Here is a 53,306-nt window from a genome sequence, read left to right as displayed (position 1 = left end):
TGTCGATGGGTCACCTCGTGCCCGACGAGGTCGAAGAGATCGTCGCGGGGGTCGCCGACGGGTGTGTGACCGCGGGCTGCGCGCTGCTCGGTGGTGAGACCTCGGAGCACCCCGACCTGATGGCGCCGGGCGAGTTCGACCTCGTCGGCTTCGCGGTCGGTGTCGTCGAGCGTTCGCGCGTGCTGCCGCGCGGCGTGCGGGCCGGCGACCGCTTGATCGGCATCGCGAGTCCCGGTTTGCGCTGCAACGGGTACTCGCTGGCGCGGCGGGCGCTGCTCGATCGCCGCGGACGCGTGCTCGACGATCCCGCGTGGCCGGGCGCCGATCGCTCGCTCGGCGAGGAGCTGCTGCTGCCGAGCGTCATCTACGCGCCGGCGATGCGCGCGCTCGTGGACGCCGTCGAGGTCCACGGCTTTGCGCACATCACCGGGGGCGGACTGCCCGACAACATCGCGCGTGCGCTCCCCGACGACGTCGACGCGGTCGTGCGGCGCGGCTCGTGGCCCGAGCCCCGGATCTTCGCCGAGATCCAGGCCGCCGGCGACGTCGCCGACGACGAGATGGAGCACGTGTTCAACCTCGGCGTCGGAATGGTCGCGATCGTGCCGGCTGCCGAGGTCGAGCCCGCGGTCGCGGTCCTGGCGGCCGCCGGACACGACGCCTCAGAGATCGGCGAGGTCGGCGCCGGCCACGGACGCGGGGTGGTAGAGCGGACATATCGGACGTAGGCTTCCGCCATGCTGAAGCGTGGGGTAGTGGCATTCTTCGTGATCGCGCTCGGATCACTCGGGTCGGGCGTGGCGGCGCAGTCGTTCGCGGCGTCGCCGCCGACCGTGACGTTCACGAACCGGTGGTCCGTGAACTGTCCGGCGTGCCAGGCGCCGATCGTCGTGGGGAGCAAGCTCTTCACGGTCGATCGGGTCGGGCCCAACGGTGGGCAGGCGTTCTCGTCGACCGTCCGGACCTTCAACTCCGCGACGGGCGCGGTCGGCTGGACCCACTCGCTCGGCACGGTCAGCGACTCGCAGATCGACGCAGTCGCGAACGGTGTGGTCTACCTGCACACGCGGGCGACCAACGGGACAGGACACGTCATCGCCCTCGACGCGACCGACGGACGCGTGCGTTGGAGCGCCGTCCCGCCGGGTCGCCATGGCATCACCGGCGTCGCGATCGACGGCGCGAACGTGTTCGTCGTCAACGAGGGGCGGCAGGTGTACACGACGCTCGCGGTCACGCGCTACGACGCGACGGGCACGCTCGTGTGGACGAAGAGCGCACACCAATCGGCCGGGACGCTCGCACTCGGCGACGGCAATCTGTATGTCTGGAGCACCACGCTCAATGCGAGCGACGTGCAGCACGACTTCCTGACCGTGTACGGCGAGACCGACGGACAGTCGTCGGTGGTGTTCAAGGCTCCGGGCGCGCCGACGTCGGCCGTGAGCAAGACGGTCTACGCGCACGGCCTCGTCTACGCAGTCGAGTACACGCCGCAGGAGGGCGCGGGGTTCGGGACGCTCGTCATCGACCCGACGACCGGCGCGGTCGCGTGGCGGGCGAACGGTGCGAACGTGCTCGCGGTCGGCGACACTGTCGCCCTCGACGGCGACAACCACGTCAGCTCGAGCGGCGGCAGTCAGCTCTCCGGCTACGACGCGACGACCGGTGCGCGGCTGTGGGGTCCGCGCGCCAACACGGGCTTCGACCCGGCGATCGTCGGTTCGACCTTCTACACGGTCTACAACAGCGATTTCTCGAACAAGAGCCAGGTGCAGGCGCGCTCGATCACGACCGGGATGCTGGAGGGCACTCGAGTGTTCACGAACACAGCGCTCGAGGGGATCACCGCGTCGGGCATCCGCATCTACGTCGCGACCTCCGACCAGCTCTACGCGCTGATTCCGCACACCTCGTAGATCAACCGTTCGCCGTCGCGACCACGGGTTCGATGAACGCGGGCGGGTTCTGCGCGGAGCAGACGCTCAGACCGCCGGCGATCGTGACGTTCACCGGCGCGGTCTCGTTCGGCGGATACACGCGAACAGTGTGCGTCGACGCGGCCGGGCACATCCTCACGCTCGGGTTGCCCGCGGCGACCTGCGAGGAGACGGTCCCGCCGACCGGATCGACGACGCTCGTGTACGACTGTCCGCTGCGGCGCGCGGGCACGCCGATCTGCTTGCCGGTCGCGTCGAGGAACGACACGCCGGGATAGCCCGTCATCTCGCACGGCGCGGTGCCCGCGTTCCGGTACTGCAGCTCGAAGTACTCGGTGCCCGCGGCGCCGTCCGGTGCCGACGCGGTGATGCGGAGGTTCGCGCTGCGACAACGTGGGACCGACGAGACGGCGGTGGTCGTCGCGGCGGCGGTGGTGGTGGTCGGCGCGGCCGTCGTCGTGGAGACGATCGTCGTTGTTGTCGACGTCGAGGTCGAGGAGCTCGACGGTGATGCCTGCTTCGACCCGCCGTGACACGCGCCGAGCGCGATCACGAGCGTTGCGGCCACGACGATGCGAGTTCCGGTCATCAACGGGCAGACACGCGGGTCACGCCGAAGGTTGCCGGCGCCTATTCGAGCCAGCCGGCGCGCAGCCACGCGAAGCGGTGGCACGTCGGGCAGCGCAACCAATGCCGGTGCGTGCGCGCGGGCGACGGGATCCAGAGCCACACGGGGAAGTGGAGCGTCGCGAACTCGGCGTACGTGATGCGCGTCCGGCGACCGCACGCCGCGCAGTCGACGATCAGCGTGCCCGGAGTGGCGTCGGGCTTCGTGAAGAGATGGCTCGCGCCGCGACCTTCCGCGTCGGCGTCGATCGGGACGGGCATGCGTTCGCTCCCGCCGGTCGAGAAGAGCGCCGACTTCCCGAGCGGATCGCGCGTTCGCTTCGTCGGACGCGTGCGTGCGAGTCCCGGGTCAGTCATGCGGGAGCGGATCCGCGTGCAGCGTGCGCGCGACCTCGCGATACGCCTGCGCGCCGCGCGAGTTGGACGCGTGATCGAGGATCGACACGCCGCGCCCCGGCGCCTCCGCGAAGCGCACCGACTTCGGGATCGGCGGCTCGAGCACCGTGAGCCCGAAGCGCGTCTGCGCGTCCTCGATCACTTCGCGACCGTGACGCGTGCGGCTGTCGAACATCGTGGCGATCACGCCCCGCACGACGAGGTTCGGGTTCGTGAAGGTGCGCACGTCGTTGACGGTGTCGAGCAGCTGACCGACGCCGCGGTGCGCGAGCGCTTCGCACTGCAACGGGATCACGACCTCGTGCGCGGCGGTGAGCCCGTTGACCGTGAGCACGCCGAGCGACGGCGGGCAGTCGAGGAGGACGGTGTCGAACTCGTCGAGCAACGGTTCGATGGCGCGTGTGAGCGCGTACTCGCGTCCGGTGCGGCCGAGCAGGAAGAGCTCCGTGCCCGCGAGATCGATCGACGCGGGGAGGATCGACAGCTCGCCGAGATCGTGGCGCGCGTCGGCGGCCTTGTTGCGACCGACGAGCACGTCGTGCAACGACACGCCGATCCGATCGGGGTCGAGCCCCGTCGAGAACGTGAGACAGGCCTGCGGGTCGAGGTCGACGAGCAGCACGCGGTCGCCGAGACGCGCGAGCGCGGTGCCGAGCGCGTGCACCGTCGTCGTCTTCGCGACGCCGCCCTTCTGGTTGGCGATCGCGAGCACCCGTGCCATCGCTGCGCAGTGTACGAGCGGCGTCTGTGCAGCGTACGGCCGTCTTTGTCCCCTTTGCGACGCCTCGGGCGGCATCGACTACTGTGGGTATAGACGGATCTGCCCAGCCCGCAGGGTCCCGTCGTCGTCGCCAGGATGCGGCGGACGAGATCCGGCCCCGGCGCTGACGCGCGGTTGGGTGGCCCACGCAGATCGAGTCAGGGAGCGACGACGATGGACAAGCCGAATGCCCGCGACGCCGATGACGCCCTCCTCACCCCTTCCGAGGTCGCGGCGATGTTCCGCGTGAACCCGAAGACCGTGACGCGTTGGGCGCGCGCCGGCAAGATCTCCGCGATTCGCACGCTCGGCGGTCACCGCCGGTTCAAGGCGAGCGAGATCCGCGCCTTCCTCGAGCAAGTCGAAGAAGGCCACGCGATCTAGGCGCCGACGAGCGCGCTCGGTTGCGGCCCGCTGATCGAATCGGCTCGCGCGACGCAGCGAACGCGCCGAGTGCGCATCGTTCCGGCATGAACGGCCGGGCGCTTCGCGGTCCGGCCGAGTTGGGCCTGAGGCGTCAGCAGGGCGACGCTTGCGAGCCCGACCGATAAAGACAGTGGCCGGGACCGGCGTCGATCCGGTGACCTTGCGCTTTTCAGGCGCACGCTCTGCCAACTGAGCTACCCGGCCTGGCATCCGACGGCAACGCCGCCGATCCGCGGTCCTGACGGGATTTGAACCCGCGGCCTCCGCCTTGACAGGGCGGCGTGCACTCCAAACTGCACCACAGGACCAATGTGCCCCCAGGGGAGTTCGAATCCCCGTTACCGCCTTGAAAGGGCGGCGTCCTGGGCCACTAGACGATGGGGGCTCGAACTCTCGAGGGTGGAACCGGGAGATGCTAGCGCAACGGTCGCTCGACCCTCCCGGCGATCCCGCTACCGTGCCGCCCGATGCGAGCGGCTGCGTGTGTCGTCGTCCTCGGTCTCGCGGTCGCGGCGTGCAGCGGCGGCGCGTCGTCGAACGGTTCGGGGCCGACGGGCCGGGTCGTCGACGAGAAGGCCGCGTGCGCGGCGCTCGGCGATCTGCAGCGCGCGGCCGACGCGTTGCGCGGTGTCGACGCTTCCGATCCCGAGGCGTCGGAGGCCGCGCTCGTCCGCGCGATCGCGACCTACCGCGCCTCGCTCGCGCGTTTCGAGCAGGCGGGACCGTCGTCGTTGCGCGCCGCCGCCGAGACCGTGCGCGCCTCGGTCGCCGCCCGTCAGTTCGCGCGCGCGACGACCGAGCGCGCCGCAATCGACGCGTGGTCCGCTGCGCACTGCGACTGACGCGGACGCGTCAGGGCCCCGGTCAGTCGAAGCAGACGGCGGGCGTGCGGGGCGGCGTGTCGGTCATCGTCTTCAGCTTGGCGACGAGCTCGCCGCCGAAGGGCTGGCAGCCCGTGTAGCCGAGCTGACCCGTCGTGCCGGTGAGGTCGCCGTCGGCGGCGGTGACCGTGAGCGTGAACGTGAACGGGTCGCTGTCGCTGAACGATTCGCAGCCGCTCACGGTGCCCTTCAGTGTTCCGCTGCCCGTCGAGTACGCGAATGTTCCGCGGTCGACGCAGTTGCCGCCGAGCGCGCTCGAGTTCTGCCAGCAGATGCTGAGCCCGATGGTGGTGTCGCCGTGACCCTGCCCGCCGGCGTCGACCTCGTTGTACTCCTCGAACTTCGCCTCGGACGGATCGCCGTCGACGTGGCGGTCGGGACACACGCCGTCTTGGAGGTACGCCTGGGTGCCGCCGCGGTTGAAGTGCGCCTGGATCGTCGCGGTCTTCGACGCTGCGCCCGCGGGGACCGCGATCGCGATCGGCACCACGACTGCGCTCGCGACGAGCACGCGTCGAATCGACACTCCCCACATGGCTGGCCTCCCAGGTCGGCATGTGACGGGACGTCCGCAACGTACTCGCGGCTGAATGCGCGGAGGCGTCCAACTGCTAGGAAGGTCGCATGGCATCGCATGACCTCACCTTCGGCGTGTTCGTCCCGCAGGGTTGGAAGATGGAGCTCGCCTCGATCGCGGACCCGCAGGCGAAGTGGGCGAAGGCCGTCGAGATCGCGCAGTACGCGGAGGCGCTCGGCTTCGACTCGTTGTGGGTCTACGACCACTTCCACAATGTGCCCGTACCTGCGCACGAGACGATGTTCGAGTGCTGGACGACGATGGCGGCGATCAGCCAGCGCACGTCGCGGATCAAGCTCGGGCAGATGGTCGGGTGCGCGCCGTATCGCAACCCCGGGTTGCTCGCCAAGATCACGGCGAACATCGACGTGATGTCGGGAGGGCGGCTCATCTGGGGAATCGGCGCGGGCTGGTACGAGCACGAGTTCAAGGGTTACGGCTACGAGTTCCCCGTGCCCGCCGACCGCATCCGTCTGCTGCGCGAGACGGTCGAGGTCGTGAAGGCGATGTGGTCGCAGCCCGACGTCTCGTATCACGGACGCCACTTCACGCTCGATGGCGCGCAGTGCGATCCGAAGCCGGTGCAGCAGCCGCACCCGGAGATCCTCATCGGCGGCGGCGGTGAGCAGCTCACCCTGCGCGTGGTCGCGCGGCTCGCGGACGCGTCGAACTTCGGTGGCAAGCCGCACGACTGGCAGCACAAGGCCGAGGTGCTCCAGGGCCACTGCAAGGACGTCGGCCGCGACTACGACGAGATCCGCAAGACGATCTCGGGTGAGATCTTCATCCGCGAGACCGAGCAGGAGATCGTCGACGCGGGCTCGCTGTCGATGCGCCGTGAGCCGTTCGAGTCGTGGCGCGCCGGCAACTTGGTCGGCACGCCGGAGCAGGTCGCGGCGCGGATCCAGACCTACGTCGATTTGGGATGCACCGGCTTCTACCCGTGGTGCTCCGACTATCCCGACACCGAGACCGTCCGTCTCTTCGCGCAGATCGCCGACGACCTGCGCTGAACCGCGCCGTCAACGGGCGGGCGGACCGACGTCGATCGCGGCGTCGGCGCACGCGACGACGGCGAGCAACGCGAGTGGCGCGACCAGCGCCCAGACGTGCCATTCGGCGTCGAGCCACCCGCCGGCGATCGCGCCGACCGCGTACATCACGAAGATGCCGGCCAGCAGCGCGATCCGGCGTGGGGTCGGCTCGTTGTGCCAAGGCACCTGCGTCGCGCCCCGGCGGCGGTCGCGTCGCCAGTACACGTAGCGCACCGCTTCCTCGGCTGCGCGCGTGACGACACCCGAGACGTACACGGTGCGCACGGTCTGCCCACCGACGCGTCGCAGCGCCGCGGTCTGCATCCCCATCGCGAGCGCGGGCAGTGCGACGAGACCGTCGAGCGGCCACGGCGACGTCGCATTCAGTCTCGACGCGCCCGCCGACGCGGCCACCCACCACAAGAACGCGGCGAGGAGCAGGAGCTCGAGTCCCAGTGTCGACGCGAGCACCCGCCTCACGCGGTGCCGCGAGCACTCTTCGGCTACGGCGACACCCGCCGCGACACCGAGCACGAACGCCACGATCGCCACCGCGCGTGTGAGCATCGCGTTCGAGCCACGAGCGCCGATGCTGACGCCGGTCGCGATCGCATTGCCGGTCATCGGGCCGACTTCGACGTGCGACAGCTCTGAGTAGCAGACCGCGACGATGCAGCCCGCGGCGACCGCGAGCACCCACGCGGCGACGAGGTACTCCGCGACCGCGACGAACTTCGACGCCTCGCGTGCTGCGGCGCTCGTCTGCGGGTCAGTCGTCGTCGAGCTCGCCCTTCACGATTCGGACCCGAGTCCGCGGCCGTTCACCGAGATGGTTCCCGCGGTGTCCGTGCGAGTAACGGGCGAACGCCGCCGAAATGGGCGCCGCCGACATCGCCCTAGGCTCCTGACCTCGGGGTCGCTAGCTCAACTGGCAGAGCGTCGGACTTTTAATCCGCAGGTTCGGGGTTCGATCCCCCGGCGACCCACCACGAACGTCCAGGTCAACGGCGCGCGTGCAGCGTGCGCGCGGCGCGCGCCGATCGCGTGGCATGCACGATGGCATGCACTGTCGCAGCGGGGCGCGACGATCAGCGCGTGATCCGAGAGCGCGGGCCGAAAACGTTCCAGGTCGTCGTGTCGCGGGACGCGACCCGCGCACCGGCAAGTCGCGTTACCTGCGCGAGACGGTGCACGGCACGCGCAAGGCGGCCGAGCGCGCGGAGCTCCGACTCCAAGATCAGGTCGAGGACGGCCGCGCGCGCGTCGATCGTCCGACCGTCGGCGAGCTCCTCGACCGCTGGCTCGAGCACGCGCGCCCGTCGCTCGCGGTGAAGACGTTCGAGGGCTACGAGCGTATCGTCGAGTTGCGACTGAAGCCCGAGCTCGGCGCGATGCGTCTCGAGCGGCTGCGCGGCTCCGACCTCGACGCGCTCTACGCCAAGATGCTCGACGAGGGCCGCGCTCCCGCGACCGTGCGCCAGGTGCACGCCGTCGCGCACCGCGCGTGCCGGCAGGCGTTGCGGTGGGACTGGTAGTGGCTCAGTCTGAGGCCGAGTGTTGCGATCTCTTTCGACGCTGGTCTCGCCACACGAGACCGAACATCCCGGTCCAGACGAGTGGCAGAGCGAGTGCGATGGCTGCGGTCGCGCCCGGTAAGTCGCCACCAGCCGCGTACGGCCCGAATACGAATCCCAGCACCAAGCCGACGGCGGCCATCATGACGACGCCCAAGAGCCAGGCGCGCCTCATTTCTCGCGGTGACCACGAGCCGAGCATGAGCGACAAGCTGGTCTCGGCGGTTTCCCGTTCGTCAGAATCGTCGGCGCTCATTCCCACGGCCCAATTATCGGACCTGACGGCCAGCGACCTGACGGCCAGCGACCTGACACTCAGTCGAGTAGCTCCGCGATCTGGAACACCGACCGTCCCGGCGTCCTGCTACCCCTTGCCGAACAGAGCGGTGACGGCGGTGAGCCCGGCGACCGCGACGCCGACGGCGGCCGCGGCGATCCCGATCGGGCCCATGGATGCGAACAGTCCGCTGCTCGCAACGCCGGCTTCGGACAGCGCGGCCGCATTGATGCTCGCGGCCTCGGCTTCCGCGACGAGCGCTTCGGCGGCGCCGATCGCGGAGAGGTCAACCGCGCCGTCGACAGTCGCGGCGCGCAGGGCTGCCTCCGCCTTGATCGTGAGAGCTCCGGCAGCGGTCGTCGCGGACTCGGCCTCCGCCGCTTGAGCAACGGCAGCCTCCGCGGCGGCGTCGCGCGACGACGTCAAGGCCGACTCACAGCCCCAACTGCCTTACCGAGCGCGAGCACACCGACCGTCGCCCCGGTGCCCGCCAGACCGATTCCCGCGAGCTTCCCGATCAGTTCCGTGCCCTGCGGCCCCAGCGCGGAGAACCCCGACGTCAGCGTCGAGAACAACGTCGTCACGGTCGGCAGCAACGCCTCGCCGATCGTGTCCTTCATGTTCGACCACTCGGCCGACGCTCGCTGCCGAGTTCCCGACCGGCACCTGTTACGTGGTCGATGTCGCGAGCGTCTACAGCAGCCTCTTCGGATTCACGGTACAGACCGCGACGGGAACCGGACGAGTATGACGCTCACCCCGAACGACGCGGCGAACTGCACGTTGCAGCAAGGCTCCGTGATCCAGATCACGGCCGAAGACATGCTCGTCACGTCCGCGATCACGAAGACGGACAGCACGCATTGGACGATGACGGTCACCCGCGCCTACTCGGGCGTCGACACGATGACTGGCACCGGCAACGGCGGAAGCAACGTCAAGCACGGCGCGACCGCGGCCGGTGTCATTTGCCTGCCGTGGTCGACCGCCGATGGCGTGCATCCCTCCGACTACGGGCACGCGCTCTTCGCGAAAATAGTGCTCGACACGCTCGCGACGGTTCCGGTCACCAACCGGAAGATCGCGACGTCCGGTGCGTACTACGCGCACGATCAGCAGTCGTGGCCGACCCCGTCGTCCGGTGTGCCCGGCTACTTCTATCCGCGCTGCGCGGCGGCACGATCGTCAACGACGGCGACGCAGAGCAAGGAATACGCGTATCCGCAGAGGATCACCCGCAATGGCATCATCACGTCGCTCAACAGCTACATCGTGACGGGCGCCGCGGGTGCTGCGCTCCGCTGGTGCGTCTACACCGATGAGGACGGCTCCCCCTACCAGTTGATCCTCGATACCGGCGTCGTCGGCACGGTCGCCGGTACCTCGAGCAGCACGCTCGCGACCGCGAGCCTTATCCTGCCGGTTCGGCGCGGTCTCTACTGGGTGTCCGCGATCGTGCAAGGCTCCGGGTCGGTCTCGATCCGGAGCACGCCGACCAACTTCCCCGGCTACGACGGTTACGTCGTCCCCGACACGAACTCGGGTATCCAGACGACGGGTGAACCGAGCGGCAAGTCGCGCACAGGGCATCACCGGCGGCGCGACGAACTGGGACTACACGGCCGAGAACGTCGAGACTGAGAGAATGCCGCTCATCTTCGTCGGGTTCGAAACGTACGTCAGCGCGTGACCTGTTCGGATATCCACCGAGCGACGATCTTCGCGCTCCGACCGGCATAGTGGATGCCATCGCTGCGTAGCTCAGATCGACACGCGCTCTTCGGGCAGACGTAGTCCAAGAGGTCAAGCAACTGCGCGCCCATCGCGTGCGCGACGTCCGCCACGACCCGGTTCTCGCAGTCGATGGCACGATCGTGCCGAGGGAAGTAGGCGGCGCGCGAGTACGGCTGATTCGCGAGCACGACCCGAGCACCCGTTGAACCGAGCTGACGAACCTCGGCCACGAGATCGCTCCGGTAGAGCGAATCGAACCCCGGCGAGCAGGGCTTCACCTCGACGCCCTCGTAGTGCCCGCCAGCACCGTAGAAGTCGGCCGGAATCCACACAGCGACGTTTGGAGAGAACCGGGTTACCGCGTCCGCTTCACCGGGCGGGTCGCATGGAGGCGCGACTTCCAGCCCACCGTTCGGAGCTGCGATCGCGGTTGGGATCTGCGGCGGAAACTGGCAGCCGATCCAACTCGCGTCGAACACAGCGACTCCCGGCTGCGCGCCGATCGCCGGCGCGAGCGAATGTGCGACCGAGTTACCCACGAGCATGATCCGCATAGCGCCTGGCGCCGCTGCGATCGCGGCACGCGCGGCTGCCTTTACGAGCCCGTTCTTCGGAGCGGCCTTGGCCGCCGCTGGTGGCGAGTACGGCGCGTTGCCGTGCCACACGTACAAGCCGCCGACCGCGAAGAACGCGACAACACACGCGGTCGCGATCCAGACCACGACCCGGCCCACGGCCGCGCACGGTACCGGAGGCGCATGTGACCTGCAATCCGTCGCCGTTCCCACTCGCGGTCCTCGCCGAGGCCACACGGATCTCCCCGCGCCGCCGCGGCGCCCCGCTCTGGCCCGAGTCGGGCGAGACGAGCTGCCCGGCGAAGAACTACTGAAGCACCTGACCGAGGATCCACCACGCGACCTGCTCAGCACCCGCACCCGAGTAATGCACACCGTCCGGGCGGAGGACGACCCCGTCGCGACGTATCAGGCAATGGCCGTGCGGGCACGTGTATCCGAACAGGTCGACGAGCGCCACGTGCATCTGCGCAGCGACCTGCCGCCGCAGCGCGTTGTTGCAATCGGTCGTGCGGTCCGGCACCGCGACCGCGCCGACGCCTTCACCTGGCTCAGTGAAACGCGCGTACGCCTCCGTCGAGATCACGACCTGCGCGCCGTGCTGCCCCAACCGCGTGATCTCGGCGCGCAGCGCCGACGTGTAGAGCGCGTCGTACGTCGACGAGCACGCATGCAACGTGCGGCCCTCGTAGCTCCACGGCTCCGGCGCGTCGCTCACCGCCCACACGACAAGCCTCGGTCGGAACGCGGCGAGCTCGTCGACCTCGCCGGCCGGATGGCACGGTGACGACACCGCGAGCGTGTGCGTCGCGAGGTTCCGGTAGTACGCCGAGACGTTCGGCGGGAACGCGCAGCCGAGGATCGCGCCGTCGAACACGGTCAATCCGCCGGTCGCCTGGAAACCGGGTGTGAGGAACAGCGCGATCGAGTTGCCCGCAAGCATCAGCCGGGGAAATCCCGGCACCCCGTTCACGCGCGTCTGAGCCGCGAGGCGCACCGATCGGCTCGTCACCTTCGCCGGCGTCGTTCCCGCGTTCGGTGCGCCGCCACTGCGGGCCGCGTAGATCCCGCCAGCGACGAATACCGCGGCGAGCGCGGTCCAGAGCACGGCCCGGCTCGCTCTTCCCACGCTGGGTGAAGGTATCGGAGGCGCATGTGACCTGCAATCCGTCACCGTTCCCGCTCGCGGTCCTCGCCGAGGCCACACGGATCTCCCCGCGCCGCCGCGGCGCCCCGCTCTGGCACGGCGTCAACTCCTCGGACGGCAGCTGCGGCGACGCGACGCACGCGACCCGCGAGTCCGACCACAATCCCGACGCGCGCGGGATCCCACACGCGGTCGACATCTCACAGTCGACACCGGGCGCGCCGTACTGGGATCCGAAGTACGGGCTCTTCGACGCTCACGCGTACGGCTTCGAGATCGCGCAGCCCATGCGGTCCGGCGAAGAGACCCGCGTCAAATACCTCGTCTCGTTCTTGGCCGGCCACGACGTCATCTTCGATCCGGCCGTCTCAATGGCGTGGCGCGAGAACGGCACCGGCACCGAGCACGCCTCACACCTCCATGTGTCGTTCACCGTCGCCACTGAGCAATCGACTGCGCCGCTCTTCCGCGCGGCAGCACCCCCGCCGCTGCCGCCACCCCCGCCGCCCACCGTCTTCACCGAGGAGATCGACGTGGAGCTCACGACCTACGACCGCACTGTCAACCCCGACGCGAACGGCAACGGCTACTTCGACATGCCCGGCGTCGCCAACCCGAAGGTGAAGAGCTGGGGCGTGATCGGGCTTCCGGATCCGCAACAGCTCGGCCGGTACCCGCAGGTGCCGCGCGTGTTCTTCACGCTCCACAGCCAGACGTGCCGGTTCGTGATCGTCGGCGGCACCGCGCGGTCGCGTTGCACCGTGCGAGTCACGCACACGTGAGCGAACGGGACCGATGAGTGGTCGACGACACGTCGGAACGCTGGACGCGATGGTGGCGAGCCATCCAAGCGCCGCTCTCCTGGGCGCTCGGCGCCGGACTCCTCATCTTCGCCGCCGGCCACCAAGGACACGACGAACTCTTCATCATCGGCGCCGGCCTCGTCGGCCTCCCACTCGTCGCGCCGGGCAGTAGAAGCGACTGATGGCTCGTTTCTCGATCGTCGGCACGCGCCGCTGGCCGTGTGCGATCTGGTCGACCGTCACGATCCTCAGCCCGCTCGTTGTCCTCATCGCGAGAGGAGCTCGCTGAATGCCCCGCTGGAGACACTTCATCGCGTACGTGATCCTCGCCGCCGGCCTCGTGCTCGCGTTCGGATACGCGCATCGCGCAGAGCAACACGACGTCGCGCGCAACTGCGTCACCGGCCAGCGTTCCTACGACGCGCTGAAGGCGACCGTGAAGACGGCGTACAAGCCGGGGTCGCTGTCGGTGAACGCTGCGACGTTGCCGCCGGAGACGCAGCGGCTGCTTGCGGCGCTCCGACCACTCTTGACCGCGTCTGCCGGGAGCGGCGGCACCCGCGAAGCCGAGATCCTCAAACAGCTCGGTCCTCGTCCCACCTGCTGATACCCGCGCTCCGACAACCCCCCGGCGTGTCGTGCTGATCGCGCGCGCCCCGAAGGAGGCACCAGTGAAGCTCAGCCCCGCCGTCGTCGACTTCGTCGAACGTGTCGGCGCCACCGCGTTCGAAGCCGGCGCCGCCGTCTACATCGCCGACCCGCGAGCGAGTACCGCGAAGGCCGCAGCGATCGCCGCCGCAATCGCTGCGATCAAGTTCGTGTACCTGAAGGTCGGCGCGTGGCAGGCATCGAAGACCGAGCGAGAGGGCGCGCCCTTCATTCCGCTCGAGCCGGACGGTGCGCAGTGAGGCGCGTCGCGCTCGTCGCCGCCGCGCTCCTCGTGCTCACCGCGCGCACCGACGTCGCGGAAGCCGCACGCCCACACCCGTCGCGCGTGCGACGAAGACGGTTCTCTTCAAGGACAGCTTCGCCGGCACGAAACTCGACGCGAGCAAGTGGAACAACGGCTGGTTCGGCGACAACGTCCACCCGACCAAGGGCGTCAACGGCTCCGAAGACGACTGCTACGCCCCCGCTCAGGTGCGGTCGGCGGCGGCCAGCTTCACCTCACCGCCACGAAAGTCGCGTGTCTCGGCAAAGCCTGGTCGTCCGGGCTGATCGACACCAACGGGAAGTTCTCGTTCGTCACCGGCACGCTCAAGGCGAAGCTGTGCATGACGGGCGCCGGCTCGATCGACGACTGGCCCGGCGTGTGGAGCGACGGGCGCGCTGGCCGAACGACGGCGAGATCGACCTCATCGAAGGTCTCCACGGGCGCGGCATGTGGCACGTGCACTCGACGAGCTCGAGCGCGCCCGGCGGCGGGAACCTCACCGCCGGCTGCCACCGGATCAAGTACGTGCGCACTGCGTCGACGGTGACGTTCTTCTACGACGGCGTGAACCAGGGCTCGGCGTCGACGAGCAACTTCGCGAGCTCGCCCGAGTACCTCGTGGTGAACCTCGCGGTGTCGAGCTCGATCTCGCCGCCCGAGGTGCCGGCACAGCTGCACGTCGACTGGATCGAGGTGCTCGCATGAGGCGCCTCGCGGTTCTGCTCGTCGTTGTGAGCGGCGCCGGAGCCGCTCTACTGCCGGGTTACGCCGGCGCTGCACCCGCTCGCGCCCCGCAGTGCGCTCATCCGACGACGCTCACCGGCTACGAAGGCACCGCCTCGTTCCCCAGCGGCCTCTTCGTGCAGCAGGACGTCTGGACCCAGCAAGGCGCGCAGACGATGCGCGTGTGCTCGCCGAGCTCGTGGACCGCGACCGTGAACCAACGCGGCGCACCCGCGACCGGCGTGAAGACCTACCCCGACACGAGCCGCACGTTCACGGACTGGTCGCACTGCGCGTCGCAGCCGCGCGTCGACTCGTTCACCAAGCTCGACGACACCGAACGCCGGATCGTGGGACACCGCGTTCGACGTGTTCCTCAACGGCGGCGTCTGCGGGAAACCGACGCTCGAGGTGATGGTCCTGCCGTCCTGGCGCGCGGTTGACTTCCCGACACCCGATGAGACGACGACGATCGGCAGCGCACGCTACGACGTCACCGTCGCGCCCGGGTTCGTGCGGCTGCGCGCGCAGCATCAGAGCTCGAGCGCGCGGGTGAACCTCCTCGCGGTGCTGCGCTGCTACGCGCAGCCGTCCGACACCGTGCAGTTCGTGCAGGCCGGCGTCGAGGTGCTCACGACGCGCGGCCGAGATCTTGACTTCTCGCTCACTCGATTTGCCGTCACCACGAAAGGAACCGCGTGACCCACGACGTCTTCACCCGCTTCATCGATGAGCTCCCCGGCCCGGGCCGTCTCGGCCGACACGTCGAACACGACGACCGCTCGCTCGCCTACCTCGTCACCCCCGCGAGCGCGACGCTCGTGTCGAAGACGTGGGACCGCGCGACACCGATCCTCGATCAGGGCGACCTCGGCTCGTGCACCGGCAACGCGGCCGCGGGCTGTCTCGGTACCGAGCCGTTCGACGTCGCGTCGGTCGCGCTCGACGAGACCGAGGCCGTGCTCTACGGCGAGGCGACCACGCTCGACACCGTCAGCGGCCAGTACCCGCCGACCGACACCGGCTCTACCGGTCTCGCGGTCGCGAAGGCGTGCAAGAACGACGGTCTCATCGCCGGCTACCAGCACGCCACCTCGATCGACATCGCGCTCGCGACCATCGCCGGCACCGCACCCGTGATCACCGGCATCAACTGGTACACCGGGTTCGACTCACCCGACGCCGACGGCCGCGTGACGATCGGCAAGCGCGACACGATCCGCGGCGGCCACGAGTTCCTCGTCCGCGGCGTCGACGTCGAGAACGAGCTCGTGCACGCCGACAACTCGTGGGGCGCGTCGTGGGGCGCCGCAGGGTCGTTCAGCTTCTCGTTCGCGCACTGGGAGCGGCTCCTCGGCAAGGACGGCGACGTGACCGTCTTCGCTCCGCTCTCGGGGCCCGCGCCGACGCCCACACCCACGCCGACGCCGACGGCCGACGCGGTGTTCGACAAGGCGCTCGCGTCGTTCTGGAAGGCCGAGAAGCTCTGGAAGGCCAACCGGTAGATCTCAGCGGCACCACCGAGTGCACGAGCCCCGCTGCCTTCGGGCAGCGGGGCTTCGTCGCGTCCGGAGTCAAATTACTGCTCAAAGTACCTGCCAAATCCCTTGACGTTGTCCGATCACCATGTTATCCTTGTCGTAGTCAAGGGAAAGGGCCTACCATGGACAAGGACACCAAGAAGCTCCTCCGGAACCTGGAGCGACAGGGCTGGACGATCGAAGCCACGAAAAGCGGCCACATCCGGGCGATCCCGCCGGACACGACCAAGCCGATCGTGATCATCGCTTCCACGCCCAGCGATCACCGGGCCTGGAAGAACACCATCGCCCAACTCCGCAAGTCCGGGGCCGACATCTAGTCGGCCCCGGCACAACCGGGAAAGGAACCATCCCCGTGGAGAGCTACAGCGTGCACGTCAAGGCAGACGGCACCGCCAAGCCGACCGACACTGCCGTCGAGGCCTTCCTCGACGAGCTGCTCGAGCACGCCGGCGTCGTCGCCGGCGACTCCGAGCACACCGGCTACGACGCGACGTTCAACGTGGACGGCGAAGGCCCCGCCGCCGCGGCTACGAGCGCAGTCGACATCTTCACCGCCGCCGCGGAGCGCGCCCAGCTTCCCGCGCTGCCGATCGTGCGCGTCGAGGTGCTCACGGAAGCCGAGCTCGACCGCGACCTCGCGCAGCCGGTCGTGCCCGACCTCATCGGCGTCAGCGAGATCGCCGCACTGTTCGGCGTCACCCGGCAGCGCGCGTCGGAGATCCAGACCCGCGCGGGTTTCCCGGCGCCGGTCGCACGGCTGAAGTCGGGCCCGATCTGGACCCGGGCGAGCATCACGCGGTTCCTCGACGACTGGCAGCGTCGCCCCGGTCGCCCTGCGCGTTTGACAACAGGGCGTACGCTCGACGCAGCGCCGCAGGCAGACGAGGTAGGCGTCGAGCGTACGCCCTCTCGCAAAGTGCCTCCGAAGGCCGCCAAGAAGGCGCCGAAGAAGCGCACCCGCGTATCTGCGTAGCGTCTTTTCCGCTCTCGGAACGACACCCGGCCTGGTCCCGGCTACGGCGTCTGCTTCCAGCTTTCGGCGGTGAGTGTCCAGCCGTCGAAGGCGATCTCTGCCGAGCAGCTCGCCTCGTAGGAAGCGGGCGCGACCTGAATGGTGACGGTGTGCCGCCCAGCCGCGAGCCCGACCGCCTCGCGCTCGACGTATGTCGTGCCGTGGCTCGGCCCGGCCGGAAACAACCAGGGCTCGCTGATTTGTGGTGTCGCCTCAATCCCGTCGACGAGAGCCCGCGCGCTGATGCCGTTGACGATGCCGTCCTGCACGGCGGCCTGTGAAGAGAACCGGATCAGCGCGACGTCCGTCGAGCCCTTCGGGACCTTCACGGAAAGCGTCGCTCCCGGCACGTCGACCCACCTTGGGACGTTGCACGCAGCGGACGGCCACGTATTGGTCCACTGGCTGTTCGTATTCTTCGTGTGGATCTGCGGGCCGGCGCCGTTTGTTTGGGATGACACGGCTGAGGCAGCGGCCGCGCCGAGTCCGCCAGCGAGAACGACGGTCACGACTACGACCAGCCGAGAACCCTGCATCAGGGAGTCTTGATACCGGTCGCGGCGCCGGCGGGCGCGGACATCGCGACGACCGTGCTGACGACGAGGACTGCCCAACGCTTCCCCACGCGCCCCTCCTTGGCATGCAATCTGGCATGCAACGTACCTCTATATAGGGCGCGCTGAGTAGGCCAAGGGTTACCGTCGAGGCCTCGCCGGTGCAGGTCAGATCGGCGCGGGCTGCTTTGGAGAGCCCTGCAGACGGACTTTTAATCCGCAGGTTCGGGGTTCGATCCCCCGGCGACCCACATGAACAACGCACGGGGTGCACAGGCGTCTGCGTTGGTCGCCGCGGTCGCGCTGATCGGCGGACTCGTCGCGCCGGTGATGGGCGCACCCGCGTTCGCAACGGGCATCAAGCTGCCGAAGTTCGCGGGTGCCGCGCCGGGCGAGGTGTCGTGCGCGCTGTCGTTCGCGGTCACGCTCGCGCCACCGCTCACGAACGCCGGCGGCGGCACCGGCGCGTCCGTCGTCAGCGCGGGCGCGACGTCGGGCTGCACGACCACGACGTCATCGGTGTCGATCACGGCCGGCAAGGTCACCGGCGCGTTCGCCTCGAGCCCGATCGACTGCCACGACGCGCTCACCGGCGCGCCGGCCACGCTCTCGGTCGCGTGGAAGGGAACCGTCAACGGTCCGGTCAGTCCCGCGCCGCGAGCGATCCAGTACGCGAGCACGGCCAAGCTCGGGTCGAGCGCGATCGCGAGCGGCGCGGCATCCGGATCCTTCGCCGGTCCCGCGACGATCGCGTTGAACTCGCCGCCGTCGAGCGTCGTCGCCGCGGGCTGCGGCACCGCTCGCGGTCTGCGCAAGATCGCGATGACCGGCACGATCACGCTCGGAAGCCCGACTCCTCCGTACACGGCGCCGACCTCGTGGTGGACGCCTCCGCTCGGCAACCTTCCGTGGCAGTGGGAGCTCGACCACGCGCTCGTCCCGACCAAGGCGAGCGACATGGGGACCGACGACACGCTGCCGAACGGCGACCCCGCGCCCGACCCCGTGGTCTACGACGTCGACGGCATCGACAACTCGGCCGCGACCGTGGCGACGTTGCACGCGCGCGGCGATCACGCCATCTGCTACGTCGAAGTCGGCTCCGCGGGCAACTACTACTCGACCGCGGCCGAGGGACTCGGCACGACGTACTTCAACCAGCTGAAGCTCGCGGGCGTCGTCGGCAAGCGCTTGAGCAGCTATCCCGAGTACTTCCTGAACATCGACGATCCCGCGACCGTGAACATCATCGAGGACATGATCGCCCAGCAGTGTGCGGCGAAGGGTTTCGACGCGGTCGAGACCGATCTCGACGAGACGTACGACGGCAACGAGGGTGCGACCGGCTTCACGATCACGCGCGCCGACGAACAGGCGTACCTGACGACGCTCGCGAGCTTCATGCACTCGATCGGTCTCGGTTGGATCGCGAAGAACCTCGACGACACGGGCGACGACTTCGCGTCGGTCATGCAGCCGCTCACCGACGGCATGCTCACCGAGCAGTGCAACCAGTACGACTCGTGCGGCGCGCTGAGCTCCTACGTCGACGCGAAAGCGGTGTTCAATGCCGAGTACTCGGTTCCGACGTCCGGATTCTGTGCGAACGACGACACGCTCGGCTTCAACGGCGCGCACTTCCCGGTGTCGCTCAACGGCCGGCGCGATCCCTGCCGCTGACCCGTGGCCGCGGCGCTACTTCGCGCTGCGGACGGTGACGACGAACCAGAGCGTCTCGTCCGGCGCGATGTCGGGGGCCCGACCATCGGAGCCGTAGGCGAGCGCGGGCGGAATGCCGAGCACGCGCTCGCCGCCGACCTTCATCCCCGCGATGCCGTCGGTCCAGCCCTTGATCACCTGGTTGAGCGGGAAGCTCACGGGCTTGCCGCTCGCGTACGACGAGTCGAAGATCTTGCCCGTCGTGCACGAGACGCCGATGTAGTCGACGGTCACGGTCTGCGTGGCCTTCACGACCGCGCCGGTGCCGACCTTGAGGTCCCTCGTGACGAGCTTCGTCGGGGGTTTGCCGAGCTGCACCGGCACGGCGGGCGCGCCCTTCGGCAACGCGCCCTTCACCGCGACGCACGGCTTGCCCGCGACGCTCGGGAGCTTCGCGACCGTTGTGGTCGGTGCGGTCGACGAGCTGGACGACGAGCTCGTCGACGACGCGCTGTTGTTCCCCGTGCCGACCGTGATCACGAGCGCGATCACGATGAGCGCCACGATCACGACTGCGACCCCGCTGGTGACGGCGCGCTTGCGGCGCTGTTGGCGCTGCTGGCGCCGGACGGCCGTCGCCGTCCGGGGCCGATGGGTCGGCCGGCCGGCTCGCGGGGTCTGCTTGTTGGCCAAGGTCGTGCAGCCTAGGTTCTCGCCGCCACAACGGTGGGGTCGGTGATGCCCGGTCCGGCCCCGGCCGGCGGGTAGACCACGCACATGACAACGTACGAGCGTTACGGCGTGGAAGATCCGGAATGGGCACCGAATCGGCAGGCGGTGCTGATGCCGACCGAGGTGTCGAGCCGGGTCGGCTTCTTCGACCGGTTCGCGGGGCTCACCTCGAAGCTCTCGAGCCGCGCGCCGTTCTTCGCGTTCTGCCTCCTGCTCGTCGCGCTCTGGCTCCTCCAAGGAGTCATCAGCGTGATCGCGCACGGCAACTTCTCGTCGTTCACATCGAGCTCGTACCAGCTCGAGATCAACACGACGACGACGATCATCACCTTCCTGCTCGTCGCGCTGCTGCAGAACAGCCAGACGCGTGAGGCGCAGGCCACGCAGCACAAGTTGAACGCGCTCGCCGACGGCCTCGCCGATCTGATGAACCACATCGCCGAACGCGACGACGACACCGGCCTGCGACGCGACATCCGTGAGCTGCGCGCCGCGGTCGGGCTCGAGGACCGCGAGAGCACCACGAAGAACCGCGCCGACTGACGGAGGCCTGATGACCGACCTGCACATCGATGCGACCTTGACGACGACCGCCGATCCCGCGGCGGTGTGGAAGCTGCTCGGCGACATCGGCACGTGGACGACATGGGGCCGCTGGACCCTCGCCGAGCTCGAGCGTGAGGGAAAGCTCGATCCGGCCGGTGTCGGCGCGATTCGCCGCTTCCGCTATCTCGGGCGCGAGACGCGCGAGGAGGTGGTCGGCTTCGACGCGCCGACCCGGTTCGCGTACGAGCTCATGTCGGGGTTGCCGCTGCGCAACTACCACGCGGAGGTGACGGTCGTTCCCGACGGTGCGGGCGCGCGCCTCGACTGGCACTCGGTGTTCGACGCGACACCGCGCGCGCGACTCGTGCAGCCCTATCTCGCGTGGTTCGTACGCGACACCGCGAAGCGTTTGCTGCGCGCGGCCGAGCGAGACGGAGTCAACTCCGGCTGACGCGGCGACGGACGACCTCGGCGGCGACGACGACGCCGACGGTGGCGACGAGTCCGAGTGCGAGCCCCGCGGTCGGCGCGGGGAGCGGTTGGTTGCCGAGCAGCAGGACGACGAACGCGCTCGCACCCGCGCCCACGAGCAGCCCAGCGAACCCGACGATTGCGGCCTTGCGTACCGCCGGCTCGCGGCGCGCGAACGAACGCGCTTCGAGCGCGCGCAGCCCGAGCTCGACCGTCGCGAACAACAGAACCGCTTCGGCGGCGACGAGCGCGTCGACCGCGTCGCGCTCGTGCAATCGCAACCCGTATTCGGCGGCGAACGCGATCGCGGCGACGGTCACGCCCGGCGACCAACCCGTGAGGCCCACGCCCAACGCCGCGAGTGCCAACGCGGCCAGTGTGAGCTGAGGGCGGACGGGTGCGCCTCCGGCGACGAGCGGCAGCCCGCCCGCGCCGATCGCCACGACGAGACACGCCGTCGTCGCGCGCAGGCGCGCGGCGCGTCGCGGGTTCAACGCCGCACCGTTCCGACCCGGGCGCGCGCGTGGTCGAGGTTCGCGACGACGAGTGGAAGCGGATCGCCGTCGTCGAGGGTCGCGACGCGCACGCCCGTCGCCTCCAGCGTGCGCCGGCGCGCGTTCCGTTCGAGCGCCCAGAGCCGGCGCGCGGTCATGGGAACGTCGACGTCGGCGTCGAGCGAAGGTTCGAGGACGATCACGGTGACGTCGAAACCGCGCCGGCGGGTGTCGACGACCGCTTGGACGATGCGATCGTCGACGAGCGGCGTGACCGCGACGACGAGCGCGCGGGGCGGCAGCACCGACGGAGGCAGCCAGCGCAGCGACCGCTCCGCATCCGACCAGCGCGCGCGGCTCGCGAGCAGGTGTTCGACGACGACCCAGCGGGCGCGCTCACCGAGCGCCGGCGCGATCCAGTCGGTCGATCCACCGAGGCTGATGACGCCGACGCGATCGCGTGCGGTGAGCATCGCGTCCGCGAGGGAGCAGGCGACGCGCACGGCGCGATCGAGCGACTGCGAGCCGCCGGCGGGACCGTCGGCGAACGTGTCGAGCAGGAGGACCGCGTCGGCGTTGCGCTCGGGATGCTGATCGTTCACCCACGTCTCGCCGCGTCGCGCGGTGACGCGCCAGTTCACGCGTGATGCGCGATCGCCGGGTCGGAACGCTCGGACGTCGGCGAACTCGATGCCCTCACCGCGAACGCGCGCGACCTGATGGCCGGTATCGCTCCGTGTGTCGAACGGGTGCAGGATCCGGCGCAGGGTCGGCGCGCTCGGCAGCACCCGCACGATGCGCGGTGAGTGCAGCCGCCATTGCCACTCGAGCACGCCGAACGCGGGTCGCACCCGCACCACGACGCGGCCGACGTCGTAGCGTCCCCACACGCGCGCGTCGACGGCCGCCTCGAACGTGCTCGGTTCGTCGGCGCGCAGTGCGACGCTCCACGCCGCGCGTTCGTCGGGCTCGATCAGGTCGAGGCCGTCCGGGAGCTCGAGCAGGACCTCGACCGGACGCGTGTCGGCGGCTGCAGTCACGGTGAGTGTGATCACCACCGTGTCGCCCTCGACGACGCGGTCCGTATCGGGCTCCACCGACACGCGCACGTCCGGTGGGGTCGCCGCGGCCATGCCGACGACGAGCGCGATGGCAAAGGGCGCGGCGAGCGCCGCGGGTTCGGGACGTCCCGTTGCGAGCGCAGTGAGGAGCCCGACCGCGGCGAGCACGGTGTACGCGTGCAGCCGCGCGGTGCCGCGCGGCGCGCTCATGCGTTCACCGCCCGGCGATCGGGTCGCCCTCGGGCTCGGCGTCGGCGGCGCGCCGCACGAGGTCTTCGGCCGGCGGCGTGGGAACGGACGCGACGATCTCCTCGATCACGGATTCGGGTCGGACGCGGCGGACCCACAGCTCGGTGCGCAGCACGAGCCGGTGCGCGAGCGCGGCGACCGCGACCGCCTTCACGTCGTCGGGACTCACGAAGTCACGGCCCTGGAGCGCGGCGTGGGCACGCGCGAGCTTCATGACTGCGAGGCTGCCGCGCGGACTCGCGCCGACCTCGACCTTCGCGCTCTCGCGCGTCGCGGCGACGATCGAGACGACGTAACGCCCGACGCTCTCGGCCACGTGCACCAGCTCGAGCGCGCGTTGCATCGCGACGAGCGTCTCGGCCGAGACGACCGGTGCCAGCGCGACCTCGTCGGTGCGCCGTTCGATGCGCTGCTCGAGCATCGCCCACTCGGTGCCGGCATCGGGATAGCCGACGCCGGTGCGGAGCAGGAAGCGGTCGAGCTGTGCCTCGGGCAGCGGGTACGTGCCCTCGTACTCGATCGGGTTCTGTGTCGCGATGACGAAGAACGGTCGCGGCAGCGGATGCGTGACGCCGTCGGCGGTGACCTGCCGTTCCTGCATCGCCTCGAGCAGCGCGGCCTGGGTCTTCGGTGGCGCGCGGTTGATCTCGTCGCCGAGGAGCAGGTTGGCGAACAGGGGACCGGCGCGGAACTCGAACTCGCGCGTCTGCTGGTTGAAGATCGTCGCGCCGGTGACGTCGGAGGGCATGAGGTCGGGCGTGAACTGCACGCGTGAGAAGCGCATGTTGATGACCTGCGCGAACGAGCGTGCCATCAAGGTCTTCGCGAGGCCAGGGTTGTCGTCGACGAGCACGTGGCCGTCGGCGAGCAGACCGAGCAGCACGAGTCGCAACGCGTCGCGTTTGCCGACGACCGCGCGTTCGACCTCGTCGAGGATCGCGTCGGCGTACGCACGTGTCTGCGCGATCGTGAGCGCGTCGGTCACAACGTCTCCAGTGCGCGTACGAGCGCGTCGGCCCGCTCTGCATCGAGGCCCGGGAGCGCGCGCGTGTCGACGTCGTCGAGCGCCGGATCGAGGACGAGCGCGAGCTCGGGAGCCACCGGCTGGGGCAGGCTCGAGAACACGGAATCGGGCTCGACGAGGGAGTGCGCGCGGTCGCGCAACCGGTCGGCCGCGATCGTGGCGACGAGCGGTCCGAGGTGACGGCGCGCGTCCGCCGCGGACGCCTGCGCGGCCTCGAGCCGGCGGGCGACGCGCACGAGATCGGCCGGGGGCGTGGGCGGGCCGGGTCGGGGACGCGGTGGCGGACGGTCGAGGGGCGATCGCGGCGCGAGCGGTGCGGCCCGTCGTAGGACGCCGACCGCGGCGATGACTGCGATCAGGCCGAGCGCCGCGAACGCGAGCTGCACGACGAGCCGGCGCTCGTCGGGATCGAACGCGATCGCGTTCGCGGCGACGAGGATCGTGACGACCGTGGTGCCGACGAGCCGTCGCCGCGTGCGCCGAGCCTGCCGTCCCGCGTCGACGCTCGGCATCGTCGGCAGACTCAGACCGCGACGCGAACGTCGGCCGTGCGGAGCTCGGCGCGGAGGTGCTCGAGCGCCGCGATCGCGCGTGCTCGCATCGCCTCGTCGATCGGCGCGGCCGAGAACCGCGCGAGCTCCGCGAGCTCGGTGAGCTCGCGGAGTGGCTCGACCCCGACCGTTGGCGCGCCGGACGCGCGGGGGCTGAGCGCCCGTTGCAGGTACTCGGTCGGCGTCTCGGCGGGTCGACGAGCGAAGCCGCGCGCCGCGAGGCGACGCTCCATCCGCGCGTACGCGGCGACGACCGCGCGCCGCGGGTCGGGTTCGCGCCGCAGGTCGTCGAGCGATGCGTCGAGCAGCGCGATCGTCTCGTCCTCCGCCGCGACCCCTTCGGGCGGGACGCGCGGCCGCCGTCGTGCCTGCGTCGTGAGGAACAGTGCAACGACGCCGAGCGCGACGAACACGAGCGGCAACCACGTTGCCGGCGCGGCGTGGGTTCCCGCGCCGGTCGGCCCGACCGGGTGCGCGTTCCCCGATCCGCCCGACGAGTGCGACGAGTCGTTGGCGTGCAGTCCGCCGATCGACAAGCGGATGATCGAGATGAGCGCGATCGCGACGATGAAGCTGACCGCGGTCGCCCAGCGCCGGCGCCGTTGCTCGGGTGTCTCGCCCGCGCGCGTGGTCGCGAGCGCGGCGAGGATCAGCAGCACACCGAGCCCACCGGCGACGACGAGCGCGCCGACGACGACCGCGTGCGGCAGCGAGCGCGCGCCGGCGTCGTGCTGCGTGCTCCAGACCGCGCCGTTGGCGGCCATCGCGACGACGGCGACGAGCCCGAGCGCCACGGCGCCCCAACCCAGAGCCCGGCGAGCGGGCGACGGCGTGCGCGGGACGCTCACGCCACCAGTCTGCCGCGGGTACCGAGGTACTTAGGAGAGAACCGCGCGCTCCTGCTCTTCGCGGGCGGCGACCTTGTCGTAGATGCTCTGGCCCGCTTCCGAGATCCGTTGCTGGGGCGTCGAGCCGCCGGCGACCGACGTGTAGTACGCGGCCTTGCGCCGGGCGACGCGGCCGTTGGGCCGGGGCTCGGGCGCGAGCTGGTCGGGATCGAGCTGGCTGTTCATGCCGTCCTTCAGCAGGAGCAGCGCCTCGGCGCGCAGCTGCGACACGCGGCTCTCGCTCACTCCCAGCTCGTCGGCGAGCGCCTGCATCGAACGCTCCTCGAAGAAGTAGCCGACGACGACGCGGCGCAGGCGCTCCGGCAACGCGGCGACGGCATCCGTGAGCACCCCGCGGCGCTCGCGCTCGAGGATCGCGTCCTCGGGGCTGAGCTCGCCGGCGGTCAGGAACTCCTCGGCGTCGCCCTCGATGACGAGCGACTCGTAGTTGAGGACGGTGGCGCGGTGCACGTCGTCGACGAGCTTGCGCACCGTGTCGGCGGGGATGTGCAGTGCGTCGGCGATCTCTTCGGGCGTCGGCGGGCGGCCGAGCTTGTTGGTCAGCTCGTCGGTCGCCTGCTGCATGCCGCGTGCCCGGGCGCGCACCGAACGGCTCGCCCAGTCGCGGCCGCGCAGCTCGTCGAGCAGCGCGCCGCGGATGCGGGTGGAGGCGAAACGATCGAAGGCGATGCCGCGATCGGGGTCGAAGCTGCGGGCGGCCTGCGCCAACCCGAGCATGCCCGCCGACACGAGGTCGCCCCGGTTCACGTGGCTCGGGACGCGGTGAGCGATCTCCGACGTCACGTACTGAACGAGCGCGAGGTTCTCCCGCACGAGATCGGATTCGAGTTGGGCGCGCGTCTCGTCGATCATGTTGGTCTTCACGTTGTCCCCCAGAGCGGTCGTGCTTGCCTCTGGATGTGGTGTCGTCTGAAACGCGCGATTTTCTTGAATCAACCCCCCGGTTGATTCGCCGAGCCCGGTCGTGTCACCGCGCTGCGTGGCGGCCGGTACCCTGGGTTCCGAGGGAGGGGGACGCCGGGGCGAGCCGGCGGGACGCCGTTGGAGCCGATCAGCCCAGCCAGCGAGAGCCGCGCCGCGCGCGCGGCGCGCTCGGCGGTCGTCGTCGACGAGCTCGCCCTCGTGCGGCTCGGACTCGCGGGCGTGCTGGCCGATGCGGGGCCCGAGGGGGTCGTCGTCGCTGCCGGTGCGGCCGGTGGCCGGGAGGGCGCGGAGCTGGTGCGGCTCCACGACGCCGACCTCGCGGTCGTGGGCTCCCCCGCCGACATGCCGCTGCTCGAGGCCGTGCGCCGGGCCCGCGCCGCCTCGACCCGCACCCTGATCGTGGCCCTGCTCGGGACCGCGCACGTCGACCGGGTGGCGGCGATCGTGGAGGTCGGCGCCGACGGGGTCGCCCTCCGGGGCGGTGGTCCCGACGAGCTGCGGGAGGCCTTCGCCACCGTGCTCGCCGGCGGCCGGTTCGTGGCGCCGATGCTCTCCACCGGGCTCGTCGGCACGCTCGAGGCGAGCGAGCCCGACGCGGGCGAGCGCGGGCACGACCTCCTCACGTACCGGGAGCGCGAGGTGCTGGCGCTCCTCGCGGGCGGCGCGACCAACCGCGAGATCGCGGCGTCGCTCTCGGTGACGGTGGCGACCGTGAAGTCCCACCTCGTGCACCTCTACGCCAAGCTCGAGGTGCGCAACCGCCAAGAGGCCCTCAGCCGCGCGGTCGGGCTGGGTCTTCTGGCCTAGACAGACTCTTCACTCTCCGTGGTATCTGCCGATGAATCGGGACCACGAAGCGTCGCCACGGAGAGGCCCGATGCAGCAGCTGCAAGACGTCTCGAACATTCTCTGGCGCGAGCGCAACCTGCTCGAGCTGCTCTCGTTCAAGCTCGACTCGGAGCGGCTGCTCGCCCGGGCCGGCCGCACCCGTTGGCTGCCCCGCGCGGACCGCGAGGTCGAGTCGGTGCTGAGCGCACTGAAGGCGGTCGAGCTCGAGCGCAGCATCCACATGCACGCGCTGACCGATGCGCTGGGACTCGATTCCGACGTGACGCTCGAAGCGCTCGCGGAGTGCGCGCCGCCCGAATGGACGGGCATCTTCGCCGATCATCGCCGCGCGCTCCTCGCGCTCGCACGCGACGTCGACCGCTCTGCGCGTCGCAGTCGCACGCGCCGCGAGAGTGCACCCGCAGTGATCTCGCTTTCATCTCCTTCGGAGGAACACGGCGCGACAGCTGTGTCGCGCGCCGTTGCCGACCTCGTCACACCGCCGCGTGAACAGACAACCGCGCAGGCGCGCGTCGCGCCGCGCGGCAAGAGCGGTCGCGCACGCGCGAACGAGCGTACGGACGCCGTCGTCGCGCGCATTCCGTCGCTCGTCGACTTCTTGCGGTAGCCCGAACGCAACTGCGAACTCACAACGACGCGCGCGTGCTCGCGCGTGAAGACGCGCGCGAGCACCACGTGCGTCGTATGCTCGACGCGGTACACGGAGGGAGGTCCCCGTGCTCGTGCTCACCCGTCGCGCGAACCAGAGCATCATGATCGGCGACGATGTCGTCGTAACCGTGCTCGACGTCCGTGGCGACCAGGTACGCATCGGGATCAAGGCCCCGCGTTCGGTCGACGTGCACCGCGAAGAGGTTTATCTCGCGCTGCAGCGCGACGCCGCGCGCGAAGCGAACGCGCAGTCCGACGAGGAGCAGGTGATCGACCTCGTCGACGACCACGCGAGCGCACTACCCGCCGAGTAACGACTCCAGGTCGGCGCGATCGCGGCCGAGCGCGTCGGCGACGGCCGCGTTCGGCACCGCGCCGGCGAACGTGTTCACGCCCATCGCGAGCGCGGCATCGGCGCGCACCGCCGCGTGCACGCCGCGCGTCGCGAGCTCGACCGCGTAGGGCAACGTCGCGTTCGTCAGCGCGTACGTCGACGTGTTCGGCACGGCACCGGGAACGTTGCCGACCGCGTAGTGCAGCACGCCGAACCGCTCGTAGACGGGGTCGGTGTGCGTGGTCTCCTTGATGCCCTCGATGCAGCCGCCCTGATCGATCGCGCAGTCGACGATGACGGTCCGTTCCTTCATCGTCCTGATCATCGTCTCGGTCACGAGTTGCGGCGCCCGCCCCCCAGGCACGAGCACCGCTCCGATCACGAGGTCGGCGTCGGCGACCGCGCGCGCGACCGCCGCGGTGTTGCTCGCGAGCGTCATGATGCGGCCGCGGTGGATCTGGTCGACCCAGCGCAGGCGGTCGAGGTTCTTGTCGAGCAGGAGCACCTCGGCTTCCATCCCCTGCGCGATCCACGCCGCGTTCCAGCCGACGTTGCCCGCGCCGAGCACGACGACGCGCGCGGGCCGCACACCCGGCGCGCCACCCATGAGGATGCCGCGACCTCCGGGGCGACGTTCGAGGAAGTGCGCGCCGACCTGCGGTGCCATGCGCCCCGCGACCTCGCTCATCGGCGCGAGCAGCGGGAGTGCGCCGTTGAGCTGCACCGTCTCGTACGCGATGCCGGTCGTGCCCGCGTGCAACAGCGCGTCGGCGACTTCGGGATACGCGGCGAGGTGGAGGTACGTGAACAGCGTGAGGTCGGCGCGCATGAACGCGAACTCCGACGCCTGCGGCTCCTTCACCTTCATCACGAGACCCGCGCGACCCCACACGGTCTCCGCGTCGGGCGCGATCTCCGCGCCGACCGCGCGGTAGTCGTCGTCGGCGATGCTCGAGTCCGCGCCCGCACCGGTCTCGACGACGACGGTGACTCCGTGACTCGCCATCTCGTGCACGCCGTCGGGTGTGATCGCGACGCGGTGCTCGTCCTTCTTGACCTCACGCGGCACGCCGACCGTCATCATGCGCTCGCGCCTTCGCCCGCGTGGCGCACGGGCCGAGTCGAACCCATGTTCACGCCGCGACCTTGCTCGCGGCTTCGGTGAGCACGCGCCGCAGGATGCTCTCGATCTCGTCGAGCTCGGTGTCGCCCGCGATGAGCGGTGGTGAGAGCTGGATCACCAGGTCGCCGCGGTCGTCGACCCGGCAGATCAGACCCGCCGCGAACGTCTCGGGGCCGATGAAGCCGCGCAGCAGCTGCGAGCCGAGCTGGCGGTCGAGGCGGGCGTTGGTCTGCTGGTCGGCCACCAGCTCGATCGCCCAGAAGTAGCCGGTGCCGCGCACGTCGCCCACGATCGGGATGTCGTACAGACCGACGAGCCGCTCATGGAAGCCGGCCTCGTGCCGCGCGACGTTGCCGAGGATGTCTTCCTCCTCGAAGATCGCGAGGTTCTCGAGTCCGACCGCGCAGCTCACGGGGTGACCGCCGAACGTGAGGCCGTGCGTGAAGGAGTTGGGTTCGGATCCGAGGAACGGCTCGGCGAGGAAGTCGCGGCACAGCACCGCGCCGAGCGGTGAGTAGCCGCTCGTGAGCCCCTTCGCGCTCGTGAGGATGTCGGGTACGTAGTCGTACCGCTGCGAGCCGAACATCGTGCCGAGTCGTCCGTATGCGCAGATCACCTCGTCGGAGATGAGCAGCACGCCGTAGCGGTCGCAGATCTCGCGCACGCGCTGGAAGTAGCCGGCCGGCGGCGGGAGACATCCGCCCGCGTTCTGCACCGGCTCGAGGATGACGGCCGCGACGGTCTCGGGTCCTTCGAAGAGGATCGCCTCCTCGATCGCGTCGGTCGTCAGCGTCATGAACGCGTGCTCGTCCTTCGCGAGCGGGTGGCGGAACGAGTTCGTGTTCGCGACGTGCACACCGCCGGGCGTGAGCGGTTCGAACGGCGTGCGGAAGCTCGGGACGCCGGTCAGCGCGAGCGCGCCCATCGTCGTGCCGTGGTACGCGGTGCGGCGCGCGATGACCTTGTAGCGCTGCGGCTGCCCGATCGCGCGGAAGTACTGCCGCGCGAGCTTCCACGCCGACTCGACCGCTTCCGAACCGCCGGTCGTGAAGAACACGCGGTTGAGGTCGCCCGGCGAGAGCTCGGCGAGCTTCGTCGCGAGCTCGATCGCGGGCGGGTGCGCGAACGACCAGATCGGCCAGTACTCCAGCGTCTCGGCCTGCGCGGCCGCGGCCTGCGCGAGGCGCCGGCGGCCGTGCCCGACCTGAACCGTGAACAGTCCCGACAGCGCGTCGAGCTTGCGGTCACCGTGCTGGTCCCAGACGGAGCAGCCTTCGCCCCGCATGATGAGCGGGATCTCGTGGTCGCGGAACTGGCCGAGCTGGCTGAAGTGCATCCACAGATGTCGGCGGGCGTTGGCCTGCAGCACCGCGTTGTCGTAGCCACCGGCGCGGTCGTGGTCGGTCATCGGGTTCCCCATGCGTAGGTCTGCTTGCGCAAGCGTAGGTACATGAACGTCTCGGTCGAGCGGACGCCGGCGATCGTCCGCACGCGGTCGTTCAAGAGCGCGAGCAGATGCTCGTCGTCCTCGCACACGAACTCGAAGAGCAGGTCGAACGATCCCGAGGTGCACACGACGTAGTCGACCTCGGGAATCGCAGCGAGCGCGTCGGCGACCTCGAGGATGTCGCCCTCGATCTTCACGCCGACCATCGCCTGGCGACGGAAGCCGAGCGTGAGCGGGTCGGTCACCGCGACGATCTGCACGACCTTGTGCTCGATGAGTCGCTGCACGCGCTGGCGCACCGCGGCCTCCGACAATCCGACCTGCGTCGCCAGGCGCGCGTAGGGGAGGCGGCCGTCCTGCTGCAGGAGCTCGACGAGCGTCTTGTCGGCGTCGTCGAGCTCGACCGGCGCGCGCCGGCGCTTCTTGACCGGTTCCGTCCGGACCATCCGCTTCGGGTTGCTCAGCCCGCGAGCGCGGCGCAGAGGTCGGCGAAGGCGTCGACGTAGCGGTCGATGTCGGCGTCGGTGTGTTGCACCGACAGCGTCCACTGTTCCTCGTCGCCGGGCGTCATGAACACACCGCGGTTGATCATCCACGGATACGACGCTTCGTAGAGGTCGGTGTTGGCCTCGAGGAAGTCGCGGTAGTTCGTGAGCGGCTCGGGCCGGTACGACACGCAACCCTTCGCGCCGAGGTCGACCGCGTGCCCGGGGATGCCGTTCTCCTTCATCGCGCGCGCACAACCTTCGGCGAGCCGCGTCCCGATCTTCGCGAGGTACTCGTACGCTTCGGGCGTCAGCACTTCCGTGAGCGTCGCGAGCGCGGCGGCGGCGACGAGCGGGTTGCCGTTGAACGTGCCCTGCTGCGCGGCGCCCTTCTCGACGATCGCCATCACATCGCGCGCGCCGCCGAACGCCGCGCCCGGCGTCCCACCGAAGGTCGCCTTCGCCCAGCACGCGAGGTCGGGCTGTACGCCGTAGCGGTCGGCCGCCCCGCCGTACGCGACCGTCGCGCCCGATTTCACCTCGTCGAACACGAGCAGCGCGCCGTGCTTGTGCAGGAGGTCCTTCATGCCTTGGAGATAGCCGGGCTGCGGCTGCGCGATGCCGATGTTCATCATCACCGGCTCGAGGATGAGACACGCGATCTTGTCGCCGTGCTCGTCGAGCGCGCGTTCGAGCGCGCCGAGGTCGTTGAACGGAACGACGTGCACGTGCTTGCCGACGTCGGCCGGGATGCCGAGCGACATCGGTGTCGACGCGGGTTGCTCGCGACCGCCCATGACGTCGGAGTTCGGCACGACCGAGAACATCACCGTGTCGTGGTGCCCGTGATACGAGCCCTCGATCTTGATGATGTCCTCGCGTCCGGTCGCGGCGCGTGCGACGCGGATCGCGTGCATCGTCGCCTCGGTGCCGGAGTTGCAGAACCGCACCTGCTCGACGCGGTAGCGGTCGCACAGAACCTCGGCGAGGTGCACGGTCGCCTCGGTCGGGGCCGCGAAGTGCGTACCGGTGTGGGCCGCGTGGGCGATCGCCTCCGCGACCTTCGGGTGCGCGTGGCCGACGACCATGCAGCCGAAGCCGTTGTGGAAGTCGACGTACTCGTTGCGGTCGACGTCGAAGACGCGGCTGCCCTTGCCCTCGGTGAGATACAGCGGGTACGGGTCACCGACCTGGAACGACGAGCCGACACCCATCGGCAGCGAGCCGAGGGCGCGCTCGTAGAGTCGCTTCGACGCGGTGGTGCGGCCGAGCAGCCGCTCGCCTTCCTGCTGCGCGATCTCGCCCGCTCGAGTTGTGATCGAATCCGTCGCCGTTGTCATCGCGCTCCTCCGTTGTGAGAGATCGTTCCCACAAGAACGGGCGGGTCGCTTTGCGGCCCGCCCGTGCCAGGGACTGAGGCGTCAGGGAGGCGAGGCTCGCCGAGCCGACCCATCAATGCCGAATCATGACGTGCTTGAGGTCGGTGTAGTGCTCGAGCGCGTAGATCGACATGTCCTTGCCGTAGCCCGACTGCTTGAAGCCGCCGTGCGGCATCTCGGACGTGATCTGGATGTGGTCGTTCACCCACACGCAGCCGAAGTGCATCGCCTTCGTCATGCGCATCGCGCGCCCGACGTCCGAAGTCCACACGCTCGCGGAGAGCCCGTAGTCGACGTCGTTGGCCCATTCGAGCGCCTGCGCCTCGTCGCGGAAGCGCTGCACGGTGACGACGGGACCGAACACCTCGCGCTGCACGATCTCGCTGTCCTGCGCGGGGTTCACCACGACCGACGGGTCGTAGTAGAAGCCCTTGCCGGTTCCCTTCGCGCCGCCGACCGTCACCTCGGCGCCGGCCGCGGTCGCGCGCTCGACCATGCCCGCGACGCGCGCCTGTTGGTCGGCGGACACGAGCGGCCCCATGAACACGTCGGGATCGAAGGGATCGCCGACGCTGATCTTGCCGACCGCGTCGGTGAAGCCGGACACGAAGTCGTCGAACACACCGGGTCCGGTGATCACGCGACACGGCGCGGTGCAGTCCTGTCCCGAGTTGTAGTAGCTGCCCTCGGCGAGCGTCGCGATGAGCGACTCGATGTCGGCGTCGTCGAACACGACGACCGGTGCCTTGCCACCGAGCTCGAGATGCACACGCTTGAGCGAGTCGGCCGCGGCGCGGGCGATGAGCTTGCCGGTCGCGACATCGCCGGTGAGCGACACGAGCGCGATCTTCGGGTGCTTCACGAGCGACGCGCCCGCGGTCTCCCCCTGCCCGAGGACGACGTTGAAGACGCCGGGCGGCAGGATGTCGGCAGTGATCTCCGCGAAGCGGAGAATCGAGAGCGGCGTGAGCTCCGACGGTTTCAGCACCATCGTGTTGCCCGCGGCCAGCGCGGGCCCGAGCTTCCACACCGCCATGTTGAGTGGGTAGTTCCAGGGCGCGATGCCGGCGACGACGCCGAGCGGGTCGCGCCGCACGTACGACGTGCGGTCCTCGAGGTACTCACCCGCGGCGCGGCCTTCGAGGAAGCGGGCCGCGGATCCGAAGAAGCGGAGGTTGTCGACGCTGAGGTCCATCTCGACCTCGATGATCTGCTTCGGCTTGCCGACGTTGCGCATCTCGATCTCGCTGAGCGTGTCGATGTCGTCGGCGACCGCCTGCGCGACGCGGTGCATGATCTCGGCGCGCACCCGCGGTGTCGTCGACGACCACTCGTCGAACGCACCCTGCGCGGCGGCGACCGCGTCGTCGACGTCCGGTGCGTCGGAGCTCGCGACCGTCGCGATCACCTCGCCGGTCGCGGGGTTCACGACGTCGTCGGTGCGGCCGTCGCGGGCCGGCACGAACTTCCCGCCGATGAAGTTCTCGTTCGCCACGGTTCGTCCTCTCGGGCGTGGGCTGGTCGGCCGCCATGTTGCGTGGTCACAGTGCTCAATGGCAAGCGAATCCATCGTATTCGGCGCGAATTGCGACGGATTCGTGTGCGGCTCGCAGCCCGAGCGCGGAGGCGCCGATCCGCAACGGGCCCGTAGGCTCCGGGGGATGGCAGGCCCCGGGGAACCGAATCCGAGCTCGGGGCTGACCAGGAGGGGGTTCCTGCGCGGTGCCGGGCTCGGCGCCGCCGGGCTCGCGATCGGCGGCCCGTCGCTCCTGGCGGCCTGCTCGCGCGGGAGCGCCAAGCCGGTTCGCAGCGAGGTGCGGGTCGTGAACCAGCCGTTGATGCTGGACGACAACACGCCCGGTCTCATCCTCCGTGCGGGCCTGAACCTCACCTACTCGGAGTACACCGACGCCGCGACATTCGTCGCGCAGCACCGGGCCGCATTCGCCGCGCACCGCGACGTCGGTGCCGACGTCGTCGTGCTGCCGGATGCGCAGGCCGCGCAGCTCGTCGCTTCGCAGTGGGTCCGGGCGATCGCGTTGCCCGGCGCGCGGGCGCGGGTGTTGCCGGCGCTCGCGAACCCGGCGTTCGATCCCGGCCGCACGTTCTCGATCCCGTACGTGTCGACGATGATCGGCATCGCGTACGACACGCGCCGGCTGCCGTCGGGTGTCGACAGTGCAGGTGCGTTGTTCGACTCGACGTACGAGGGCAAGGTCGTGCTGGCGGCCGATCCGGCCGCGACATTGGGCTTCGCGATGCTCGCGTCGGGTCAGGACCCGTCGAAGGTGACGGCCGCGCAGGCCGCAGCGGCGGTGACACGCGTGCGCGCCGCGGTCGCGAGCGGCCAGGTCCGTGGCTTCGCGACGACGAACGCGGTCGACGACGTCGCGTCGGGCAACGCGCTGCTCGCGCTCGCGCGCGCGGCCGACGTGCGCACTGCGCGCGTGCTGTCGCCGCACGTCCGCTTCGTGGTGCCGCGCGAGGGTGGGCTGCTGTCGTCGACGAACATGGTCATCCCGGTCGGCGCGCGCAGCGTCGGTGCGGCCCAACGCTTCATCGACTACATGAGCTCGCCCGACCCGAACGCACGCCTCTCGTCGTTCGTGAACGTGATCTCGCCGGTCGCGGGTGGTGCCGCGTCACTGCAGGGCATCGACGTCAAGGCCGCGGCCGATCCCTTGATCGTGCCGCCGCCCGCTGTGTGGAAACGCCTTCGGATCTGGGGCGCGACGTCGGAGACCGCGAGCGCAGAGGCCGAGCTCAGCTCGCTCGCGGCCTCACACTCGGCCTGATCCGATCAGCACAACCCGCCCCACGGGGCTTTGCCCTGCCATTGGTAGAGCACCCAGGCGACCTGGTCCTGATCCCACGCCGACGCGCCGTCGGGGCGCACACCGATGAGCTGTGGCATGCCCGCATGGCTGGCCGCGAGGTCCCACGTCGTCGGCGCGAACTGGTACGCGCCGTAGTAGCCGCCGGGATTCACCGCGCCGTAGTTGCCGCTGCTCTCCCGCGTGCGCGTGCACACGAGGAACGGGTCGTTGTGGTGCGGGTTCACGCCGGGCGGCGGAGGCGGCGGGGGAGTCGGCGCGGGTCCGTCGGGCGGACTCGACACCGGGATCACGGGCGCGCTCACGGGCGTGCGCGTGCCCGTCGTCGTGCGCGTGCGACTCGCGCGTTCCTGCGCGGCCTGCGCGGCGCGGTAGCGCGCCTGCGCGACGGCGAGCGCGTGCTGCAACGTCTGTTCTTGCGCGGCGAGCGATGCGACGACCTTCGCCTGCTCCGCGCGCGCGGCGGCGACCTGCGCACGCTCGAGCTGGAGCTGGGCTGCGGAACGCGCGTACTGGTCGATGACGGCCTGCGTGTGGTCGTCGGCGCGCGAGAGCAGCTCGGCTCGGCGTGCGGACTCCATGGCGCTCTGCGTGTCGAACAGCACGTTCAGACCCTGCGCACCGGCCTGGTACAGCTGCACCGCACGGGCCTTGGCGATCGGCAGCAGCTTGTTCGTGTGCCGTTTGCTCGCGGCGAGTTGCTGGTCGAGAGTCTCGAGCCGGGCGTCGAGCGCGTGGGCGCTCTCCTGCGCGGCGAGGTAGCGCGCGCCGATCGCGTCGATCTGCGCGCGGAGACTCGCGGGAGACGACGCGTTCGCCGAGACCGCCGCGGTCGTGAGACCCGTCGCGAGCAGCGCGGTGATCGCGAGGACCGTCGTCGAACGACGGAACGCGCGGTGAACGGCGATCGGCAGGGGCAGTGCGGCGCTCCTGGTCGGCGGACAGGTCTGCGTTCGGCTCGTCGGCTCCGCACCGATCGATCCCGAGACGGCCGCGGCCGGCATCACGACCGGCACGCGCGAGACCCTACCGAGGCCTCCGAGGAACGTCGAATTCTTGGTCGCGCTCGCGGCGCTCGCCCATCGGTGACGCGGGATGGAAACGAGCGAGGCCGCGCTGCCCGCTCCGCCCGCGGGCTCGGCCACTCACGTCGAACGCGCGGGCACGCATGAGAAACTGCCGCCGTGTCCGGGCCCGTCGGCGGTGTCGCGTCCGCGTCCGACCCCACGGTGATGCGGGGCCCACGGCGCGCGTTCGACGGCCCGCGCGTCGTGTTGCTCGTCGCGATCGGTGTGTGGGCGGTCACGCTCGATCGCCTCGCGACGCTGCGGCAGAACCGATTCGGCACGTTCGGGTTCGACCTCGGCATCTACGACCAGGCGATCTGGCTTCTCTCACGCGTCAAGGATCCGTTCATCACCGTGCGCGGTCTCGAAGCGTTCGGTCACCACGTCAACGTGATCTTGTTGCTGCTCGCGCCCTTCTACCGACTCGGCGCGGGACCGAAGTTCCTGCTGTTCGTGCAGGTCGTCGCGCAGGCGAGCGGCGCGGGCGCGGTGTTCCTGCTCGCGCGCGACCGCATCCGCGACCGATGGCTCGCGTGCGCGCTCGGTGCGGTGTACCTGCTGCACCCGACGTCGCAGTGGCTCGTGTGGGAGTTCTTCCATCCCGACGCGGTGTCGATCGGCCCGTTGTTGTTCGCGTATTGGGCATCACGCGAGCGCCGTTGGGGCTGGTTCTCGTTCGCGGCGGTCATCGCGTTGTGCTGCAAGGAGGACGTGGCGCTCGCGTTCATCGTCATCGGCTTGCTCATTGCGTGGCGCGGCGACCGAAGGCTCGGCTACGGAATCGGCGCCGGCGCGCTCGCGTGGTACGTGGTCGCGACCCGCCTGCTCATCCCTTGGCAGAACGGCATCGGCCCGTTCTACGACTCGTTCTTCGGCACGCTCGGGAGCAACCCGCTCCAAGTCAGCGTGAACGTGTTCCGACATCCGGTCACGACGTGGAAGCTCGTCACGCAGCACGATCGGATCGTCTACGTGTGGCACATGGCGGCGCCGTACGCGTTCGCGCCGGTGCTCTCGCCGTCGACGCTCACGATCGCGTTGCCGATGCTCGCGGTGAACCTCGTGAGCTCGTTCCCATATACGCGTGACGCGCACTTCCATTACTCCGCGCTCGTGCTCGTCGGCGCGACGATCGCGACCGTCGAGGGTGTCGCGCGGTTGCCGACGCTCAACGCGAAGCGTGTTCTCGTCGGCGTGCTCGTCGTAGCGTCGTTCGCGACGACGATCGCGTGGGGACCGTCACCGATCGGTCGTCAGTACCACAACGGCTGGTGGCCGCTCGGCTCCAGCCCGGTGTACGCGGTCGATCGCGCCGCGGTCGCTCTGATCCCGAAGGACGCGGCGGTGAGCGCGTCGTACGACTACGTGCCGCACCTTGCGCACCGCCGGCGCGTCTACGAGTTCCCGGTGCCGTGGCGCGACGTCAACTGGGGCGTGCGCGGTGAGAACCTCGACGACCCGATCCACGTGCAGTGGCTGTTGGTCGACCGCCGGCTCCTCGACGTCGACGGCGCGTCCGTGCTCCACGACCTGTTGCTGCACCAGTTCGTCGTCCGTTCGCAGGTCGACGGCATCGTCGTCGCGCAACGTGTGCACAACGGCCCGCCGCCGTAGCACCGCGACTAATTGCGCCGCGCCACGCTTCTGCTCGCGCTCGCGACGTACGCGGTGATCAACGGGTGCGGCGCGCTCGCGGTCGACGCGGTCTGCGGCACGAACAGCGTGAGATGGAAGAACGCGTGGTCGTCGAGCCGCATGATGCGGGTGGTTCCGTCGGTCGTGTCGACGCCGACCGCGCGGAGTCCGTGCTCCGCGAGCAGCGGCAGGTACTGCTCGTTCAATCCGAAGCGGCAGTAGTACCGCTCGGTCGACGTGTCGCTCCCGAAGATGCGCTGGATCTGCGCGTCGAGCAACCGCACGGTCATGGTCTGCCCGACGAGCGAGCACAGCAGCTCGTCGATGAAGAGCGGTGCATCGGGTTGCGCGGCGCCGTATTCGGCATGATGCGCGCGCTCGATGCCGCAGGCATTGCGGGCGACTTCGACGACACCGTGCTGGAAGCCCGCGCAGGTTCCGATGAAGGGCGTGCCTGACTCGCGCGCGTAGCGAATGCCCTCGAGCGCGCCGTCGAGGCTGACGTACGGGCTGCCGGGCGCGCACCAGATCGCGTCGGCCGCGCGCAGCGTTGCGGTCGGGCCGGACTCGAGGGCGGGCGTCGGGATCCACTCGACCTCGACTGCCGCGCCGAGCGCGGCGGCGGAGTGGGCGAGCGCGTCCTCGATCGTGTCCTGCGCGGCGAAACGTTCGGAGCGATCTCCGACGACGGCGACGCGCACCCGCATCAATTGATCGTAGACCCGCCCTCGACCGGGATCGTCTGACCGGTGAGGTACTGCGCGTCGGACGACAGCAGGAAGCACGCGACCGCGGCGATGTCGAGCGGGACGCCATAGCGCTGCAGTGGGATCGAGCGTTTCGCGCGCGCGGCCGCGTCGTCGCTCGCGAACGTGCCGCCGGTCATCGGTGTGTCGATGCCGCCCGGACAGATGCAGTTGGCGCGCACACCACGCGGTCCAGCCTGTGTCGCGACGAGACGCGTGAGCGCGTCGACTCCGCCCTTGCTCGCGGTGTAGCCGGGACCGAAGCCGTGGCCGCGTATCGCCGCGGTCGACGCGATGGTCACGATCGCGCCGCCGCCCTCGGCGAGCACCGGCAGGCAGTGACGGATCGCCGAGAACGTGCCGCCGAGGTTCACCGCGAGCACGCGGAAGAAGTCGTCGATCTCGACGGTCTCGATCGGTTGGAGGTCGGGCCCGTGGAAGATGCCGGCCGCGGTGACGAGACCGGTGACGCGTCCGAGGGTCGATGCGGTCGTCGCGACCGCCGCGCCGACGGCGGCGTCGTCGGCGACGTCGACTGCGAGTGCGATCGCGCGCCCGCCGGCGGACTCGATCGACGCGACCGTCTCCTGCGCGTTCGCCTCGTGCCGGTCGAGCACCGCGACCGCGGCGCCCCGCTCCGCGGCGAGCTGCGCGGTGCCCCGCCCGATCCCACTGCCGCCGCCCGTCACGATCACGACCGAGTTCGCTTCCATGCACGCAGTGTCGCATCCGCGTGCGCCTCACGGTCATGCCGCGCGCGGTTCCGGTCGCTGCGCCTGCTCCGCGGCCGGATCGTAGGTGGCCTCGTCGAAGTGGGCCCTCGTAGGGTGCGAGCGAATCGAAGCGGCGAAACGGGGTCAACGCAATGGCGCAGGATCACGACGCGGTCGCGATGCACGGAGTCGACGGTCGCGTGATCATCGTCACCGGTGCGGGTCGGGGCATCGGGCGCGGCATCGCGCACCATCTCGGCAAGGGTGGCGCGCGCGTCGTCGTCGCCGAATGGAAGCCCGCGCTCATGCAATCGACGTGCGACGAGCTCGACGCGCTCGGTGTCGACAACCTCGGTGTCGTGTGCGACATCCAGAAGAAGTCCGACATCGACGCGATGGTCGCGGCGACCGTCGACCGCTTCGGCCGGGTCGATGGCATCGTCAACAACGCGCAGACGTTCCGTCCGATGGTCGCGATCGCCGACGTCGAGGAGGAGGACGTCGACGTGTTCTACAACTCGGGCGTCAAGGGCACGCTCTGGGCGATGCAGGCGGTGTACCCGCACATGCGCGAGCAGCAGTGGGGCCGCATCGTGAACTTCGCGTCGTCGATGGGCATCACGGGCGGTCGTGGCTTCGCCGCATACAACGCGTCGAAGGAGGCGATCCGCGCGATCACGCGCACCGCGGCGCGCGAGTGGGGCGCCGACAACATCTCGGTGAACGCGATCGCGCCCGCGGCGGCGACGCATCACGGTGAAGCCGGCAAGCAGAGCGAGGGCTACCGCATCTTCATCGAGAACTGCCCGATGGGCCGCCAGGGTGACCCCGAGCTCGACATCGCGCCGCTCGCGTGGTTCCTCTGCTCCGACGCCTGCCGTTATCTCACGGGCCACACCTTCATGGCCGACGGTGGCGCGTTCATGTGGGCGTGACCGCGGCGTCCGCCGGCGCGCTCGCGCTCGAAGCCGACGGCTTCCGTTTCGTCGTCCCCGTCGTACCTGCGGCCGACGACTTCGACATGCAGGGCCACCTCAACAACGCCGCGATCGTCCGCATCTTCAACGACTTGCGCATCGCGTACGTACAACAGCGGCTCGACCCGCGCTGGCGCGAGCACATCATCTCCGAGCGACTGGTCGTCGTCGCGCGCGAAGCGCACGTGCTGTACGAGTCGGAAGGCTTGCCGGGGGAGGAGTACGTCGGCGCGATGCGGTACGTGCGCCGCGAAGGTCGCGCCGCGATCATCGAGCAGCGGCTCGTCGAGGCGAGCGCGGCGCGGCCGATCGCCGACGGTTGGTTCGTGCAGCTGCTCGCGCGCGACGGCCGCGTGGTCGACTGGCCCGACTTCTACTTCGATCTCGTCGCCGCGGTCGAGGCGCGCGCGATCGAGCAGCGGCCGAGCAACCGGCGACCCTGGGGGCCGGGCGAGTGACTCCGGCGCAAGCAATGCCGGACCAGCTGCGGCTGCAGGGATGGGCGTGCCGGCACCTCGGCTCTCCGTTCTACGGCGACCTCCTCGACCTCACGGCCGACGACTTCGAGGCCGGCGGCGTCGTGCACGCGCTGCTCGCGGCGCACGAGCACGAAGGATCCGACGCGGCGTACCCGATCCGAATGCTCGGCGGCGTGCATCGGCTCGTGCTGGCCGGTGGCGCGCCCGACCTCGCGCCGCGCTTCCCGACGACGGGCGGCGACGGCGACGCGACCGCGGCGTGGCCGGCCTTCCGCGCGCTGCTCGAATCGCGTCCGGCGATGCTGGTCGACGCGCTCGCGCGCCCACCGCAGACGAACGAGGTCGGTCGCACCGCGTCGCTCGCCGCGGGCCTCGCCGTCGTCGCGCAGCGGTTCGGGCTCCCGATCCGCCTGCTCGAGATCGGTACGAGCGCCGCTCTCAACCTGCGGCTCGACCGTTACTGGTACGAGCAGGGCGGCGCGAGCTGGGGCGACCGTGCGTCGGCGGTGCGGTTCGTCGATCTGTGGTTGCCGGATGCGCCGCCGTTCGACGCGAGCACGCGCATCGTCGAACGTCGCGGCTGCGACCGTAACCCGATCGACGCGACGAATGATCCCGAAGCCGGGCTCACGCTGTTGTCGTACGTGTGGCCCGGGCAGGACGCGCGCTTCGAAGCACTGCGCGCCGCGCTCGCGATCGCCGCGACGACGCCCGTCGACGTCGACCGTGCCGACGCGGCGGAGTGGGTGCCGGCGCAGCTCGCGCGCGCACACGACGGCATCGCGACCGTCGTGATGCACTCGATCTTCTGGCAGTACCTCGACGACGCGCGGCGCGACGCGATAGCAGAAGCGCTCGCAGCCGCCGGCGCGCACGCGACGAGCCACGCGCCGGTCGCGTACCTGCGCCTGGAGCCGAACGAGAACAGTCACTGGACCGAGCTGAGGCTCACCGGCTGGCCCGGCGGCGACGAAGAGCTGCTCGCGACCGCCGGCTTCCACGCAGGCCCGGTGCGGTGGCCCGCGCCGTCAGGCGCCGAGACCGGTGAGGAGTGAGCCGAGCGCGTCGACCGCGCGCGGCACCGCCGACGCGTAGCCCTCGGCGTCGATCTTGGGCCCGATGAGCTCGAGGTCGAATACGCCGTCGTAGCCGGCGGCGAGCACCTGCCCGAGAATCCGCGCGAGCGGGATGTCGCCGTCGCCGGGCACGAGCCGGTCCGGTGTCGCGAGTGTGCCGATCGAGAAGTCGCTCACCTGCACGAGCCGGATCGCGTCCATCGACGACGCGATCGTGCCCGCGAGGCCGCGCTCCGCCCAGCACGCGTTGATCTCCATGCACACGCCGGTGCCGAGCCGGCGGGCGAGGTCGACGACGTCGCGCAACGAGTGCACGAAGCCGACGTCGACGCGCAGGGAGTTCGTGTGCTCGACCGCGAACGGGATGCCGAGCGCGTTCGCCTCGACGAGCACGGGCGCGAGTGCCGTCTCGAGCGCGTCCGCGGCCTCGTCCCACGGCAGCTCGCGCGCGGGGCCGGTCGTGAAGACGACGCACTCGGCGCCCATGGTGTGGCCCGCGTGCAGCGCTCGGAGCAAGCGCTCGCGCTGCGGTTCCCACTGCGACGGGTCGGTCAGGAGGAACGCGCCCACCCCGATGAGGTTCCCGACCCGCACACCCGAGTCGACGATGCGGGCGACGCCCTCCTCCCATCCGAAGGCGTCGAGCTTCGCGACCGATACGCCCACGCAGTCGATTCCGTTCGCGGCCCAGAGCTCGATGTCGGCCGCGAGGTCGAGCCGGAAGGAGCTGATCGCGCTGACGCAGATGCGGGGATGCACGGTCAGCCCAGCGTGAGGCCGCGGGCGATGCTGCTGCCCCCGTCGACCTGGAGGTTCAGGCCGGTGACGAAGTCCGACTCGCGCGATGCGAGGTACACCGCCGCGTACGCGATGTCGTCGGCGACGCCGAGGCGCGTGAGGTGCATGCCCTCGTACCGCGCGCGGCGGTCGTCGTCGATGTCGGCGTCGCGGCGGTCGTTCAACACGTAGCCGGGGCTGATCGTGTTGCAGCGGATGTTGCGATCGGCGTAGTCGACCGCGATCGACCGCGTGAGCGCGTTCAAGCCGCCCTTGCTCGCGATGTACGCGGCGAACCCGCGGCTGGCGCGCTCGGCCTGGCGGGTCGAGATGTTGACGATCGAGCCGTGGCCCGCGTCGAGCAAATGAGCGATCGCGGCGCGCGTCAGCCACATCGGCGCGGTCAGGTTGACCGTGAGGATCGCGTTCCACGCTTCGGTCGTGATGTCGCCGATCGGGCCGTCGCCGCCGTCGCCTCCCGCGGCGTTGTTGACGAGGATCGTGAGCCCACCGATGCGCTCGGCCGCGTGCTCGACGAGCGCGGTGCACGCGTCCTCGTCGCGCAGCTCCGCCGGCACGAAGTGCGCGACGCCACCCGCCGCGTCGATCTGCGCGACGACCGCGTCGCCGCGCACCCGGTCGCGTCCGGTGACGCACACGACCGCGCCCGCTTCCGCGAACCGCTGCGCGATCGCGCGACCGATGCCCGACGTCGACCCGGTGATGAGCGCTCGTTCCCCCGCCAGCCGCACGGGCGGGAGGCTATCGGCGCGCGACTTCGTCGTGGAGCGGCAGTTCGAGCGGCTCGTCCGGCAGCAGCGTGAGCACCTCGATGCCCGTCGGCGTGACGAGCAACGCGTGCTCGAACTGCGCGGTGAGCGAGCCGTCGGCGGTCACCGCGGTCCACCCGTCGGGCCAGATGCGATCGACCTCGTACGAACCCGCGGTGATCATCGGTTCGATCGTGAACGTGAGCCCGGGTTCGAGGATCTGGTTGGCGTGCGGGTCGAAGTAGTGCGGTACCGACGGCGCGGTGTGGAAGTCGCGACCGACGCCGTGCCCGACGAACATGCGCACGACGCCGAATCCTTCGCCCTCCGCGTGGGCCTGGATCGCGCGCCCGATCTCGTTGATGTGTCCACCCGGATGCGCGGCGGCGATGCCGTGCCAGAGCGATTCGCGCGTCACCCGCACGAGGCGCGCGGCTTCGGGATCGCACTCGCCGACGCAGAACGTCTCGCTGTGGTCGCCGTGCACGCCGTCGAGGTAGATCGTGACGTCGCAGTTGACGATGTCGCCCTCCACCAGCGCGCGGTCGTCGGGGATGCCGTGACAGATGACCTCGTTCACCGACGTGCAGAGCGACTTCGGGTAGCCCTTGTAGTGCAGCGGGCTCGGGTAGCCGCCGCGCGCGATGCACGCTTCGTGGCAGATGCGATCGAGCTCGTCGGTGGTGACGCCCGGTCGAACTGCGGGCGCGATCTCGAGCAGCACCTCGCGCGCGGCCTGACCCGCTCGCCGCATGCGGTCCGCGAGCTCGCTGGGCGGGAACGACGGCACGAGCGCGCCCGGGCCGCGCACATAAGGCGGACGCGGGATCTCGGCCGGAACCGCGCGCTCGGGCGAGAGCCGACCCGCGCGCACGCGCACCCGGCTCCGCACATCGGTGCGCAACTCGGTGCCCGGTCCCGTCGACGTCTCGCGGCGGCGGTCCAGGCGCCGCTTCTGCTGGCGCTTGCTCACGTTCCCAGGCTAGGTGTTCTCACGCGCGGCCGAAGGCGAGCGCGGAGCGGGCGTCGGGGCTCACCAGCGAGCGTTCGAGTGGGCGAGCCGGAGGGGAGCCGGCGAAGGAGCGAGCGAATGATCAGGCGCAGCGGCGGCAGAGCCCGATCAGGTCCAGCCGATGGTGGTCGATGCGGAAGCCGGTCGCTTCGGCGGCACCCGCAACCGCGGCGGCGACCGACCGCTCCAGGCCCGGCGATGCCGGCACGTCCTCGACGACGCCACAGCTCGAGCACACGAGATGGTGATGGTGTCCCGACAGCGACTCACCGAGCTCGTAGCGGGCGAACTCGTCGTGTGTGACGACCCGCCGGACGACCCCGGCCTGCTCGAGCTCGACGAGGTTCCGGTACAGCGAGCTCTGCGCGAGATCGGGTCGCAGGTCGCGGATCTCGGGCATCGTGAGCGGCCGCTCGCTGGTCGCGAGCACCTCGACGATCGACGCGCGCTTCGCCGTCAATCGCTGTCCCGCTCGCGCGAGGTGCGCCGTCGCGGCCGCGTGCCAGTCCTGCGTCGGTGGCGCCACCATGCCCGGATTGTACCGGTGCGGCGGTCACGGAGCGCCGGCGTCGCACCGCATTTGGAACGAAGGCGTCAAGTTCTCACGGGTTGATCCGAAGGAGTTCTGGAGAGGGCTACCGTCTCTCCGGGGCGGAGCTGCGTCGTCCGAAAGGCCCCCATGCGCTCCCGCCATGTGCAATCCGTCCGCCTCCTCGCGGTGCTCACCGCAGTGGGCCTGCTCGGCGCGTGCGGCAGCACCGCGAGCACCGCCGGCAAGAACGGCGCGTCTTCGAGCGCGCCCCCGACGACGACCGCGGTCACGAGCAACGGTGGCACCCTGACCGTCGGCGCGGAGCAGGAACCCGACTGCTTCGACTGGCTCGGGAACTGCGCGGCGTCGAGCTGGGGCAGCTGGATGGCGCAGTACCAGACGATCCCGCGCGTCTTCGACGTCGACCCGCGCGCCGACGGCTCGCTGCGCAACGTGCCGAGCAACCTCGTGACGAGCGCGCCCGTGTTCGCGGCGAAGCCCGTCGAGACGATCACGTATCACCTCAACCCGAAGGCACAGTGGTCCGACGGCGTGCCGATCACGTGCTCCGACTTCGCGTACACGGTCGATCAGGAAAAGAGCTCGGACGACATCCTCGACCGCACCGGTTACAGCGACATCGCGCGCGTCGACTGCTCGCAGCCGCTGCGTCCGGTCGTCACGTACAAGGCCGGTGCGGTGTACGCCGGTTGGCAGAACCTCTTCTCCGGCAACACCGGCGTCTACCCGTCGCACCTTCTCGAAGGGCGTGACCGCGACTCGCTGATGAAGAACGGCTACCACTGGTCCGGCGGTCCGTGGTTCGCGGACTGGACCAAGGGCGACAACATCACGCTGACGCCGAACACGAAGTACTGGGGCGACAAGCCGCACCTCGACAAGGTCGTGTTCAAGTTCGAGTCCGACACTGCGGCCGAATTCCAGGCGTTCCGCTCGAAGCAGGTGCAGGCGATCTACCCGAACCCGCAGATCGACGTCGTCGACGCGATCGCGCAGGGTCTTCCCAGCGCGCACGTCGTGACGAACTCGCACACCGCGTACGTCGAGGCGCTCTGGATCGACAACGCGAGGTACCCGTTCACCGACGTCGCGGTGCGCCGCGCGTTCGCGTACGCGGTCGATCGTGACGCGGTGGTGAAGCAGCTCTTCGGCCGCCTCGGTGTCGACGAGCCGTCGAACTCGATCAACGCGTACGCGTTGAAGGACTACTCCGACCAGAGCGCATGGTCGAAGTACCACCTCGACCTGTCGATGGTGACCAAGCTCATGACCAACGCGGGATGGAAGAAGAACGCGCTCGGCGTCTGGGCGAAGGACGGAAAGACCGCGTCGTTCACGATCACGACGACCGCGGGCGACAAGCGCCGCCAGCTCACGACGCAGGTCGTGCAGCAGGAGCTGAAGGACGCGGGCTTCGCCGTGAAGGTCGACTTCCGCTCCCTCGCGCAGATCGGCGGCACCGACCTGCCCGCGGGCAACCTCGACGTCCTCGTGATCGCGAGCGGCCTCGCCGGCCTCACGCCGGGCCAGTGCAGCCAGTTCTGCTCGCAGAACGTCCCCGGACCCGCGAACCAGAACTCGGGCCAGAACTACTTCCGCATCCGCAACCCGAAGCTCGACACGCTGCTCGAGGGCGTCGACAACAGCCTCGACGACGCGACGCGACGTGCCGACGCCGCGAAGGCCGACGACCTCATGGCCGCCGACGTGAACGTGCTGCCGCTCGACCCGCTCCCCGACATCTTGATCTGGAGCTCGCACGTCGTCGGTCCGATCACCGACAACTCGATCGAGGGCATGTTCTGGAACATCAACGAGTGGGGATGCACGAACGGGGTGTGCGCCTAGCTTCTGGTCGGGCTTGCACGCTCGCCCTTGCGGCGGGGTGGGAGCGAGCGAGTTCGCTTGCTCGCTCCGCTCGTCGCTTGCGGGCCTAGCCTGGGCCGGGTGGACGTGACGGGTCGCTTCGCGTCGCTGGTGGGCGACGCGAAGCAGGAGCCGCCGCTCGATCGCGCGGCGTTGCTCATCGCTGCGCACGTGCACGCGAACCTCGATCTCGACCAGTGGCTCGGTCGGCTCGACACGCTCGCGGCCGCGTGCGATGCCGCCGACTTCGACAGTGTCCGCCGGCTCCTGTTCGCAGTCGAAGGGTTCCGCGGCAACGTCGAGCGCTACGACGATCCTGCGAACTCGTTCCTCGACGACGTGCTCGAACGCCGGCTCGGCATTCCCATCTCGCTCGCGGTGGTGATGCTCGAAGTCGCACGTCGGCTCGACGTTCCCGCCGTCGGGGTCGGCATGCCCGGCCACTTCCTCGTCGGCGATCCCGAGAGCCCGGGCCGGTTCTGCGACGTCTTCGCCGGCGGTGCGATCCTCGACGATGACGAGTGCGCGGCGATCTTCCGGCGCGCGGTCGGCGCGAATCACGCGTTCGAGCCGTCGATGCTCGCACCCGTTCGACCGCGCCAGATCCTCGCCCGCATGCTTGCCAACCTCGAACGCTCGCCGCTCGCGGCCGATCCCGTGCACGCGACGTGGATGGCGACGCTGCACCTGTCGATCGCGGGACTCCCGGCTCCCGAACGGGTCGTCGTCGCGCGCCGCCTCGGACAGCTCGGCAACATCACCAATGCCGCGGACGCGCTCGATCAGCTCGCGGACGAGATTCCCGGCGATGTCGCACCGCGCCTACGCGGTGAGGCGCGCTCGTTGCGCGCCCGCCTGAACTGAGCGCGACGTGACGCGAACGCTGCCCATGTTCCCGCTCGGCACCGTGCTCATGCCGTACGCCGTGTTGCCGCTGCACGTGTTCGAACCGCGGTATCGCGCGCTCGTGCGCGACGTGCTCGACGGCGACCAGGAGTTCGGCATCGTCCTCATCGAGCGGGGGAGCGAGGTCGGCGGTGGCGACGTCCGCTTCGAAGTGGGCACGCTCGCGCACGTCGTGCAGTTCGCCCCGCTCGCCGACGGTCGCTTCGCGCTGGCGGTCGTCGGTGCGGCCCGGTTGAAGATCGAGCGCTGGCTGCCGGAAGACCCGTACCCGCGCGCCGAGGTCGTGGAGCTGCCCGAAGTCGACGACCGCGCCGGCGATTCGACAGCACTGCGCGCCGCCGCGCTCGACGGGTTGCGCGAAGTGCTCGCGCTCGCGGCGCAGCTTCCCGGCTCGACCGAGGTCGCGATGCCCGACGTCGCGACCGACCCCGCGCAGGCCGCGTACGAGATCGCCGCGTTCGCCGCCCTCGGTCCCCTCGACGCGCAACGCGTGCTCGAGCTGCCCGACCCCTCGTCGCGATTGTCGACCCTGCGCGCGCACCTCGATGAGACCGCGATGGTGCTGCGCGCCCGGCTCGCGGGGGCATGAGTGTGTGTTCACCGTGGATGGGTAGCCTCGGCGCCATGGACGACACCCCGATCGACGAAGGTGCCGCGCGGGAGCGACTCGACGCCGAGCGCGAGCGCTTGCAGGGTCTCGTGTCCGAGTTGCGCGACGAGACCGCGCGCGACGACGACAGCGGCGAGAAGATCGACGTCGCAGGCCCGCCGGGCGCCGTCACCGGCGAGACCTTCGAGCGCGAGAAGGACCTGTCGATCCTCGAAGGTCTCGAGTTCGAGCTCGCGGAGATCGAGGCCGCGCTCCAGCGCCTCGACGACGGCACGTACGGCGTCGACGAGGTCACCGGCGAGCGCATCGATCCCGAGCGACTCGACGCGATCCCCGCGGCGCGCACGAACGTCGATACCACGCGCGACTGACGGCGTGCCGGTCGTTCGTGTCCTGTTCTTCGCGCGCGCGCGTGAGGTCGCGGCCCGGCGCGACGACACGATCGACGCGGCGACGCTCGCGGAGCTCCTGGCCATCGCGCGGGATCGCTACGGAGCCGACTTCGGCGCGGTGCTGGACGCGTCGCGCGTCTGGGTCAACGGCGACGAGCCGGAGCGCGGCCTCGCGACCACGTTGGCCGCCGGTGACGAGGTCGCCGTGCTGCCGCCCGTGAGTGGCGGGGCCGTCGCGACCTGCTGAGATAGCCTGAACGCCTGCATTCCCGCCCGCCCCGTGCGCGCGCGGCAGCGCTCGCGGGCCGATCGAGGTGAGAACGACGCAACGGATCCAACGCATCATCGCTCCCGAGTTCTCGGCCGATCTCGGCGGGCGCGATCTCGAGTCGCTGCGTGCGATGCGCGCCGAGTGCAGCTCGATCGAGCATGCGGTCTCGTACACGCGCCGGCTCGCGCAGGGCCGGTTCGAGATCCTCACCGCAGAGCAGGAGCGGCGCGCGTCGGGCGCGTCCGTCGGCGATCTCGTTGCCGACCTGCCTCGCATCCTCGGCGACGATCGCGGACGCGCGTCGGTCGCGGACGCGCGACACACCGTCGCCGACGAACCGCTCGTCGACATCGAGTGGGGTCCGCGGGGTCGGCTCGTCGCCGACGACTCGTTGGTCACGCTCGACGGGCTCTCCGACACGGAGCTCAGTGAGATGCGCGACGCGCTCGGTGAGTTCGAGCGCGACCTGTCCGAGTACCGCCGCGAGCTGCATCGCGTGCTCGACATGATCGAGCGCGAGATCGCGACGCGCGCGGCCGCCGACGTCGGCTGAGATGAGCGCACCCGCGCACGCGACCTCGGCGAGCCGGCGTCACGACCTCGGGGAGTTCATCCGTGATCAACGCCGCACGGCGCGGCTCTCGCTGCGCAAGCTGAGCGAGCTCGCGGGCATCTCGAACCCGTACCTCAGCCAGATCGAGCGCGGGGTGCGCAAGCCGTCGGCCGAGATCCTGCAGGCGATCGCGAAGGGTCTGCGCATCTCCGCGGAGACGCTCTACGTGCGCGCCGGCATCCTCGACGAACGCGGCGACGGCACCGATTTCGAGGCCGAGATCCTCCGAGACCACAGCGTCACGGAGCGGCAGAAACAAGCGTTGATCGAGATCTACCGCTCGTTCCAGGCCGAGACGGCCGCCGAACGCGCGCGCGAGGTCGCCGCGTTCGAGTGAGGAGGGCCCGGGTAGCATCCGGGTTCATGCCGGTACGCCGGGTCGCCATTCTCAGCGTTCACACGTCGCCGCTCGCGCAGCCAGGTTCCGGCGACGGCGGCGGGATGAACGTGTACGTGCGCGCGCTCGCGGGCGCGCTCACGCGCGCCGGCGTCGAGTGCGACGTGTTCACGCGCCGCGAAGATCCACACGTTCCCGCCGTGACGCGCGTCGAAGAGGGCTTCCGCGTCGTGCACATCGACGTCGGTCCGCCGCGTCCGATCCCTCTGCACGATCTCACCACGCTCGTCGATCCGTTCGTCGACGCGGTGCTGGATCGCATGCACGCGACCGGTGACGACTACGACGTGCTGCACGCGAACTACTGGGTGTCCGGGGCCGTCGGTCATCGCTTGAAGCACGCGCTCGACCGTCCGCTCGTCGCGACGTTCCACACGCTCGCGCGCGTGAAAGCCGAAGCCGGCTTCGACGACGAGCCCGAGCAGCGCGCGCGGCTCGAGCACGAAGTCGTCGACTGCGCGGACCTGATGCTCGCGTCGACCGCCGAGGAACGCGACCAGCTCGCAGAGCTCTACGGCGCCGAGCCCTCCCGCGTCGAGATCGTGCCGCCCGGCGTCGACCACTCCGTCTTCCGTCCGGACCCGCGCGCCGGCGCCGCGCTGCGCGGGCGCCTCGGACTCGACGGCCGCCCGCTCGCCCTGTTCGTCGGCCGGATCCAGCCGCTGAAGGGCGCCGACGTGGCGCTGCGGGCGCTCGCGGGTCTCCCCGACGACCGCACGACCCTGCTCGTCGTCGGTGGACCGAGCGGCCCGTCGGGCGCAGCCGAATCGGCCCGCCTCGAGCGTCTCGTCGCCGAGCTCGGGCTCGACGAACGGGTGCGCTTCGTACCGCCGCAGCCTCACGACGGGCTCGCCGACTTCTACCGCGCGGCCGACGTCTGCGTCGTGCCGTCGCGCAGCGAGTCGTTCGGCCTCGTCGCGCTCGAGGCCGCCGCGTGCGGCACACCGGTCGTCGCCGCGGCCGTCGGAGGCTTGCGCTCACTCGTCGACGACGGTGTCACCGGCTTCCTCGTCGACGGTCACGATCCCGCCGCGTTCGCGGCGCGGGTCGAAGAGGTGCTCGCGAACCCGTTGCTCGCCGCGGAGATGGGCGAGGCCGCGGTCGCGCGCTCGGGTCGCTACTCGTGGAGCATCACCGCCGCGCGTCTGCGCCGCTCCTACGGCGACCTCGTCGCGCGCAGCCTCGTGCAGTGTCGCTGAGCAGCCAGGCGCAGATCGCCGCCGCGGTCAGCCGTGCGCTCGACTCCACTCGTCCGGATCGAGCGGCGGAGGTCGCAGCCCCATGAGCGCCGCGAGCTCGGGTACGCCCGATCCCGAGCATTACGCGGCCGCGCACGCGTTGATCGCGTCGCACCTCGAAGGCGACGTCGCGCACGAGCCGTGGGTGCAGACCGTCGAGTACGACGCGTCGATCCCGCGGTGGTACGTGCGCTTCGGCTGCGACGGTCGCGACGCGTCGACGATCTACTTCGACCTACACCAGCGCACGTTGCGCTGGGAGCTGTACTTCCTGCCCGACCCGCCGCAGAACCACGAAGAGCTCTATCGGTTCCTGCTCCAGCGCAACCACGCGCTGTACGGCGCACGCTTCTCGATCGGTCCCGACGGCGACCTGTACCTCACCGGTCGCACGCTGCTCGAGCACCTCGACGTGCCCGAGCTCGATCGCATCATCGGCGTGCTCTACGAGCTCGTCGAACAGTGGTTCCAGCCGGTGCTGCGGATCGCTTTCGGTCGACGCTGAAGTCATCTCTCACCGTCGAGAAGTGTGACTGACAGGCTTGCATCGTCCGCGACCGTTCGCTACGGTGCAGCGCGGGCCCGAGGTGCTGAAGCCGCCGTCGTTCGGGGAAGTACGACGGTGCGTCCGAAGTTCCTCGGGCCTGTGTTTTTTGGTCGCACTCGCTTCGCTTGCCGCTCCTCGACGCCTCAGGGCCCGGTTCGGCCGGGCCGCGAAGCGACGAATCGCGACACCGCAGCGTTAGCCTTCGGCGGTGACACGCGTGGCGCTGCTCGGCGGCGGGAAGATGGGGGCCGCGTTCGTGCAGGGCCTGCTCGAGGCCGACACCGAGGCCTCGGATCTCGCGGTCGCGGAGGTCGACGCCGAGCGACGGCGCGAGCTCGAGAGCCGCTTCAAGGGCGTGCGCGTCGTGCCGAGCGCGTCGTGGGCGGTCGCGGACGCGGAGGTCGTCGTCGTCTGCCTGAAGCCGGGTGACGTCGCGGAAGCGCTCGAGACCGCGGGCGCGGCGCTCGCGGCCGACGCGCTGGTGCTGTCGATCGCGGCGGGGGTGACGATCGCCGCGCTCGAGGCCGCGGCGCCGGGTCGACCCGTCGTGCGCGCGATGCCGAACACGCCCGCGACGATCGGGCTCGGTGCCGCCGCGATCGCGGGCGGCACGCACGCACAAGACCGTCATCTGGACCTCGCCGAGCAGCTGCTCGGCGCGCTCGGGCTCGTCGTGCGCCTGCCCGAGACGATGCTCGACGCGGTCACCGGCCTGTCGGGCTCGGGACCTGCGTACGTGTTCCTCGTCGCCGAGGCGCTGGTCGAGGCGGGCGTCCTCGTCGGGCTCCCGCGGCCGACCGCGACGGCCCTCGTGAACCAGACCCTGCTCGGCGCCGCGACCCTCTTGTCGACGAGCGGCGAAGGGCCCGAAGCGTTGCGCGCGGCCGTCACGTCTCCCGGCGGTACGACCGCGGCCGGGCTCCGGAGCCTCGAGGCCGCGGGCGTGCGCAGCGCGTTCATCGACGCGGTCGTCGCCGCCACGCGCCGCTCCGAGGAGCTCGGTGGACCCCCCGGCTGACGGGCGCGCGAAACCGCCCAAAGCTGGATGACCCTGGCCACACTCGACAACATGTGCCACCCGGCGTAAGGTCTCCCGAGCGGTCGGAGTAGGGAGATTCCGCGTGGCGCAGGGGCTGAGCAAGGCGCGCTTCTTGACGGTGCAAGAAGTGGCAGATCTGATGCGGGTCTCGTCGATGACGGTGTACCGGCTCATCAAGGCGGGCGATCTGCCGGCCGTTCGCGTGGGGCGCTCGTTCCGGGTGTCCGAGCTCGACGTCGACGCCTATCTCGCGTCGCGCTACACGCAAGCCGGCTGACCCGCTTCCTCGACGCCTGATCTTCGGGGCGCGCGCGATACCTTCGCCGCGGCGCGGGTGATCCGAGCGCGCGTCGAAGGAACGCCGTGTCCGATCCATCGCCATC

General features: G+C 70.3%; 68 protein-coding genes and 5 tRNA genes (2 of these 73 cut by a window edge). 41 read left to right on the top strand and 32 right to left on the bottom strand.

Annotation, left to right across the window (positions count from 1 at the left end; translation table 11 throughout):
- Both purM and VH914_00645 read left to right on the top strand, forming a co-directional pair.
- Positions 1-728 carry the 3' portion of a phosphoribosylformylglycinamidine cyclo-ligase gene (purM, locus tag VH914_00650; protein ID HEX4489687.1) on the top strand. Its footprint begins 445 nt before the window's first position, so the window shows 728 of its 1,173 coding nt (coding positions 446-1,173); its start codon lies beyond the left edge, outside the window; it ends in the stop codon at positions 726-728.
- A 9-nt stretch (positions 729-737) separates the two neighbouring features.
- Positions 738-1,919: a PQQ-binding-like beta-propeller repeat protein gene (locus VH914_00645; protein HEX4489686.1), complete on the top strand. Its 1,182-nt coding sequence runs from the start codon at positions 738-740 to the stop codon at positions 1,917-1,919.
- A 1-nt stretch (position 1,920) separates the two neighbouring features.
- On the opposite strand, the gene VH914_00640 is transcribed toward VH914_00645, so the two are convergent.
- Genes VH914_00640 through VH914_00630 form a run of 3 tightly spaced genes read right to left on the bottom strand, consistent with a single transcriptional unit; the run spans position 1,921 to position 3,684 of the window.
- A complete protein-coding gene (locus VH914_00640) occupies positions 1,921-2,529 on the bottom strand; it encodes a DUF4232 domain-containing protein (GenBank protein ID HEX4489685.1) in 609 nt (202 codons plus the stop codon).
- Between the two features lie 41 nt (positions 2,530-2,570).
- Positions 2,571-2,924 (bottom strand): hypothetical protein, encoded by a 354-nt coding sequence (locus VH914_00635; protein HEX4489684.1) that lies wholly within the window; start codon positions 2,922-2,924, stop codon positions 2,571-2,573.
- Positions 2,917-3,684, bottom strand: a complete 768-nt coding sequence (locus tag VH914_00630) for a ParA family protein (GenBank protein HEX4489683.1) — start codon at positions 3,682-3,684, stop codon at positions 2,917-2,919. Before VH914_00630 ends, VH914_00635 begins: the two co-directional genes overlap by 8 nt.
- Before the next feature lie 213 nt (positions 3,685-3,897).
- On the opposite strand from VH914_00630, the gene VH914_00625 reads away from it, so the two are divergent.
- Complete coding sequence (locus VH914_00625) at positions 3,898-4,107, top strand: BldC family transcriptional regulator (protein ID HEX4489682.1); 210 nt, start codon at positions 3,898-3,900, stop codon at positions 4,105-4,107.
- A 173-nt stretch (positions 4,108-4,280) separates the two neighbouring features.
- Here the strand turns inward: VH914_00625 and VH914_00620 are convergent.
- The 3 genes from VH914_00620 to VH914_00610 form a co-directional block, all read right to left on the bottom strand.
- A tRNA-Phe gene (locus tag VH914_00620) sits at positions 4,281-4,353 on the bottom strand.
- A gap of 29 nt (positions 4,354-4,382) precedes the next feature.
- Positions 4,383-4,457, bottom strand: a tRNA-Asp gene (locus tag VH914_00615).
- A gap of 4 nt (positions 4,458-4,461) precedes the next feature.
- Positions 4,462-4,534, bottom strand: a tRNA-Glu gene (locus VH914_00610).
- Positions 4,535-4,616: 82 nt separating this feature from the next.
- Here VH914_00610 and VH914_00605 point away from each other — a divergent pair.
- Positions 4,617-4,991, top strand: coding sequence for a hypothetical protein (locus VH914_00605; protein ID HEX4489681.1), 375 nt, complete (start codon positions 4,617-4,619; stop codon positions 4,989-4,991).
- Positions 4,992-5,013: 22 nt separating this feature from the next.
- Here the strand turns inward: VH914_00605 and VH914_00600 are convergent, their stop codons facing one another.
- Positions 5,014-5,565, bottom strand: coding sequence for a hypothetical protein (locus VH914_00600; protein HEX4489680.1), 552 nt, complete (start codon positions 5,563-5,565; stop codon positions 5,014-5,016).
- An 89-nt stretch (positions 5,566-5,654) separates the two neighbouring features.
- On the opposite strand from VH914_00600, the gene VH914_00595 reads away from it, so the two are divergent.
- Complete coding sequence (locus VH914_00595) at positions 5,655-6,620, top strand: LLM class F420-dependent oxidoreductase (GenBank protein ID HEX4489679.1); 966 nt, start codon at positions 5,655-5,657, stop codon at positions 6,618-6,620.
- A gap of 9 nt (positions 6,621-6,629) precedes the next feature.
- On the opposite strand, the gene VH914_00590 is transcribed toward VH914_00595, so the two are convergent.
- Positions 6,630-7,337, bottom strand: a complete 708-nt coding sequence (locus tag VH914_00590; protein HEX4489678.1) for a YoaK family protein — start codon at positions 7,335-7,337, stop codon at positions 6,630-6,632.
- 217 nt (positions 7,338-7,554) lie between these two features.
- Between VH914_00590 and VH914_00585 the strand changes: the two genes are divergently transcribed.
- Together VH914_00585 and VH914_00580 are read left to right on the top strand one after the other, a co-directional pair.
- Positions 7,555-7,630: transfer RNA gene (locus tag VH914_00585), tRNA-Lys, on the top strand.
- Between the two features lie 198 nt (positions 7,631-7,828).
- Complete coding sequence (locus VH914_00580) at positions 7,829-8,176, top strand: hypothetical protein (GenBank protein ID HEX4489677.1); 348 nt, start codon at positions 7,829-7,831, stop codon at positions 8,174-8,176.
- Positions 8,177-8,579: 403 nt separating this feature from the next.
- On the opposite strand, the gene VH914_00575 is transcribed toward VH914_00580, so the two are convergent.
- Positions 8,580-8,918 (bottom strand): hypothetical protein, encoded by a 339-nt coding sequence (locus VH914_00575; protein ID HEX4489676.1) that lies wholly within the window; start codon positions 8,916-8,918, stop codon positions 8,580-8,582.
- Positions 8,915-9,112 (bottom strand): hypothetical protein, encoded by a 198-nt coding sequence (locus tag VH914_00570; protein HEX4489675.1) that lies wholly within the window; start codon positions 9,110-9,112, stop codon positions 8,915-8,917. Before VH914_00570 ends, VH914_00575 begins: the two co-directional genes overlap by 4 nt.
- Before the next feature lie 127 nt (positions 9,113-9,239).
- On the opposite strand from VH914_00570, the gene VH914_00565 reads away from it, so the two are divergent.
- Positions 9,240-10,133 (top strand): hypothetical protein, encoded by an 894-nt coding sequence (locus tag VH914_00565; GenBank protein HEX4489674.1) that lies wholly within the window; start codon positions 9,240-9,242, stop codon positions 10,131-10,133.
- A 38-nt stretch (positions 10,134-10,171) separates the two neighbouring features.
- Here VH914_00565 and VH914_00560 read toward each other — a convergent pair whose 3' ends face one another.
- Positions 10,172-10,960: a hypothetical protein gene (locus tag VH914_00560; GenBank protein HEX4489673.1), complete on the bottom strand. Its 789-nt coding sequence runs from the start codon at positions 10,958-10,960 to the stop codon at positions 10,172-10,174.
- Positions 10,961-11,108: 148 nt separating this feature from the next.
- Complete coding sequence (locus VH914_00555; GenBank protein ID HEX4489672.1) at positions 11,109-11,930, bottom strand: SGNH hydrolase domain-containing protein; 822 nt, start codon at positions 11,928-11,930, stop codon at positions 11,109-11,111.
- A gap of 26 nt (positions 11,931-11,956) precedes the next feature.
- Between VH914_00555 and VH914_00550 the strand changes: the two genes are divergently transcribed.
- From VH914_00550 to VH914_00510, 9 genes are all read left to right on the top strand, one after another.
- On the top strand, positions 11,957-12,730 hold the full coding sequence (locus tag VH914_00550; GenBank protein ID HEX4489671.1) for a hypothetical protein: 774 nt from the start codon (positions 11,957-11,959) through the stop codon (positions 12,728-12,730).
- 17 nt (positions 12,731-12,747) lie between these two features.
- Positions 12,748-12,933: a hypothetical protein gene (locus VH914_00545; GenBank protein HEX4489670.1), complete on the top strand. Its 186-nt coding sequence runs from the start codon at positions 12,748-12,750 to the stop codon at positions 12,931-12,933.
- Between the two features lie 107 nt (positions 12,934-13,040).
- Positions 13,041-13,358 carry a hypothetical protein gene (locus VH914_00540; GenBank protein HEX4489669.1) on the top strand — a complete coding sequence of 106 codons (318 nt, stop codon included), beginning with the start codon at positions 13,041-13,043 and terminating at the stop codon, positions 13,356-13,358.
- Between the two features lie 31 nt (positions 13,359-13,389).
- On the top strand, positions 13,390-13,659 hold the full coding sequence (locus VH914_00535) for a hypothetical protein (GenBank protein HEX4489668.1): 270 nt from the start codon (positions 13,390-13,392) through the stop codon (positions 13,657-13,659).
- Positions 13,660-14,063: 404 nt separating this feature from the next.
- Positions 14,064-14,390 (top strand): hypothetical protein, encoded by a 327-nt coding sequence (locus VH914_00530; protein ID HEX4489667.1) that lies wholly within the window; start codon positions 14,064-14,066, stop codon positions 14,388-14,390.
- Positions 14,391-14,822: 432 nt separating this feature from the next.
- Entirely contained in the window at positions 14,823-15,110 is a 288-nt protein-coding gene (locus VH914_00525) for a hypothetical protein (protein ID HEX4489666.1), read from the top strand.
- Positions 15,107-15,913: a hypothetical protein gene (locus tag VH914_00520; protein ID HEX4489665.1), complete on the top strand. Its 807-nt coding sequence runs from the start codon at positions 15,107-15,109 to the stop codon at positions 15,911-15,913. Before VH914_00525 ends, VH914_00520 begins: the two co-directional genes overlap by 4 nt.
- A gap of 158 nt (positions 15,914-16,071) precedes the next feature.
- A complete protein-coding gene (locus VH914_00515; protein ID HEX4489664.1) occupies positions 16,072-16,269 on the top strand; it encodes a hypothetical protein in 198 nt (65 codons plus the stop codon).
- A 35-nt stretch (positions 16,270-16,304) separates the two neighbouring features.
- A complete protein-coding gene (locus VH914_00510; GenBank protein ID HEX4489663.1) occupies positions 16,305-16,925 on the top strand; it encodes a hypothetical protein in 621 nt (206 codons plus the stop codon).
- A 41-nt stretch (positions 16,926-16,966) separates the two neighbouring features.
- On the opposite strand, the gene VH914_00505 is transcribed toward VH914_00510, so the two are convergent.
- Positions 16,967-17,314 carry a hypothetical protein gene (locus tag VH914_00505; protein ID HEX4489662.1) on the bottom strand — a complete coding sequence of 116 codons (348 nt, stop codon included), beginning with the start codon at positions 17,312-17,314 and terminating at the stop codon, positions 16,967-16,969.
- 384 nt (positions 17,315-17,698) lie between these two features.
- Here VH914_00505 and VH914_00500 point away from each other — a divergent pair.
- Both VH914_00500 and VH914_00495 read left to right on the top strand, forming a co-directional pair.
- A tRNA-Ser gene (locus VH914_00500) sits at positions 17,699-17,769 on the top strand.
- A 1-nt stretch (position 17,770) separates the two neighbouring features.
- Positions 17,771-19,198, top strand: coding sequence for an endo alpha-1,4 polygalactosaminidase (locus VH914_00495; GenBank protein ID HEX4489661.1), 1,428 nt, complete (start codon positions 17,771-17,773; stop codon positions 19,196-19,198).
- Positions 19,199-19,213: 15 nt separating this feature from the next.
- On the opposite strand, the gene VH914_00490 is transcribed toward VH914_00495, so the two are convergent.
- Complete coding sequence (locus tag VH914_00490; protein ID HEX4489660.1) at positions 19,214-19,870, bottom strand: FKBP-type peptidyl-prolyl cis-trans isomerase; 657 nt, start codon at positions 19,868-19,870, stop codon at positions 19,214-19,216.
- 84 nt (positions 19,871-19,954) lie between these two features.
- On the opposite strand from VH914_00490, the gene VH914_00485 reads away from it, so the two are divergent.
- Both VH914_00485 and VH914_00480 read left to right on the top strand, forming a co-directional pair.
- Positions 19,955-20,452, top strand: a complete 498-nt coding sequence (locus VH914_00485) for a low affinity iron permease family protein (GenBank protein HEX4489659.1) — start codon at positions 19,955-19,957, stop codon at positions 20,450-20,452.
- 10 nt (positions 20,453-20,462) lie between these two features.
- The gene (locus tag VH914_00480; GenBank protein HEX4489658.1) at positions 20,463-20,906 is read left to right on the top strand and encodes an SRPBCC family protein; all 444 of its coding nucleotides are present in this window, start codon (positions 20,463-20,465) and stop codon (positions 20,904-20,906) included.
- On the opposite strand, the gene VH914_00475 is transcribed toward VH914_00480, so the two are convergent.
- From VH914_00475 to VH914_00450, 6 genes are read right to left on the bottom strand one after another with little or no spacing between them, the layout of a single operon-like run.
- Complete coding sequence (locus VH914_00475; protein HEX4489657.1) at positions 20,893-21,420, bottom strand: hypothetical protein; 528 nt, start codon at positions 21,418-21,420, stop codon at positions 20,893-20,895. The two genes, VH914_00480 and VH914_00475, sit on opposite strands and share 14 nt — an antisense overlap.
- The gene (locus VH914_00470) at positions 21,417-22,691 is read right to left on the bottom strand and encodes a DUF58 domain-containing protein (GenBank protein ID HEX4489656.1); all 1,275 of its coding nucleotides are present in this window, start codon (positions 22,689-22,691) and stop codon (positions 21,417-21,419) included. The genes VH914_00475 and VH914_00470 overlap by 4 nt, the downstream gene beginning before the upstream one ends.
- A 4-nt stretch (positions 22,692-22,695) precedes the next feature.
- Positions 22,696-23,715 carry an AAA family ATPase gene (locus VH914_00465; GenBank protein HEX4489655.1) on the bottom strand — a complete coding sequence of 340 codons (1,020 nt, stop codon included), beginning with the start codon at positions 23,713-23,715 and terminating at the stop codon, positions 22,696-22,698.
- The gene (locus tag VH914_00460; GenBank protein ID HEX4489654.1) at positions 23,712-24,266 is read right to left on the bottom strand and encodes a hypothetical protein; all 555 of its coding nucleotides are present in this window, start codon (positions 24,264-24,266) and stop codon (positions 23,712-23,714) included. Before VH914_00460 ends, VH914_00465 begins: the two co-directional genes overlap by 4 nt.
- Before the next feature lie 11 nt (positions 24,267-24,277).
- Positions 24,278-25,153 (bottom strand): DUF4129 domain-containing protein, encoded by an 876-nt coding sequence (locus tag VH914_00455; protein HEX4489653.1) that lies wholly within the window; start codon positions 25,151-25,153, stop codon positions 24,278-24,280.
- A 30-nt stretch (positions 25,154-25,183) separates the two neighbouring features.
- Complete coding sequence (locus tag VH914_00450; protein HEX4489652.1) at positions 25,184-26,077, bottom strand: sigma-70 family RNA polymerase sigma factor; 894 nt, start codon at positions 26,075-26,077, stop codon at positions 25,184-25,186.
- Between the two features lie 177 nt (positions 26,078-26,254).
- Here VH914_00450 and VH914_00445 point away from each other — a divergent pair, with 177 nt between their 5' ends.
- From VH914_00445 to csrA, 3 genes are all read left to right on the top strand, one after another.
- A complete protein-coding gene (locus tag VH914_00445) occupies positions 26,255-26,944 on the top strand; it encodes a response regulator transcription factor (protein HEX4489651.1) in 690 nt (229 codons plus the stop codon).
- Positions 26,945-27,014: 70 nt separating this feature from the next.
- The gene (locus VH914_00440) at positions 27,015-27,593 is read left to right on the top strand and encodes a hypothetical protein (protein HEX4489650.1); all 579 of its coding nucleotides are present in this window, start codon (positions 27,015-27,017) and stop codon (positions 27,591-27,593) included.
- A 109-nt stretch (positions 27,594-27,702) separates the two neighbouring features.
- The gene (gene csrA, locus VH914_00435) at positions 27,703-27,951 is read left to right on the top strand and encodes a carbon storage regulator CsrA (GenBank protein ID HEX4489649.1); all 249 of its coding nucleotides are present in this window, start codon (positions 27,703-27,705) and stop codon (positions 27,949-27,951) included.
- Here csrA and ald read toward each other — a convergent pair.
- From ald to VH914_00410, 5 genes are all read right to left on the bottom strand, one after another.
- Positions 27,937-29,052 (bottom strand): alanine dehydrogenase, encoded by a 1,116-nt coding sequence (ald, locus tag VH914_00430; GenBank protein ID HEX4489648.1) that lies wholly within the window; start codon positions 29,050-29,052, stop codon positions 27,937-27,939. The genes csrA and ald overlap by 15 nt on opposite strands.
- A gap of 52 nt (positions 29,053-29,104) precedes the next feature.
- The gene (locus VH914_00425; protein ID HEX4489647.1) at positions 29,105-30,514 is read right to left on the bottom strand and encodes an aspartate aminotransferase family protein; all 1,410 of its coding nucleotides are present in this window, start codon (positions 30,512-30,514) and stop codon (positions 29,105-29,107) included.
- Complete coding sequence (locus tag VH914_00420; GenBank protein HEX4489646.1) at positions 30,499-30,987, bottom strand: Lrp/AsnC family transcriptional regulator; 489 nt, start codon at positions 30,985-30,987, stop codon at positions 30,499-30,501. The genes VH914_00425 and VH914_00420 overlap by 16 nt, the downstream gene beginning before the upstream one ends.
- 14 nt (positions 30,988-31,001) lie before the next feature.
- The gene (locus VH914_00415; protein HEX4489645.1) at positions 31,002-32,366 is read right to left on the bottom strand and encodes an aspartate aminotransferase family protein; all 1,365 of its coding nucleotides are present in this window, start codon (positions 32,364-32,366) and stop codon (positions 31,002-31,004) included.
- 112 nt (positions 32,367-32,478) lie between these two features.
- Positions 32,479-33,900, bottom strand: a complete 1,422-nt coding sequence (locus tag VH914_00410; GenBank protein HEX4489644.1) for a gamma-aminobutyraldehyde dehydrogenase — start codon at positions 33,898-33,900, stop codon at positions 32,479-32,481.
- A 166-nt stretch (positions 33,901-34,066) separates the two neighbouring features.
- Here VH914_00410 and VH914_00405 point away from each other — a divergent pair, with 166 nt between their 5' ends.
- Entirely contained in the window at positions 34,067-35,200 is a 1,134-nt protein-coding gene (locus VH914_00405; GenBank protein ID HEX4489643.1) for an extracellular solute-binding protein, read from the top strand.
- Between the two features lie 5 nt (positions 35,201-35,205).
- On the opposite strand, the gene VH914_00400 is transcribed toward VH914_00405, so the two are convergent.
- A complete protein-coding gene (locus tag VH914_00400; protein HEX4489642.1) occupies positions 35,206-36,255 on the bottom strand; it encodes a transglycosylase family protein in 1,050 nt (349 codons plus the stop codon).
- A gap of 168 nt (positions 36,256-36,423) precedes the next feature.
- Between VH914_00400 and VH914_00395 the strand changes: the two genes are divergently transcribed.
- Positions 36,424-37,920 carry a DUF2079 domain-containing protein gene (locus VH914_00395; protein HEX4489641.1) on the top strand — a complete coding sequence of 499 codons (1,497 nt, stop codon included), beginning with the start codon at positions 36,424-36,426 and terminating at the stop codon, positions 37,918-37,920.
- An 8-nt stretch (positions 37,921-37,928) separates the two neighbouring features.
- On the opposite strand, the gene VH914_00390 is transcribed toward VH914_00395, so the two are convergent.
- Entirely contained in the window at positions 37,929-38,648 is a 720-nt protein-coding gene (locus tag VH914_00390) for a hypothetical protein (protein HEX4489640.1), read from the bottom strand.
- Complete coding sequence (locus VH914_00385; GenBank protein HEX4489639.1) at positions 38,648-39,400, bottom strand: SDR family oxidoreductase; 753 nt, start codon at positions 39,398-39,400, stop codon at positions 38,648-38,650. Before VH914_00385 ends, VH914_00390 begins: the two co-directional genes overlap by 1 nt.
- A gap of 152 nt (positions 39,401-39,552) precedes the next feature.
- Here VH914_00385 and VH914_00380 point away from each other — a divergent pair, with 152 nt between their 5' ends.
- From VH914_00380 to VH914_00370, 3 genes are read left to right on the top strand one after another with little or no spacing between them, the layout of a single operon-like run.
- Positions 39,553-40,335: an SDR family oxidoreductase gene (locus VH914_00380; protein HEX4489638.1), complete on the top strand. Its 783-nt coding sequence runs from the start codon at positions 39,553-39,555 to the stop codon at positions 40,333-40,335.
- Positions 40,332-40,835, top strand: a complete 504-nt coding sequence (locus VH914_00375; GenBank protein HEX4489637.1) for a thioesterase family protein — start codon at positions 40,332-40,334, stop codon at positions 40,833-40,835. Before VH914_00380 ends, VH914_00375 begins: the two co-directional genes overlap by 4 nt.
- Before the next feature lie 14 nt (positions 40,836-40,849).
- On the top strand, positions 40,850-41,911 hold the full coding sequence (locus VH914_00370) for a DUF2332 family protein (protein HEX4489636.1): 1,062 nt from the start codon (positions 40,850-40,852) through the stop codon (positions 41,909-41,911).
- Here the strand turns inward: VH914_00370 and VH914_00365 are convergent.
- The 4 genes from VH914_00365 to VH914_00350 all read right to left on the bottom strand — a co-directional run bounded on the left by VH914_00365 (position 41,885) and on the right by VH914_00350 (position 45,020).
- Positions 41,885-42,691: a TIM barrel protein gene (locus tag VH914_00365; protein HEX4489635.1), complete on the bottom strand. Its 807-nt coding sequence runs from the start codon at positions 42,689-42,691 to the stop codon at positions 41,885-41,887. The two genes, VH914_00370 and VH914_00365, sit on opposite strands and share 27 nt — an antisense overlap.
- A gap of 2 nt (positions 42,692-42,693) precedes the next feature.
- On the bottom strand, positions 42,694-43,461 hold the full coding sequence (locus VH914_00360; protein HEX4489634.1) for an SDR family oxidoreductase: 768 nt from the start codon (positions 43,459-43,461) through the stop codon (positions 42,694-42,696).
- Positions 43,462-43,471: 10 nt separating this feature from the next.
- Positions 43,472-44,452, bottom strand: a complete 981-nt coding sequence (gene map / locus VH914_00355) for a type I methionyl aminopeptidase (protein ID HEX4489633.1) — start codon at positions 44,450-44,452, stop codon at positions 43,472-43,474.
- Between the two features lie 121 nt (positions 44,453-44,573).
- The gene (locus VH914_00350) at positions 44,574-45,020 is read right to left on the bottom strand and encodes a transcriptional repressor (protein HEX4489632.1); all 447 of its coding nucleotides are present in this window, start codon (positions 45,018-45,020) and stop codon (positions 44,574-44,576) included.
- Between the two features lie 165 nt (positions 45,021-45,185).
- On the opposite strand from VH914_00350, the gene VH914_00345 reads away from it, so the two are divergent.
- From VH914_00345 to VH914_00290, 12 genes are all read left to right on the top strand, one after another.
- Positions 45,186-46,892 (top strand): ABC transporter substrate-binding protein, encoded by a 1,707-nt coding sequence (locus VH914_00345; protein HEX4489631.1) that lies wholly within the window; start codon positions 45,186-45,188, stop codon positions 46,890-46,892.
- A gap of 99 nt (positions 46,893-46,991) precedes the next feature.
- Positions 46,992-47,774 (top strand): transglutaminase-like domain-containing protein, encoded by a 783-nt coding sequence (locus tag VH914_00340; protein HEX4489630.1) that lies wholly within the window; start codon positions 46,992-46,994, stop codon positions 47,772-47,774.
- A 7-nt stretch (positions 47,775-47,781) separates the two neighbouring features.
- Positions 47,782-48,405, top strand: coding sequence for an LON peptidase substrate-binding domain-containing protein (locus tag VH914_00335; GenBank protein ID HEX4489629.1), 624 nt, complete (start codon positions 47,782-47,784; stop codon positions 48,403-48,405).
- Between the two features lie 35 nt (positions 48,406-48,440).
- On the top strand, positions 48,441-48,797 hold the full coding sequence (locus VH914_00330; protein ID HEX4489628.1) for a hypothetical protein: 357 nt from the start codon (positions 48,441-48,443) through the stop codon (positions 48,795-48,797).
- Between the two features lie 4 nt (positions 48,798-48,801).
- Complete coding sequence (locus VH914_00325) at positions 48,802-49,065, top strand: MoaD family protein (GenBank protein HEX4489627.1); 264 nt, start codon at positions 48,802-48,804, stop codon at positions 49,063-49,065.
- Positions 49,066-49,132: 67 nt separating this feature from the next.
- Positions 49,133-49,642 (top strand): hypothetical protein, encoded by a 510-nt coding sequence (locus tag VH914_00320; protein ID HEX4489626.1) that lies wholly within the window; start codon positions 49,133-49,135, stop codon positions 49,640-49,642.
- 1 nt (position 49,643) lies between these two features.
- The gene (locus VH914_00315) at positions 49,644-50,039 is read left to right on the top strand and encodes a helix-turn-helix transcriptional regulator (protein HEX4489625.1); all 396 of its coding nucleotides are present in this window, start codon (positions 49,644-49,646) and stop codon (positions 50,037-50,039) included.
- Positions 50,040-50,065: 26 nt separating this feature from the next.
- On the top strand, positions 50,066-51,298 hold the full coding sequence (locus VH914_00310; GenBank protein ID HEX4489624.1) for a glycosyltransferase: 1,233 nt from the start codon (positions 50,066-50,068) through the stop codon (positions 51,296-51,298).
- Positions 51,299-51,380: 82 nt separating this feature from the next.
- Positions 51,381-51,842, top strand: coding sequence for a YbjN domain-containing protein (locus tag VH914_00305; GenBank protein ID HEX4489623.1), 462 nt, complete (start codon positions 51,381-51,383; stop codon positions 51,840-51,842).
- 250 nt (positions 51,843-52,092) lie between these two features.
- Positions 52,093-52,902, top strand: a complete 810-nt coding sequence (gene proC, locus VH914_00300) for a pyrroline-5-carboxylate reductase (protein ID HEX4489622.1) — start codon at positions 52,093-52,095, stop codon at positions 52,900-52,902.
- 103 nt (positions 52,903-53,005) lie between these two features.
- Positions 53,006-53,200 carry a helix-turn-helix domain-containing protein gene (locus tag VH914_00295; protein ID HEX4489621.1) on the top strand — a complete coding sequence of 65 codons (195 nt, stop codon included), beginning with the start codon at positions 53,006-53,008 and terminating at the stop codon, positions 53,198-53,200.
- Between the two features lie 86 nt (positions 53,201-53,286).
- Positions 53,287-53,306: the 5' end (the start) of an SAM-dependent chlorinase/fluorinase gene (locus VH914_00290; protein HEX4489620.1), read on the top strand. Its footprint extends 844 nt past the window's final position; the window shows 20 of its 864 coding nt (coding positions 1-20); its start codon is at positions 53,287-53,289; its stop codon lies beyond the right edge, outside the window.

Source organism: Acidimicrobiia bacterium (assembly GCA_036271555.1).
Classification (GTDB): Bacteria; Actinomycetota; Acidimicrobiia; order IMCC26256; family PALSA-610; genus DATBAK01.
The sequence above is the reverse complement of the archived record's forward strand: the minus strand, read 5'-3'. Positions and strand labels throughout refer to the sequence as shown.

What these genes read in the sequence shown, in the direction of transcription:
- VH914_00645 (HEX4489686.1), top strand. Translation starts at nt 738, where the DNA reads ATGCTGAAGCGTGGGGTAGTGGCATTCTTCGTGATCGCGCTCGGATCA.
- VH914_00640 (HEX4489685.1), bottom strand. Translation starts at nt 2,529, where the DNA reads ATGACCGGAACTCGCATCGTCGTGGCCGCAACGCTCGTGATCGCGCTC.
- VH914_00635 (HEX4489684.1), bottom strand. Translation starts at nt 2,924, where the DNA reads ATGACTGACCCGGGACTCGCACGCACGCGTCCGACGAAGCGAACGCGC.
- VH914_00630 (HEX4489683.1), bottom strand. Translation starts at nt 3,684, where the DNA reads ATGGCACGGGTGCTCGCGATCGCCAACCAGAAGGGCGGCGTCGCGAAG.
- VH914_00625 (HEX4489682.1), top strand. Translation starts at nt 3,898, where the DNA reads ATGGACAAGCCGAATGCCCGCGACGCCGATGACGCCCTCCTCACCCCT.
- VH914_00605 (HEX4489681.1), top strand. Translation starts at nt 4,617, where the DNA reads ATGCGAGCGGCTGCGTGTGTCGTCGTCCTCGGTCTCGCGGTCGCGGCG.
- VH914_00600 (HEX4489680.1), bottom strand. Translation starts at nt 5,565, where the DNA reads ATGTGGGGAGTGTCGATTCGACGCGTGCTCGTCGCGAGCGCAGTCGTG.
- VH914_00595 (HEX4489679.1), top strand. Translation starts at nt 5,655, where the DNA reads ATGGCATCGCATGACCTCACCTTCGGCGTGTTCGTCCCGCAGGGTTGG.
- VH914_00570 (HEX4489675.1), bottom strand. Translation starts at nt 9,112, where the DNA reads ATGAAGGACACGATCGGCGAGGCGTTGCTGCCGACCGTGACGACGTTG.
- VH914_00565 (HEX4489674.1), top strand. Translation starts at nt 9,240, where the DNA reads ATGACGCTCACCCCGAACGACGCGGCGAACTGCACGTTGCAGCAAGGC.
- VH914_00540 (HEX4489669.1), top strand. Translation starts at nt 13,041, where the DNA reads ATGCCCCGCTGGAGACACTTCATCGCGTACGTGATCCTCGCCGCCGGC.
- VH914_00525 (HEX4489666.1), top strand. Translation starts at nt 14,823, where the DNA reads ATGGTCCTGCCGTCCTGGCGCGCGGTTGACTTCCCGACACCCGATGAG.
- VH914_00515 (HEX4489664.1), top strand. Translation starts at nt 16,072, where the DNA reads ATGGACAAGGACACCAAGAAGCTCCTCCGGAACCTGGAGCGACAGGGC.
- VH914_00495 (HEX4489661.1), top strand. Translation starts at nt 17,771, where the DNA reads ATGAACAACGCACGGGGTGCACAGGCGTCTGCGTTGGTCGCCGCGGTC.
- VH914_00485 (HEX4489659.1), top strand. Translation starts at nt 19,955, where the DNA reads ATGACAACGTACGAGCGTTACGGCGTGGAAGATCCGGAATGGGCACCG.
- VH914_00480 (HEX4489658.1), top strand. Translation starts at nt 20,463, where the DNA reads ATGACCGACCTGCACATCGATGCGACCTTGACGACGACCGCCGATCCC.
- VH914_00470 (HEX4489656.1), bottom strand. Translation starts at nt 22,691, where the DNA reads ATGAGCGCGCCGCGCGGCACCGCGCGGCTGCACGCGTACACCGTGCTC.
- VH914_00460 (HEX4489654.1), bottom strand. Translation starts at nt 24,266, where the DNA reads ATGCCGAGCGTCGACGCGGGACGGCAGGCTCGGCGCACGCGGCGACGG.
- VH914_00440 (HEX4489650.1), top strand. Translation starts at nt 27,015, where the DNA reads ATGCAGCAGCTGCAAGACGTCTCGAACATTCTCTGGCGCGAGCGCAAC.
- ald (HEX4489648.1), bottom strand. Translation starts at nt 29,052, where the DNA reads ATGACGGTCGGCGTGCCGCGTGAGGTCAAGAAGGACGAGCACCGCGTC.
- VH914_00425 (HEX4489647.1), bottom strand. Translation starts at nt 30,514, where the DNA reads ATGGGGAACCCGATGACCGACCACGACCGCGCCGGTGGCTACGACAAC.
- VH914_00420 (HEX4489646.1), bottom strand. Translation starts at nt 30,987, where the DNA reads ATGGTCCGGACGGAACCGGTCAAGAAGCGCCGGCGCGCGCCGGTCGAG.
- VH914_00415 (HEX4489645.1), bottom strand. Translation starts at nt 32,366, where the DNA reads ATGACAACGGCGACGGATTCGATCACAACTCGAGCGGGCGAGATCGCG.
- VH914_00405 (HEX4489643.1), top strand. Translation starts at nt 34,067, where the DNA reads ATGGCAGGCCCCGGGGAACCGAATCCGAGCTCGGGGCTGACCAGGAGG.
- VH914_00390 (HEX4489640.1), bottom strand. Translation starts at nt 38,648, where the DNA reads ATGCGGGTGCGCGTCGCCGTCGTCGGAGATCGCTCCGAACGTTTCGCC.
- VH914_00385 (HEX4489639.1), bottom strand. Translation starts at nt 39,400, where the DNA reads ATGGAAGCGAACTCGGTCGTGATCGTGACGGGCGGCGGCAGTGGGATC.
- VH914_00380 (HEX4489638.1), top strand. Translation starts at nt 39,553, where the DNA reads ATGGCGCAGGATCACGACGCGGTCGCGATGCACGGAGTCGACGGTCGC.
- VH914_00370 (HEX4489636.1), top strand. Translation starts at nt 40,850, where the DNA reads ATGCCGGACCAGCTGCGGCTGCAGGGATGGGCGTGCCGGCACCTCGGC.
- VH914_00350 (HEX4489632.1), bottom strand. Translation starts at nt 45,020, where the DNA reads ATGGTGGCGCCACCGACGCAGGACTGGCACGCGGCCGCGACGGCGCAC.
- VH914_00330 (HEX4489628.1), top strand. Translation starts at nt 48,441, where the DNA reads ATGGACGACACCCCGATCGACGAAGGTGCCGCGCGGGAGCGACTCGAC.
- VH914_00315 (HEX4489625.1), top strand. Translation starts at nt 49,644, where the DNA reads ATGAGCGCACCCGCGCACGCGACCTCGGCGAGCCGGCGTCACGACCTC.
- VH914_00310 (HEX4489624.1), top strand. Translation starts at nt 50,066, where the DNA reads ATGCCGGTACGCCGGGTCGCCATTCTCAGCGTTCACACGTCGCCGCTC.
- VH914_00305 (HEX4489623.1), top strand. Translation starts at nt 51,381, where the DNA reads ATGAGCGCCGCGAGCTCGGGTACGCCCGATCCCGAGCATTACGCGGCC.